This window comes from bacterium (assembly GCA_016702305.1).
Classification (GTDB): Bacteria; Electryoneota; RPQS01; order RPQS01; family RPQS01; genus JABWCQ01.
Genome location: JADJEH010000009.1, coordinates 230,687 through 288,357 on the forward strand (window position 1 = coordinate 230,687; position 57,671 = coordinate 288,357).

Here is a 57,671-nt window from a genome sequence, read left to right on the forward strand (position 1 = left end):
GTTATCGAGCGCGTAGATCGTTGCGCCGTGATCAATCAGAGCTTTGACGGTCACACTGTCGCCGCCCATGGCGGCATTGTGCAGGGGAGTGAAGCCATCGTCATTGACGGCATTGACGTCCGAACCACGGGCGAGCAGGAGCTGGACGACGTCGTTTTTGCCGGCCTGACAAGCCATGTGCAGGGCGGTGTAGCCGAAGTCTCCGATATCATTGACGTGCGAACCATTATCGAGGAACCACTTTACGGCGGCCAGATCGCCTTCTTCGGCGGCTTTGTTAATGGTAGGTTGGGCGGGCTGCTCGGCCCAGGCAGCGCCGCACAGGCATAAGAGCGCGAATAGTGAGAATCGGTACATCATTGTCTCGGAGTGTTGGCTTTCGTATTCCTAAGAGTCGGCGATTTACGCCCAGTATCCAGTTTCGTGCGAACTTCGCGAATTACTACAGGTTTGAGCACGCTTGAGTTGTCGTGCAAGAATCTCTCCACTTTGGCTCGTTCGGCGGTGATTGCCGAGCGCAAGGCCCAGGAGACAGCCTTGTAGATCATGGGATCGTGGTCAGCGGCGAGAAATTCCAGCCGTTGGAAGAGTGCGGCCGAAAAGTGACCATCGCGGGCGGGCCGGACCAGGATCACCAGCGCGGCCCGGCGTTTCCAGAGGTTCTTTGAACGCGCCCAATTGTCGGTCTTGTCCAGCAATTCGGGCCAGCGCAGGAGAAATTCGCTCAGGAGGTCGCAGCAGAGGTTGTCTACCAGCGCCCATCCTTCGCAGTCGTCGAGCCACATACTGAAGAGTTGCCACTGGCTCTTCTCGAACTGTTTGCGTTTGCGCACGGCCATGTCGGTGGCCAACGTCTTGGCTTCGACGACAGGCAGCGAGCGCAGTGTGTCCAAGGCGGTTGCCCAATCGTCCGGTAGCTCGGGCAGGAGTTGTTTGCCGACTTGCTCGATGTCTTTCTGATAGAGATCAAGCAGTTCGTACGATTCACTACCCAAATAGCCCTCGGGCGAATCTCGGCGCGTCGTGACGGCGCGCAACATTGTCAGCGCGGTGCGCGCGAACCGGTCGGCGGCGGTCACTTCAGGAGTTCGGTCACTTGCGCCGCGAGAATCTGCGCGATTTGCGGATTGTAACCGACGTGGCGATGGGCGATCTTGCCGTCCTTGTCAATGACGAACATCGTGGGAATACCGCGCACGGCATATTCACCGGCGGTCTCGTCCTTGCCGAAGAGAATCGGGAAGGTATACCCGGCATTCTGGATAAACGACGCGACCTTGTCCGTGCCGTTGCGTTCCCAGACGTTAATGCCGTAGACTTCGACGCCGTCGGGGCGATTTTTGTAATACTGTTCGATCAGGGGCATGGTCATTTTGCAGGGTCCGCACCAAGTGGCCCAGAAGTCAATGACGACGACTTTGCCACGCAACTCGGAGAGTTTGACCGTGCCGCCGCTGAGTTTTTCGAGCGTAAAATCGGGGGCGGGCTGATCGGAGCGATTTTCGACCAATTGCTTTTTCTCTTCGGCGGGCAGCTCACGGCGGGTGGCCTGCGCCATTTCGACCAGTTCTTTCTTCTTGCTCGTCTCGACTGCCACCAGGAGTTCGCTCCAGCGCGCGTCATCGCGCACGGGGATGAGGTCTTCGTCTTCGGTGTACTGCTCGGTATCGTTGAGACCCAGTTCGGCAGCCGGGAAGAGGTGCGCGTAGGACGAATCCTTCTGTCCGGTCAACGCGTAGCCACAGGCCAGATTGTAGTGGTTTACGGCATCGGGTTGTTTGGCGACGGCTTTGCGCATTGCGGCAATGTAGCCATTCCAATCATTCAGCTCGCGACAGACGCGGGCGCGCACATCAAGCGCCAGCACGTCGTCGGTGTTCTTGTCAAGAAAACCGTCCAGAATGCTTAGGTGCTTTTTGAAGTCACCGGGGAAGAGCATGAGTCGCCGCTGTACAGGGTCAAAGTCGTGCGGCGATTGCTTGGCCATTTCGACGAAGAGCTGATCGGCTGGCGCGGTTTTGCCGCTGCGGGCCCACAATTCACCCAGAAGCGTGGGCGCATAGGGGCGCGAGTTGTCGAGGGCAATCGCGCGCAGGAGGGCAGCTTCGGCCTTGGCAAAATCGGGATCATCTTCAGCGGGATAGGCGGTTGCCTGCAACAGGTGACCCCAGTAGCTTTGGGGATCAGCGCTGAAGATTTTGGCGACATACGCTTGCTTGTCCGCGAGCGCGGGCGAGTACCGTCCGGCGATATAGAGATCTATTTCCGAGCGTGGATTGGCCTTGGCGCGGTCGGCATAGTAGTTGACGACGGCAGCGGGATCATCCAGCGCGAGCAGGTCAGCGGCGCGCAATTGTACACCGGCGTCAATCGGGTGATTTTGCTGAAATGCCCTGGCGACGGACACGCGTGCTAAGAAGGTCGTAGTCGTGTCGAGCGCCGCGGTGAATTGGGTCTCGGCGCTGGAGGGCTTATAGGGCGAGAGTTGAACTTCGGCGGCGACAAGGGACACCGCGCCGAGCAGTACGAACAGGAATGAAAGTCGTGTCACGACGGATTACTCGTTGGTCTCGTTACGGTGAAATAGCGCGCTGTCCGCTTTGCCGGTGCCGATTTCGGCCACCGTGAGCAGTTCGCGCAGGATTTTGGTTTCGCCGGGCGGCCCGATCTGTTCGCGGACCAGCCCGACGCCAGCGGCGAACCAACGCACCGTCTGCCAATTGGCGACGGCGCGCTCTTCGACATATTGCTGTTCGTCAATCGCGTTGCGTTGGTAGCGGGCTTCGATGGAATCGGCCACGGCGTCGAGCGGCGTCGTGACGATTTTCAAGCAATCGCTGAAGCGGCCCGCGGGCACGGTGACGCCTTCGAAACCCGCGACGATGGTTTCGGTGCCAGCCTGATCATCCAGCCACGTGCTGTCCACGTCCGCGCCTTGATCGAGCCAGACGGCGGTAAACGCACCGACGCCGGAGCGGTCGTCGAGCGAGGTGAACGAAAGCTGGGTGGTGGCCCGCACGATCTTCCCGTCTGATTCGAATTCAATGGCGCCGTAGGGGCTCTCTTCTTCGCGAATCCCGAAGATTTTCCACTGGCGTCCGCCGAGGTAGTGCAGCGTGAGCGAATACTCGAGCTGTTCGCCGGCCTCAGTTTCGCGATAGAGCAGTTTGCGGCCCTCCAGCAAGGGCATATATTCGGTACCGCCGCGATAGACGGTCCGTTCAGGCGGGTCAAAGCAGCCAACGGCCACCAGTGCGACCAGCGAGATGAGGGCAGCTTTGCGAGCGGATGTTCCGCAAATTCGGCCGGTCCGTAGAGCCCAAACGGACGAAGGCGCACACAGGAGATATGACAAAATTACTTCAGCAGGACAATTTTCTGAGTGGCAACGGACGCACCGGCGGTCAAGCGCAGGAGATACATACCCGTAGCCAGATCGGGCGCGGCGACAGTCAGTTGGTGCGGACCGGCCGCAAAATGATCGTTGGTCAGCACGCTGACTTCGCGGCCAGTGATGTCATAGAGTACGGCTTTGACCACGGCAGGCTGCGGCAGGTCGAAGCGTACTCGCGTGCTGGCATTGAACGGATTCGGATAGGCCGGATGCAGCGCGAACGCGGTTACGGGTCCGGGCCGTTCCGGTGAGTCAAGCGCCAGGACAAACACGCCGACTTCGGTTTGTGTATCGGGACAGCTATTGGTGTGAATGCGAATAACTCCGGCGAGATCCGCATCCGGGAATTCGGGATTGGCGAGCACCGACACAATGATCTCGGCGCTGCCATTGACGGCAATCTCACCAATTGCCGGCGATACTTGCAGCCAATCGTAGGTCGGCAGCAGCTCGACTGCTGTGGCCGTGAACGACAGCACGCCTGTCCCGCTATTCAGGACGGTGAGTGTGTCCCGCTCCCACATGCCGTAAGTAGCAACCATATTCACGCTCGACACGGGGTTGTGGAACTCCGGGACTCCGAGCGTGAAGTTCACTACGTTTTCCTCGCCCTCGACAAGCTGGACTTGCTGTTCGCGTGTTGTCACACAGGGGCTTGACAGGCGCAGGGTTCCGGTTGCGAGCGAGGCGGCGACGGTAAAGACACCGTGCTCATCAGTGTAAGCGAAGTCAGCGGACTCGAGCAATTCGACGCGGACACCGGCCAGCGGCGCATTGGTTTCTGCGGCGCTCACGGTGCCCGTAATCGTCGTGCTGGGACCAAAGCGCATCAGGAGTCCGTACGAGCTGAAATCCTCGTCCGTGACGCGGCCGAAGGCCACGGCGCCGCGCGGCCCGGCATTGTTCACGGAAATGATCCGACAGATGTTACAGTCGTACTCATTGTCCAGACTGGCAACGCCCTGACCGTTGACGGTGTTAATCTGGATTTGATCCCATCCGAAATCGGCGAAGATGGCGCCCGCGAGCAACGCTCCGCCGTCGATAAGGCAGCGAATCCCCGTGACGGCGCTGGTAATCTCCTCAAGCCCCGTAAGCGTCCAGCGCAAGTCCCCGTTGGAGGCCAGACCCACGGCCCACGGGTAGCTGAGCCAGAACATGAAGCCGCGGTAGCCGCCGACAACGATGTTCTCTTCATTGTCAATATCGAGGCAAGACGCCTGAAGCCCCAAACCTGATTCGTCCACGTAGGTGCGCGTCCAGATGGGTTCACCCAACGGGTTCGTGCGCTGGGCGAAAGCTTGCAGCGTCCCGACGCCGTTAAAGAATGAACCGCCGATCAGCAGGTCGCCGTTACCGAACTCGGATATGGCGTACCCGTAGGACTCGGTCTGGGCGGGCAAGGTCAACGTTCGAGTATAGAGCGTGTCCGCGTTTGCCGTCAGCCGTATCAAGAAGGCCTGCGACGGGTTACTGGCATAAAATGTCGAGGTGATGAGGGCCGCGCCACCATCGCTGAGGGCGACCAGATCAGCATCCTGATTGTTGACAAAGAACGGATACTGCCGCTCACTAATCAACCCGCCGATCTCATTCATGCAGCGCACGAGCAGATAGGCGGCGGAATCGTTGTTAGACCAGAATACGCCCGCGAGCATGATGTTGCCATCGCGGAGCTGCTCCATGCACAGGATGGTGAAGTATGAGGGTGCCACGGTGATGCTATTGGACCAAACGAGGTCACCAGTCAGATCGTAGCGCCAGAAATCCACTTCGCCGCTGCCGTCACCCACGGCCGCAGCCATCGTCTGGCCGTCATTGAGCAACGTTGCGGCTTCGACGGCGTAGCTGTTGACACTAAGGTCAAGGCGGCGCGTCCAGAGCGTGTCGAGTTCCGCTTGCGCGGCGGACACCATCAACAAAACGAGAGCAAACCAGCCAAATGCCTTCATGGGGGGTCTCCTTAGTCACGGATGTAGAGCAATGAAGTAGCACATTTGGTCCGGGAGGACCCATCCCGGGCCGAAGCGAGCGAACGGTTTATTTCACAAAGAGCAGTTTTTGGACTGCGACATCCTCCAGGACACGCGCCCGAAGGAAATACAATCCGGCACCGAAATCGGCCAAATTAATGGAAATATTGTGATTACCGGCTGGGAGCCGGTCATTGAGCAGCGACAGGACCTGCTGCCCGTTCAAGTTAAACACTTCCAGACTGACCGGGGTTTCCTGCGGCAATTCGAGGGTGACGCGTGTGGAGCCGTTGAACGGGTTGGGGAAGGCGGGTGAAAGTCGGAATGCTGTTGGCAGGCCAGCGGTTTCGGGTGCGTCGAGGACGGTGACCAGAATGGGCAATTCGAGCAGGGTGTCCGGGCAGGCATTGCTTCTAAGCGTCAGCTCGCCAATGAACTCAAAGACGCCGTTATCAGTGGTATCGGCGTTGACAACGATTTCGATGAAGGCCGTTTCGCCGGGGAGGAGCGTCCCGGCCGTGGGGTTCACGGCGATCCAACTGCCTTCCGGGGCCACCGCATCCGCTTCGACCGTGTAGGACATCGTTCCGGTTCCGGCATTCTCAAAGAAAATTTCGCCGCCGCCGGTAATCCGGTTCTGGGCGATTATATTGACGCTGGACGGGCGCATGCCGTAGACGGGCTCGCCCACTGAGAAGTTGACCTCGGTGAGATCATTGTCCTGGACGAGGATACCGAAGGCCGTATCGGCTTCGGTGCAATAACCGGTGACCATGACATCATGCATTCCGGCGGCCAAATCGAGACGGAATTCGCCCTGTTCGTCGGTCCATGCGAAGCGTTGTTCGCCGACGACGCGCACTTGCGCCCCACTCACAGGATCCCCGGTTGATTGGCCGACAACGGTACCGCGAATGCCAGCCGGCGGTGCAATGCGCAGAAGGTAGCCGCGCACATCCGCCGTGTCGCCCTCCATCGCCATGGCTCCCACGGCAATCGCCGCTCCGTCAGGCAAGGGTATGACATTGTAGAAGCCGGCCTCGCTCGATTCGGCCCCGTAGCGCCAGACCCAGATGGTCTGATTATTGTCATTGACGGCGCGCATGAGGAACGTGGTGACGGTCGGATCGTCGCCCGAGCGTCCGACGAACAGCATGCCGCCGAACCAAGGCAGAGCGGCCCGGAATTGGTCGGTGAACCCGGTTGACGAGTACGTGCGGTTGACCGGCGTTCCCGACACGGGCAAGATGGTTACGTAACCATATCCACCTGAGTTTGGACCGCCGCGGCCGATGAGCCAAGTGGCGCCATCGGGTGCGCGGTTAACGTTGTAGCAGTAGTCGTTTTCAGCCGTGCCAAACTGCACAGGCGAGCCGACCGGGGTGCCATCGAGGTTGATCAACTGCGTCCATTGATCGTAGTCCGTAAATTGCGACTCGCGGGTGATACCGACGAGGCGGAGTTGATCGGACGGGAGCTGAATCAGCGAATTGCCAATGTCTGTACCACCGTCACCATAGAACTGACTCCAAAGTGAGTCACCGTTGCGGTCACAAACGACCAGCCACGCGTCGGAGCGCTGTTCGCCGTTAGGCAGGCCGTATCCGACTGCAGCCAATCGGCCGTCCGCCAAGATGATAAGATCGCGGCCTTTGCAGAGTCCGCTGCTGGGAGCGTAGCTGCGCTGCCAGAATAGATCGCCGGATTCCACAGAGAAGGCCATGAGGTCAATCGAATGGCCGTTGCCGCTCCAGCCACAGGCCACCACGGTATCACCGCCGAGATGGACGATGCCTTCGAGAGCCTCGTCGTTCTCGGTCGCGAGATAGGGTCGGGCGTAGAGGGAGTCACCGGACGTCGTGTAAGCCGTCAGCAGATAGTCAAAATTGGCTGCCTGTCCGGTACCGTATTGACTGTAGCCGCAGGCCACGATGACGGTGTCGTCAACCAGAACGGCGTCGTACAGGAAAGCGCGGTCGCCGAGCTTCAGGCCACGGGACCAGGTGGTATCGGGCTGGGCCAAGGCCAGCAGGGGCAACAGCAACAAAAGCAGCAGTGCAGGCATCGTCGGACCTTCGAAGTTGCGTGAGTACGGTTTTAGCGGAGATAGAGGAGGCGCTGGGACTCGCTGCGGGTGCGGTCTTCGAGCCGCACGAAGTAGAGGCCTGAGGCCAATCCGTTGGGTGCGAAATCCAACGAGTGTTCCCCGGCGGACAGGCGAACACGGTCGAGCAGCGTGGCGACGGTGCGCCCTGTAACATCGTAGATGCGCAGGGACACATCGCTCTCATGGTCAAGACCGAACCGCAGGCGGGTCGCGCTATTGAACGGATTGGGAAAGGCAGGATAAAGGGCAAACTCGGACGGCAGGGCCGGGGCCTGATCGGCGTCGAGCACAACAGCCAGAACATCAAAGACACGCAGCGTTTCCGGACAGGAGTTCGCCAACAGCCGCACCTCGCCGAAGTAGTCATAGTTGCCATCGTCGGTTGTGTCGGCCGTGACGATAACTTGGGCGATCAGCGTGTCGCCGGGGACGATACGACCGGACGCCGGTTCGACGGACAGCCAGTTTCCAGCCGGGCGGATCGCCTGGGTCTCGAAACGATAGACCAAATCACCGCTTCCCGCATTGGCAACGACCAGCTCAGACGCGCCTTGTCCACGGTTGGGGGCGAGGACATTGATCGTGGTGTGGTTCACTGACGCGTGCGCTACGCCGACCGTGATGTCCGCCAGAGTATTTTCATTGGGCTGGACATCCACGTCGTTGAGGGTATCCCCGGTGAAGCAGGGTCCACCGCTGTAGATACGATAGTTGCCCTCGGGCAACGAGAGCGTGAATCGGCCAAGCGTGTCGGAGACGGAATATTGCGGGAGGCTCGATGCTTGGACGCGGACGCCGGGAATTGGTTCACCGGTAAGGCGATCGCGGACGAAGCCAGAGATTCCGGATGGCGGACCAACGCGCCACATGAGCGGGCGGTCGGCGGCGTTTACGTTGGCTCGACCGCAGGCTACAAAGCCGCCATCGGCAGTGCGGATCAAATCGTCAAAAGCCCGCCCTGTTTCGTTACCGAGCCAAGTCCAGGCCGTATCGCCGTTAGAGGTTACGGCGACCAGCCAGAGGCGGTAGGAGCTTTCGCTGGATCCGCCGACGTAACCGCCGAAGAGGGCTCCGCCCTCGAGATAGGTTGCGGCTCCGGTGAAGCGTTCGGTAATGAAGCTGTCGGAGAAGGCCTGATCCCAGAGCACGGCTCCGCCCGCGTTCATTCGTAGGGCCAGGGCGTCCTTATCGGAGGTCGTGACCCGTCGTTCGCCGACGATGAGGAGTTCACCAGTCACAGAATCCCGGGCGGCGCCATGCACCTGTTCCCAGCGTTCGGTGCCGACGGTATCGAGATGGAGCAATGCGCCGGTTTCGTCGAGCTCGATGCGGAGGAAGTCGAAGTTGTTATCGGACGCCGGCGGTACCCGGGTGCTGCCAATCAGATCGAGGGTGCCGTTGTCGCCGAGGAAGATGTGCGTGGGTAGGTCTTCGCCGGTGGTGCCGAAGGTGTTGGAGAAGAGGGAGTCACCGTTGGCATTGCAGCGGATGAGCCAGAAATCAGCGCCGCGCGCGGCCACGGGTTTGCGGCCCAAGAGCCAGAATCCGCCATCGGCGAGCGGCAGAATGGCATCGGCCTGGCAGGCACCCGGCGGATCGAATTCGCGGTACCATAGCTGTTGGCCATTGGTCGAGAAGCCCGCCACGAAGAGTGAGAAGGCCGATTGGCTGAAACCGCAAATGACGATGGTCCCGTCCACGAGCTGGACGACATCGAACGCGCGTTCGCTGGCATTGGAGTTGCCGATTGTCCGCGTCCAGAGGGTGTCACCGAGCGGATTAACGACCATGAGCAGGGCATTGTCCTGCCCGGCCTGGATGAAACCAGCGGCGGCATAGCCTCCGGTGCTAATTTCGGCGACCGAATAGACACGGGCAGCCGCCGTCAGCGTAAATTGCCGTGTCCAAAGGGTGTCAAACTGGGCGAACCCGTCTTGTGCCAGGAGGGCAAGCAGGAGGACAAGCAGTCCGGGAACATAGGTGTTGGGACGCAAAGGGTGCATGGACTTGCGGGGCTCGATGGGCGGACGGGATGAAGTGACTGCAAACAGTTAATATAGCATAGTTGCGGGGTCTCTTCAAGCAGAGCATGGGGTCCAGCAAACGTCGCGCGGTGCCTTGGGCAGGTTTCGGGCGCAATTGGGGAACGGGATGGAATGGCTTGATAATTGTTTTCGTTTAGTTTATATTTATCGGGTTGGAAGGCGCAACTTAAGCACAGGAGGCCCCATGCGGCAGTTAGCAACTTTGGCAGTACTGGTGATTCTGGGGGGGACGACCGCTCAGGCCTTCACGGTGTCGGGCAATGTGTCCGGCCGGGAGGGTTTTTCGCTGGTATTCATCTACACGATTCCGACGTCGTTGGACACGTTTTACGTGACCATCGCTAATCCGTTTAACGGCGACTACTCCCAAGGCGGTTTGCCTGAAGGCGGCTATATCTTGTTTGCGTTTCAGGATGGGAATGTGAACCTGCTTCCGGATTTGGATGAATCGCGAGGTTTTTATGGCGGTGACCTGCCCACAGTGCTTGATGTCACTTCAGACATGGGCGATATTGATATAGTGTTGACGCCGCCGAATACCGGTGGATTTTCGGGCACAGTGACCTATGAAGGTACGGAGACAGGCGCAACGTACGTAGTGGCCTCGCGCACGATTACGTTTGATGGCCTGCCCAGCGGCATCGGGATCCTGCTGAACAATACGGGCAACGGCGACTATACGGCATTCGTGGACAGTTTCGGGGTGTATTACGCTTACGCGTATATGGATTTGAATACGAATTTGGTCTACGACGAAGGCGAGCCGTATGATGTCTATGGAGACGATGCGGAGCCGGAAGCGATCTCGATAGTGCAAGGCGAGGCGTTTCCTGACGAGGTTAATTTTGAGTTAATCGCGCTCTCGGCAGTGCCGGAGGCACCGGCAGTCGCCCGGGAGTTTGGTTTGGGATTGGCCTATCCGAACCCGTTTAATGCGGCGACAACGATACCGTTTACGCTGGAGCGTCCGTTGGAAATCGAGCTTGTGGCCTACGACGTGCTGGGGCGTACGGCCCAGGTGCTGGCGCACGGCAGTTATGCGGCGGGCGAGCATCGGGTGACGTTTGGCGGTGGTGAATTAAGCAGCGGCCTCTACGTGATTGAAATGCGAGCGCAAGGTACGGCGGTATGCGCCCCGGTGGTGTTGCTCAAGTAATCGGCTTTGTGGCGGTGTTTTGGCTGGCGATCGGCGCGCAAGTGGCGGTCGTTCGAGCGGACGCTCTGTTTGTGCGCGGGGCTGTGTCGGGGGAGTGGAGCGCACCGACGGACACGGTGATTATAGATAGCTTTGCGTGGGTCCCGGCGGCAGAAACGCTCAGGATAGCGCCCGGAATGGTCGTGGCCTTCTCCGGGCGTTTTTCGTTGTTGGTCACCGGCACGCTGCTGGCTGAGGGCACGGCGACAGATTCGATTTATGTTCAGCGTACTCCGCTGCACGATCCGTTGGGGCATTTGGGTGTGCGATTCCGGCAGACGCAAACGGTATCGCGGTTGGCCCACGTGGTGATCGAGGACGGATTCGCGAATTTGGGCGGCGACGAGCGTTTCGGCGGCGCACTTGAAGTGTACTTTGCGGAGATTGTACTGGACTCGTGCTGGCTGCGGGAGAATCGCGCGCGCATAGACGGCGGCGCGATCTACGGCCGCGAGGCCGCGACGCTGACGATCCGCGATTGTATTTTCAGCGGGGACAGCACGCGATTCGGCGCAGGCGGCGCGATTCTTTCGCGTTCGAACGGAACGCTACGCCTTGAGCGCTGCGAGTTCTATGGCAATAAGGCGATCACCCACGGCGGCGCGCTCGCGATGGAGAGCGGCGTTCAGGTGGAACTCACAGACTGCCGTTTTCACAACAATCGGGCGCTGCAACGAGGCGGCGCTGTGCAACTGCGCGGCACTCCGGGGACGGGGTTCGCACGGGGCTGTGTATTTGATCAGAATGCGGCGGACATCGGCGGCGCGCTGTATCTTGAGAACACGCGCGCGACCCTTGAAGCCTGTTCGCTGCGCTGGAGCGGGGCACGGCTGGGCGGCGCGGTGGCGCTCCGCGGTTTGAACAATCAGGCGACGCTGCGGCGGCTGACGATCCACGACAATTTGGCCAGCGCGGAGGGCGGCGCTCTGCATATCGCCGATAACGCACGGTGTACGGTTGAGAATTCGGTGATCATGCGCAACGACGCGCTGCAAGGCGGCGGCGTCTACGTCGCGGCGGGCACGATAGCGACGTTGCGGTATTTGACGACGACCGACAATCACGCGACCGATGGGCGCGAGTTCTATTTCGGCGGCGGCGGCCTGCTGACCAGTTCGATCGTGTCCGGACTCGAGAGTCTGATCCATCTTGCGCCGGGTGCTTCTCCGCAACTTTTTCGATCTAATATTTACGCGTCTGTGGGCGATGAGTTGACCGGATTTGTCGTGCCGTGGCTACTGGACATGACGCGGGTCAATGTGGCGCTGGTGCCGTGTGACACGTTTCGCAACATATCGGCAGATCCACAGTTTGCGGACGCAGCGCTGGACGATTACCGGTTACTGGATGGAAGCCCGTGCCTCTTTGGAGCGGATACGAGCGGCGCGGTTCGGTTTGACTATAGCGGCGATTCGCGCCCGCAGCCAAGCGGAAGTTGGCCCGACATGGGCGCGTTTGAGAGTGCGGCGGCATTGCCGAGCGGTGAGTATTGCGGCTTTCAGAGCGGGGTGTGGTATCCGGGCGACTACGTCATCGGATGCACGTTGCGCGTGGCCGAGGTTGATACCCTGCTGATCATGGCGGGAACGCGGGTGATGTTTGCACCGGGGGCCAGCCTGCACGTTGACGGCACGCTGCTGGCCTTGGGGACAGATCTCGACTCGATTGTGTTCGACCGCTATTTTGAATTGCCGGGCTCGACTTGGAACGGTATCGTGCTCGGCGCGACGTCACGGACTCGATTCGAGTACACGGCGGTGCGGCGCGTGATCGGCGTTCCGGCCATTGAGCTGCGCGGAACGTCGGTGGAATTGCGGCATTGTTCGATCACCGACAATGACAACAGGCACGGTGATGGGGGCGGGCTTTACGCGCCAGGAGCTGCCCACGCGCTGTTGCAGTCGTGCGCGTTCACGGACAATATTGCCGGAGGCGGCGGCGCGGTGAGCATGACGCTGGGCAGTTTGACCACGGAGAGCAGCCTGTTTCGCGGGAATGAGGCCGCGCTCGATGTGTTCGGTGATCAGGCACACGGCGGCGCGATTGCCGCGCAGAGTATCACCGTGCGCGATAGCCGTTTTGCCGACTGCCGCGGCTTCCTGGGCGGCGCGGTTGCGGCCGATTCGGCGGTGATTTACGATAGCGAATTTGAAGGGTGTTGGGCGGCGCGCGGCGGCGCGTTGGCGGTGCGGCGGCAACTCAACTTGGATAATGTAACCTTTCGCGGGAATGAAGCGCGGCTTGACGGTGGAGCGCTGGCGCTGGCGGCGATTACGGTTGATCATAGCAGTCAGTACTTTGCAAATCATGCGGCGCAAGGCGGCGCGATCAGCTTGAGCGACTCGGCCGCTTATGTAGGGGATTCGGTGGTATGGCGCGGCAATATTGCGGAGCAGGGCGGCGCGGTTTACGCACGCACTGCGGCGACGAGCGAAGTCGTTGCTTCGGAATTGCACGGGAATCTTGCTGAGCTTGGCGGTGCGCTGTATTGTGATCGCGGCGTGACGCAATTCACTCTGTGTCTGTTCGACAGTAATACGGCAGACGCAGGCGGCGCCGTATACCTTGACAACGGCCTGCTGCGGTTGCAGCGCAGTACGTGCGTGAACCAGCAATCAGCGGCGGCGGGCAGCGTCGCGCACGCTCGGTTAGGCAGCACGCTGATCATGAACTCGACGATTCTGGCCGATAACGGAGCCGATCCGCTCAACGTGGTAGAGCACACGGACTATCAGCATATTCTGTGTGATGTACCGACATATTTCGGTGCGGCGACGCGCACGAATTTCAACGGGGACACATGCGATGCGGCGTTCAATCTGATTGCGGATCCCGAGTTTGTTGATGCGGGGGCGCGCGACTACCGGTTGACGACGGCGAGTCCGGCGATTCAGGCGGGCGATCCGCTGTGGCCGCCGGATGCCGACGGAACGCGCTCGGATATCGGATATTCCGCGGGTGTGCGGCCCTATGTGGTACCGACGCCGTTTAACGTGACGGCGCCTGAGCGGGGAGCGCATTTTGTCACGGATGATTCCATCCGGTTTGCGTGGAACGAATCTCGCGACGGCGATCCGGGCGACACGGTGAGCTACCGTTTGCATTTGACGGGTGAAGTGGATTCGGTGATTGCGACGGGCGGTGCTCGCTCTGTTGTTCTGACGCTTGACCGAGGCCAATACGAATGGTGGGTCGAGGCGCAGTCGCTGCGGCCGGAGACGGCGCAAGTTAGTTATGAGCGGCGCGGCTTGACGGTGGCGGATGCGGCACTTGGTGCGGGCGACGCGGAGCTGCCGGGTGAATTTGCGGTGACCATGGCCGGACCGAATCCGTTTAACAGCATGACGCGGCTTGACGTGGCCCTACCCCACCCTGCGCATGTGACACTTTTGATTTATGATGTGCTGGGGCGCACGGTCCAGACGATCGAGCGTGACTATACGGCGGGAGTGCATGGGCTGTCGCTTTCCGCACAGCAGCTCAGCACGGGATTTTACTGGGCGGAAGTGCGCGCGGGCGAGCAGATGCGGCGCGTAAAGCTTGCGGTGATACGCTGAAACGAGGACTATGAAACAGCCGACTCCTCTGCATACCAAGATTCTGGTCGGTCTCGTCGCGGGTCTGGTGTGCGGGCTCACGGCCAATTTTCTGTGGGCGGGTGCGCCGCTGCTCGACGGGGTGATCCGGTACGGTTTGGCGCCGTTGGGGCAGGTCTTTCTGCGCCTGATTTTCATGACGGTGATCCCGTTGATCTTTTGTGCGCTGGCGCTGGGCGTGGCGGAATTGGGCGATGCCAAGTCGTTGGGGCGCATCGGACTGCGGACATTCGCCTTCACGCTGGTGGCGACGTCCATTTCGGTGTTGCTGGGTATTACAGCGACGAATTGGATTAAGCCCGGCGCGGGACTTGATCCGGAGGCGCGTGCATCGCTCATGCAGACGATGACGGGCAAGACGGTGACGACGGCCGTTGAGAACGCGGGCAAGAGCAAGGATTGGGTGCAGACGCTGCTGGATATTATCCCCAAGAATCCATTTGCCGATGCGGCGCTGGCCTTTGAAGAGGGTTATCGCGGCGGTGGAATCATGGCGCTGATGTTTTTTGCGCTGTTCGTCGGCGTGGCCCTGGCATTGGGACGCAATGACCGCACGCAGAAGTTTGAAGAATGGCTGGCGGGGCTATACGACGTCGTGATGAAAATGATCGGCATGGGGATGAAACTCGCGCCGTACGGCGTGGCGGCGCTGGTATTCAGCGTGACCGCGAAGCTGGGCGTGGACGTCGCCTTTGTGTTGGGGAAATTCGTACTGGTGGTGCTGGGTGTGCTGGCGCTGCAATTTTTCGGGGTTTACGGATTCATCTTGCGTTTCGTGGTGGGTGTTAATCCGTGGAAGTTTTTCCACCGCATTCGCGATGTGATATTGACGGCGTTTTCGACAAGTTCGTCAAACGTGACGCTGCCGACGTCGCTGGCCGCAGCGGAAACGGAATTGAAGCTGCCGCCGAAAATATCCCGGTTTGTGTTGACGCTCGGCGCGACGGCGAATCAGAACGGCACGGCGCTTTATGAAGGTATCGTGGTGCTATTCCTCGCGCAATTTTTCGGTGTGGAGCTGTCCATAGGCCAGCAGGCGATGGTGGTTTTCGCTGCGGTCGTTGCGGGCATTGGGACGGCGGGCGTGCCGGGCGGATCGCTACCGGTGATTGTGCTGATCTTGCAGTCGGTAGGCGTGCCGGGTGAAGGCATCGGCATCATCGTCGGCGTGGACCGCATTCTCGACATGTCGCGGACAGTGGTGAACGTGACGGGGGACATTACCTGTGCCGCATATGTTGCCAAGGCGGAAGGCGCCTGGAACGAGGAGATTTAGTTCACCCCGAAATAGGTGGGCTTAGTGAGGCGGTCGAAGTCGACCGCCTCTTCTTTTGACCGGCGGTCAGTTTTCAATTCTGCAAGTGCAACAAAACTCAACAGTTCTATTTGATATGGTTGATTTTGATAGCTTTGTCAAGATATCTGCAGCCCTTGACAGTCCTGATTCTGAGGTCTATCTTATTTTCACAAAGTTCACAAAGTGGGGAGATTGCCATGAGAATCGGATATGTTTTTGTGCTTATGTTGATGCTGTTCGGCGGGCTGGCCGTCGCGAGAGCAGATCAGGGGAGTGAAAATCAGCAGGCACATTTCAAGGCCCTCAGCGAAGAATTGGCGGGTACTTCCGATCCGGTCCGCCGGAACGAATTGAAGTTGCGGCTTGGCTCACTGTTGCCCACAGGCGAACGCCCTGTCGGGCCGGATCATTTGGATCAAGGTGGTGAAGGATGGTGGGACGCGACGGTTCTTCCGGGGGACCCGGCAGTGACGGTCAGCGGGACAACGGTTGGCTGGGGTAACGACTTCAGCGTTGCCGACGCGGAATTCCCGCCGAATCCCTGTTGGGAGGGCTATTTCGATCAGTTTCAAAGCTGCGCGGGACCTGATGTCGCCTATCGTTACACTGTACCGACCGACGGGCAGTATCGCATGAACTTGTGTAACGGCCCGCACTATGATTCTGGATTGCTGGTTTACAGCTTCACGGGCGGACCGCCGAATAACTTTACCGACCTGATTTGCGGTAACGACGACTATTGCACTTTGACTTCACAGTTGACGACACCGTTGTTGTTTGCCGGGCAGGAGTTGTTAGTTGTTGTTGATGGTTGGGGGGCCTCCGCAGGACCGTATCTGTTAGAGATCTCGCTTACGAATTTGACCCCGCCTCCGAACGACCTCTGTTTCGGGGCACAGTTTATCGAACCGTTTACGGCGGTAACGGGCACGACGATTGACGCAAGTCTCGACGATGTCGTCTCGTGCGGAACGAGTGTCAACACTCCCGGTGTTTGGTACGCAACGATTGGTTCGGGAAACACGATGACCGCCAGCACCTGTTTGGGCAGCGACTACGACACAAAGATCAGTGTCTATACGGGCGACTGCACGAATCCGATTTGCGTCGGCGGCAACGATGATGCTTGTGGATTAGGCAGCTCTGTGGCATGGTGTTCAGTTGCGGGCCAGGTTTACCATATTCTGGTCCATGGATTCGGCGGGCAGACGGGGAATTTCACGCTTGACTTGCAGGACAACGGCGTGGCCTGCACACCGACGCTCAAAGACGTCTATGAAGTCTACCAGAACTACCCGGCGCTGGTCGGTCAGACGATCACAATTGAGGGTGTGATCACGGATCCCGAGCAATCCCTGCTTGTGCATTCGAGTGCCGATTACTGGCTGAATCAGGCGCTTAGACCTTACAGCGCGATCAAGATCGTAGGTCCATCGTCGTGGGGCTATGTCCCGCCATTTTTGTGGGGTGAATATGGGATCGTCACCGGTGTGCTGCAGATAGATCCGGCACCTGAGAATCCGCTGGTGTTTCTGACACTGGAGATCAATGCGCCCGTACAAGCCGCGCCCGTACGCCCAAGTTTGCCGCAAGCTCAGGCCAATTGGCGACCCGCGAACTGGACACCGGACACCACGAATTGCGACAGTTGTCTGTTTGGTGTGCTAATTTCAGGCGGCATCGATTCTGCCAATAACCGCGCGGACTATTGGGAAGATTTGATCGACTATTACTGCTACAAGGCTTCGAGTGGCTACTGCCCGCGCAACATCAGGGTCTTCTATTTCAAAGGCGATGCTCGGGACAACCGATTGCCGGCATCGGCGATCCAGGCGGCAACGCTGGCCAATGTTCAGGCGGCAATCAATGCCATCAGCTCCAAGGTGAAGGCCTGCAAAGCGGCGGGCAAGTCGCCCAAAGTCGAGGTGATGACCACCAACCACGGCGAAGAGTTTGCCGGCGCAAATCTGCTTGGATCGGATATTCTGTACGCGACGGATTTCACAGCGATGATTCAGACGTTGATTGATTCGGGCGCAGCGGAAATTGAAGTGGAAATGGGGCAGTGTTACGGTGGAGAAATGGTCGAGGACCTTGAAAATGGGCTGGTTAAACGCGGCGCAAAAGTCACGGCGGCATCCGCGGCGCCGAATGATGCGCCTTCGTGGAGCAAGGCGGGTCCCGGCGGGTGGAATCGCTGGCTTAATCCGCTTGTGTGCGCACGAGTCAACGGCGCGTCGTTGCCTGAAGCGATTCGGCAGGCGAATGTTTCCTACGAAGATATGCTGGTTCGGATGCGTGACTATTTTGTGGCGATGGCGGCCTATTTCGACAGTCTGCGAACGCACGCGGATTCGCTGCGTGCGGACACGATGCGCACCTACGGTGGTTGGGCCGGGGATGGCATCGGGGGCGAAACGACATGGTATAACTTCTCGTTGCGTAAACGCTGTCAGGGTGACACGATTGCCGTCATGCCCGGCGGCAGGTTGGAGTTTACATTCGAAGGCCCAGCGACGGCTTGCGGCAATTGCGAGATCAAATGTAAGAATACCGCCGGGCAATGGGTGAGCTATCGCAATTGGAACTGGAACGTGCCTGGCTCGAAGGCGCATCAAGCTGGAAACGACGTCCGGACCTTGGATGCCGGTGCCGGTCATACGGGGTTGTATGTCATTCACAGCCGCAGTGACTCGTTTAACGTCGCCGTAAAAGCAGTCAGTCCCCCGCTTCCGCCATTATTGACCACGGACCCCTCAAATCCGGAGACCTTTGCGGGCTTCTCGGTCGGTTGGACATCGGGTAATGCTGATGAGTTCGGGGATATTGTGGCATTTTCCCACATGATTCCCGATGTGGACGACGATGGCTTCAATATGAGCACTTCGCCGCGCTGGCTGGGAAGTGGGGGCGTGGAGGAGCTTTCGATGATGTTTGACATTCCGGTGCAGAACTATTGGTGGACCAACATGAACCTGTATTTCAATGTGCTGCTCAGTTTTCCGGGCGGCGTGTTGGATTACGATTGTCCTGAATGTTCGGTGCCGAGCGGTCAGTTTACGCTGAGCGGCGGACAGGAAGAATTTATCATGAACGTTGGCGCGGTTCTGGGCACGGGACAAAAGGTGCTGACGTTACGCTCGGCGAGTCCGATTCTGTTGGATTGCTGGGGTTTGGAATCCGCACATTCGACGGGAATTCCGCCGGCCGTCACGGATTTGACGGTCTTGCGGGTTGGCAACGACGTCCGGCTGTTCTGGAACGATGTGCCGGTAGCGCTGAGTTACCTTGTGCAGAGTGCGCCGGGCGTGAACGGACCGTGGAGCGATCTGGGGATGGTGAATATGCCGGGCTTCGTACACGCGAATCAAGTGAATCAGGTCACGACTCAGGTGTATTACCAAGTGATTGCTGTTGGTCCGTAGCAAAGGGCGAAGACCCCTTAGGGCGGGCGAATCCGTGAGGGTTTGCCCGCCTTTGTTTTTGTGCGGCAACGTCTGCGCCTCGCTGGGGGGCAGGATTTTGGATTTAAATAATTATATACAATGGAGTAAGGTGCGGCTTGTTGGGTTGACTCTGCGGGGCGATTTTCGTAGTTTGTAATGCTATAGGTTTATTGGCCATTTGCGGGCGGCGGCGTCGCCTCCCTCAGTCATAGATCAGGAGTAACAACGTGGCAAAAGCACCGGCAGACAAGAAGAAAGCCGCCGCGAGCGGCAAGAGTACGACGACCGTTTACCAGAATTTTATCGCTGGACAGTGGTGTGATTCGGTTTCGAATGAGATTTTTGAGAATCGTAATCCGGCTCGTTGGTCGGATTTGATCGGTACGTTCCCGCACAGCAAGCCCGAAGATGTAGATCGCGCAGTGAAGTCGGCAACGAAGGCGTTCAAGACCTGGCGACTGGTGCCGGCGCCGCAGAAAGCCAAGCTGTTTTTCCGGTTGGTCGAGATTTTGAACGACCGCAAGGAGCGCTACGCCTTTGACATGACGCGCGAGATGGGCAAGCCGATTTTTGAGACGCGGGGGGACGTGCAGGAGGCGATTGACACCGCGATGTACGCGTGCGGCGAAGGCTACCGCATGTTCGGCAAGACGGTTCCGTCGGAACTCAACAACAAGTTCAACATGACGATCCGCATGCCGATCGGCGTGTGCGGTTTGATTTCGCCGTGGAATTTCCCGATGGCGATTCCGTCATGGAAGATCATCCCGGCGCTGATGTGCGGCAACACGGTGGTGTTCAAGCCCGCCGAGATTACACCGTTGTCGTCGCATAATTTGATCGAGGCGATTCTCGACGCGGGCTTCCCGCCGGAGATTATCAATCTTGTACACGGCTCGGGCAAGGAAGTGGGCACGCGGATCGTATCGCATCCTGATACGCAGGTGATTTCGTTCACGGGTTCGTCGGCGGTGGGCCGTGTGATTGGCCGCGAAGCGGCGAGTATGCTCAAGCGTGTCTCCATGGAGTTAGGCGGCAAGAACGCGCAGATCGTGATGGACGACGCGGACTTGGATCACGCGGTGGATTGCGCGATCTGGGGCGGTTTCGGCACGACCGGGCAGCGCTGCACGGCGACGTCGCGCGTGATTTGCGAAGAGGGTATTCACGACAAGTTCGTCGAGAAGTATATCAAGGCGGCCAAGAAGCTGAAGATCGGCTACGGCAATGATGAAGGCGTCACGATGGGACCGTGCGTGAGCGAGAGCCAGCGCAAGTCGGTCATGCAGTACGTCGAGATCGGCAAGAAGGAGGACGGCGCAACGCTGGCCTACGGCGGCAAGGCGCTGACGAAGGGCGAACATGCCGACGGCTGGTTCCACGAGCCGACGATCTTCACCGATGTCAAGCCGAAGATGCGGATTGCGCAGGAAGAGATTTTCGGGCCGGTGGTCTCAGTGCTGAAGGTGAAGAATTTCGACGAAGCGCTGAAGGTTTGCAACGACATCGAGTACGGTCTGTCGAGCGCGGTGTTCACGAAGGACGTCGATCGCGCGTTCCGGGCCTTCCGGGATATTGACTCGGGTATCACGTACATCAACGCGGCCACGATCGGCGCCGAAGCGCACATGCCGTTCGGCGGCATGAAGGCGACGGGCAACGGCCACCGCGAAGGCGGCTGGGAGGTCTACGAATTCTATTCAGAGACCAAGGCGTGCTACATCGACTACTCCGGGAAGCTGCAGCGCGCGCAGATAGACGATTAATTGGCGCTGACGCTGAATCCACTTGCCTCTCCGCGGCGCTAAATGGCGCCGCGGAGAGGAGAGATAAATCGTTCTTTTCAACCTTGACAGTGATACTAATATGGCAGAGACTCTTATGCACGAGAAGTTCCCACGTTATTTCTTAGCCGGGCTACTCATGATCGCATTAAGCCTCGTTGCCGTTGGAGCATTTACGGCGCAGGCAATTCGCGACGCAAAGAGGTCTAACGACATTGTTACCGTCACCGGATCGGCGCGCAAGACAGTCACATCTGATTACGCGACATGGGGCGTAAGTGTCTGGTGTTTGCATCCGACTGAGCCTCCCTACGACTGTGCGAAAAGACGTGGCGGACGTGTAGTCGAGTACCTCAAGAGTCACGGACTGCAAGAGTCAGAAATCAAACTGGCCGCAATCAAGGTGGATCAGAAGTTCACGCAAGATCGCATGAAGGGGTCAAGCGAGTTCATGGGGTATGGCTGCTCACAGCGAATCGAAGTGCAAACTGCCAAAGTTGAGATCCTTGACAAGTTAGTCCTCGATTTTGCGGAGCTGATTCCCGAGCTGATCGAAGTTAACACGGAGACTCCTCAGTACTTCTACACCAAGCTCGCGGACTTGCGCGTTTCGCTTTTGGGTGAAGCGACGCTTGACGCGAAAGCTCGTGCTGAGATGATTGCCGGGAGCGCGGGCGGCAAGATTCGCTCGTTGCGAAGCGCGAAGATGGGTGTGTTTCAGATTACCGCGCCCAATTCCCGAGATGTTCGCGACTATGGAACTTATGACACCTCGACGCTTGAAAAGGATGTGTCTGCGGTCGTGACCGCGAGCTTCTCAGTCGAGTGAGCAACTTACACCCCGCCAACTCGCTGTTCTGGAAAACCATTCTACTCAAATGCCCAAACCCAAAGCCTCCACCCTTTCCTCCAAGCAGCGCGACGAACTTTTGAAAGTTCTGGCTGCGCGGTTTGACAAGCACTTGAAGCGACACAGGGGATTGAAGTGGGCAGACGTGGAAACGAAATTGTTGGAGCACCCGGAAAAGTTGTGGTCGCTTGCCGAGATGGAAAGCAGCGGCGGCGAACCGGATGTGATCGGGTTAGATAAGAAGACGGCTGAGTTTGTGTTCGCGGATTGCGCCGCGGAGAGTCCGAAGGGCCGCCGGAGTTTGTGTTACGACCGGGATGCGTTGGACAAGCGGAAAGAGAACAAGCCCGCGGGCAATGCGGTCGAAGCGGCGGCGGCGATGGGAATTGAGCTTATGACTGAAGAGCAATACCGCGACCTGCAGAAGCTCGGCGAGTTTGATTTGAAGACTTCGAGTTGGCTTCTGACACCGCCGGAGATTCGTCGATTGGGCGGGGCGATATTCGGTGACCGCCGGTATGATACGGTTTTCATCTATCACAACGGCGCGGAGTCGTACTATGCGGCGCGCGGTTTTCGCGGGCTATTGAAGGTATAAGGGAATATGCTGGATTTCCACACAGCGCTGATCTCGTTCAACACCTGGGCCAACGGCAAGGTTGTTGAGTCGTTGAGATCGTGTCCGGCTTTGCCGGAGGCGGGCGTGCTGCGGCTTTCACATATTCTGGAGAACAACTGGTACGTATACGACATCATCTTTGAGCGCGACCTTTCCAAGTGGGATGACGACCGGAATTACACGATCGAAGAGTGTATCGCGGAGATTCCGAAGATAGAAGCGGCCTATCAGGAGCTGCTGCAGAGCCTGACGGAAGAGCAGTTGGCGCGTACAGTTCGGTTCAAGAATGTCGTTGGCGACATGGTCGAGCGGCGGATCGGGGATTTGATTTTCCATACGTTTGATCACTGCACCTATCATCGCGGACAAATTGCCATGATTGTGCGCGAGCACGGCGGCGAACCGGCCAAGACCTGGTACAACCGCTGGATCGCGGAGACGCAGGCGTGAGAGCGTATTTTCAGCGGCTGTATCATTTCGACCATTGGGCGACGGATCAAGTGTTGGCTTCATTGGAAACGTGCCCCGAGCCTCCTGTCAAAGCGGTTTCGCTGCTGAGTCATTACTTGCAGGAGCAGTGGTTTGCGCTGGACCTGCTTCACGGACGCGATGCGATGAAATGGCGCGGCGCGACGGAGTTTGCCTTGGCCGACTGCATAGTGCACAGCGCGAAACTGGACAGCGAGTGGCGCGACTATCTGGCCAACAAGACCGACGGGCATTTTGAGACGAGTTTTGAGTACACAAACTTCGTGGGCAAGCAGACGACGCGTGTCGTGAGCGATTTGCTGACGGACATCGTGGATCACGGAACGTATCACCGCGGCCAGATCGCGACACTGGTGCGCGCGGCGGGTGGTGAACCGGCCAAGACGTGGTTCACGCGCTGGGTAAAGGAAACCAATCGCGGCACGGCGTGAGTCGGTCGGCCGTTGCTTCGAGCACATAACCGGGAGGACAAGTCATGGATATGATGGAATTGCTGCGCGGCGCGCAGAGTATATTGGGTCAGCATTCGGGCGAAGTGAACGTCGGCAATCTGGCGGGCTCGGTCATGGGCATGCTGTCGAAGGACAATGGCGGCATCGGCGGATTGGTAGACCAATTTCAGAACAAGGGTTTGGGCGACGTGGCCAAATCGTGGATCAGCACGGGCAATAACCTGCCGGTGTCGGCCGAGCAGTTGACGCAGGTTTTCGGCGAGCAAAAGCTCGGCGCGATGGCAAATGAAGCCGGCATTGATCTGGCCAAGTTCATGCCATTGCTGACGGCGGCGCTGCCGATGATCGTGGACAAGCTCACGCCGGACGGCGAAGTAAACGACAAGAGCAACAGCATGCTGGAACAGGGTATGGGCCTGCTCAGCATGTTCATGAAGCGCAGCTAATAGTCTTATGATCAAAGAGTGGCTGGATTCGCGTTATCAGAAACCGGCGGACGGTGAATACCGGGCTCATTCGCCGATTTTCGGTCCGAAGGGCAATAGTGAGCGCGGCATCGTGGCGCGTTACATTCGCGCGGAGAATGTGCTGAAGGCGTGCCGCGATCTGGGCATCGGCAAGGGACAATCGCTGATTGACGTGGGCGCATCGGACGGCCACTTTGTGAGTCTGGCGCGCGAGCACCTGGGCTGTCAGGTGACGGCCACGGATATTTCAGCGGAAGCCTGCAAGCGCGTTGAGGAGATGTTCGGGATTCGCGCGGTGCCGTGTGACGCCACGGCGCTGCCGTTTTCCGATCAGGAGTTTGACGTGGTCGTATGCATGGAGACGCTCGAACACATCGAGCAGATCCACACTGCGATCGGCGAGCTGCTGCGCATTGGCAAGCGGGTGGTGATTACGGTGCCGAATGAATCGGTGCGCAAGACGACGCGCACGCATATCGGGATTCACCCGCACAAGCACATCTGGAACTTCAAGGCGCAGAGTTTTGATTTTTTGAAGACGATGGGCTATCAGGTTCGCGTCGTGCGGCATACCTCCACGGTTGGCCTGGTCGGCTATATGGTATTGGAGAAATTCGGTTTGTTGAATGAGACTACTGTAAAGATGTGTTTAGCGATTGACCGGATGATTCAGAGCATCCCGCCCTCGTGGGGCTGGATGTTTATCGTAACGAAACCCGGTTCGTCCGCAAAGTAATATTTGGGCGGACGGCGACCGGGCCATAATCAATCTATTATGGCGGATATCTATGCGCTCCTCTCTGACGAATCTGCTGCTGGGGCTGCTGTGGGTAGGGATTGCGGCCGCGCAGGAGACGGCGGTACCGCTGGACAGTTTGGGAAAGCTCTATGTAATTGATCAGGGTCTCGAACGCAAGTTAGGGTTATTCGACGACTACCCGGGCTTTGTTGAGGCGCGGCTGTATCAGGCAGCGGATAGCAGCTATGCACTCGAGATCATTCAGGAGGTTGAGTCGCAGCAGGTGCGGCGGCGTTTGCCGCGCACGCCGGAGGATGTGCAATCTCTGCGCGTGCGTGTCACACGAGCGGTGCTGCTGCGCTCGCCGCAAGCGATTTATGATCAGCGCGGCCGCGGGGCTTTTCTCGTGAATAGCGCGTTGCTGGCCGCGGGATTCTACGGCTGGGCGGTGCCGGTGGCCGCAGATGAACAGGACGGCGCACGCGCGGTCGGCGGCTATTTCTTTCTGACGGCGGCCGGAGTGCTGATCCCGTACTTCACCACGGAGCAGACCGACATTTCGCGCTCGCAGGCCATGATGGATTTTTATGGCGGGTCACGGGGCATTGCGCACGGAATCGCGCTCTACTACCTGACGGATCCGCAGACAGACAGTGAACGCGCGCCATACGGCTGGGCGGTTATCGGGAGCGTGACCGAACGACTGGCATTCGGGCAGTGGGCGCGCCACGTCAAAATGACGGAAGGTCACGCCGCGGTGATCGGCGTCGGTGGCGATGCGGGCACGGCTTTGAGCGCGATCCTGGCATCCGGTCACGACTTGTGGAACGAGGATTTTCAGTCGGCGGCGGGCGGCCTGGTGCTGGGCGGATCTATCGCCGGGATTGTCATCGGCGACCAGTTGGCCAAGGCGGGCGACTATTCGCGGGGTGATGCCTATGTGCTGCGCGGTCTCACTTGGCTTGGCGCAGGCGTGCCGGCGGCGTTGGGGGATGTCGTGGACGCGAGTGGGAAAGACGTGTCGAGCATGGCGACGCTGGGCGGTTTGGCGGCGTTGGGCGTCGGTCACCGACTGCTGCGCAACATCGAATTTACGAGTTCGCAAGGCCTGACGGTCTTGATGGTCGAGATTGCGGTCGCAACGATGGCCACGGCGGTGGTGGTCACGAGCGAAGAAGACAATTCGGCTCCGTATTCGGTCGCGGCGGCCTTGGGCGGCACGGCAGGATTCGCGCTGGGATTTTCCAATGCGCAGCGTTCCAGCCGCGAATTGCCCAGACACTCGCAAGTGGAATTTGATTTTAATCCCATGGCTTGGTGGACGCAGCATGGTTCGAGCGGGGACGCTCGGCACGATCATCAGATGCGGCAGGCGGTCGGCATAACTTACAGGTTTTAACTTGAATGAACTCAGTTCGCATCTTGTGCAGATTCGCAGCGCCTTTGAAGGTCCGGCGTGGCACGGACCTGCGCTCCTCGAAGCACTTGACGGGGTAACGCCGCATGTGGCCAAGCGGCGCTGGGTGGATGGTGCGCACACGATATGGGAGATTGCGCTGCACACGGTGGCTTGGAAGCGGACGGTGGTGAAGTTTCTGGATGGCGCGGAGAAGATCGTCGTCGAAGAAGACGAGAATTTCCCACGGCCGGAAGCGGGTGACGAGGCCGAATGGGGGCACGTGCTGAACGAGCTGAAAATCGCGCAGGCCGAATTTTTGGCAACGGTGTCGCGTTTCGGCAATGCTCGGCTCTATGAAACACCCAAGGGCCGCGAGTGGACGTACAATACGTGGATATTCGGCGTGGTGCACCACGACCTATATCACGCAGGACAAATAATGCTGCTGCGCAAAGCGGCGGAAGCGGAAATACAGGGGAGCCGCGTAAAATGAGCACAGCCAATACACAAGTTCAGCGCGTGATTGCGGAAATGAAGTTCGCCTTCGAGGGTGACGAAACCGGCGAGAATCGCTTTCAGCCGGCGATCTGGCCACTGCTGGCCAACGTTGATGTGAAGCGCGCTATGCATCGGCCCATTCCGGAGGGGCATAACATCTGGGAGTTGGTTCTGCACCTGATCACTTGGAAGCGCTATATCACGGTGCGATTTCAGGATGAGCAGATGACGGTAACGCCGGACATGGACTGGCCGCCGCTGCCGACGCCGACGGAGACGGCTTGGCAGGCTACCAAGGACGAACTGTTGCGGGCGCACCATGAGATGATTGCGGCCGCGGAGCCGCTGACCGACGACATGCTGGATGCTCCAGCCGCGAATGGAAAAGTCGCACGTTACGGGATATTTCATGGAATTATTCAGCACGATCAGTACCACGGGGGTCAGATCGCGCTGTTGAAGAAGGCGAAGCTGAGGTAACGAGCCACCTCGTTCAGTCCCCCGCCGTGGGGGAAGTTTGAGACAACCATGCCGAATGAAGAGTATTTGACGACGGCGGAAGCGGCGACGCTCTTGAAAGTCAGCCGGGGAACAGTCTGTTTGCTGGCCCGCGAGGGCAGTTTGCCGGCCGTGCGGGTGGGCAAGCAGTGGCGAATTCCACATGAGGCGCCCGAACTGTGGCTGTACCGGCAGAAACAAGCTGGGCTGCGGGCGCGTTCAAGGAGCAAGGATGCGAAAGGCGCGCGGGCCAAGCGGTCGGGATTTGAAGATTTGCTGAAGGTGGCCGGGGCGATTGGATACAAAGGGTGACCCCCCGTTGACCTCTTGCGTTTTGCGGGGAGATCCAGAACATGCTGAAGTGTATTGACACGTCCATACTGCTAATTGCCACGGACACAACGCATCCGTTGTCGGCGCGCGCGGCGAAGTTCTTGAAGAGCTGCGCGGGCGAGCCGTGGGTGACGTGCGTGTGCTATGCGAGTTTGGTTAAGTGGAGTGACCGCATTACGTCCAGCGCGCACTGCCAAGCGCCGATCGCGGCGGGCGCGGTGCAAAGCGCTTTGGACGCGATGCTGAAACGGCGCGAGCCGCTGGTGCTTTACGAAGATGAACAGATTTTGAAGCGTGCTTTGAAGTTGGTTGAAAAGCACGCGGTGCTGCGCAACCGGCTGCACGAAGCGCAAGTGGCGGCCACGGCGCTGGCGCACGGTGTGGGCACGATGGTGACGGCGGATTCGGCACCGTATCAGGCGGTGCGCGACTTAACGGTCGAGAACCCGTTTGAAACGTTGTTTGCGTAAATAGCGCGTGGCAAGCTGGTTCGACGTCGCGGGATTTGGCTATCAGGAGTTCTCCGCGGGCGGTGTGCGGACCTTCGCGATTGTGGAAGGACGCACGGGCGGCGTTCCGTTGGTGCTGTTGCACGATGTGCCGGGCGCGTCGTTTGTGTGGTCCACGACGGTTCAGGCCATTGGGCGCGAGCGGCGGATCATTGCACCAGACTTGCCGGGTTGGGGCCGGTCGCACAACCGGATCGCGCCGAAACAAACGGTCTTGACTCCCGAGGCCTTGCGCGGCTGGCTGGTTGAAGTCATCCAGGCCCACCAATCGGAGCGCAGTGACATCGGCGGAATTGGCGCTGGCGCGTGGCTTGCATTGGATTATCTGCTTGGCCATGCCGCACAGGTGCGACGGATCGCGCTGCTGAATCTGCGGCTTACGGATCGCGCACCGCAGCGCTGGCCGTGGCAGAAAAGAGTTTGGACACGCGAACGACTGCAGAAGTGGTTTGATCGCGAGACCGGCCTAACGGAACCGGCGCGGACGGCGGCCCAACCGCAGTTTGACGAATTGCTGGCGGGCGGATGGCACGCCCGGGAGTCGCCGGAGTTTCCTGTCAATCTGTTTCGTGACCGTGTAACGAACTATGCGAAGGCGTTGCGGTCGTTTGACGGTGAAGTATTGTTGGGTTGGGGCCGGCGCGCATCAGGTTATGACGAACGCGCCGCGGCGCAGTTGGCGCAAGGTCGGGCGGTAGTGGTGTGGAGCGAGGCGGCGGATTTCCCGATGTGGGATCAGCCGCCGCAATTTCAGGCGGAAATCACGGATTTTTTTCAATCATGAGATATGTGCGCATGGATTACCGCGCGCTGACGCAGCGCAATACAGGCTCCACGGATCCTCCGGTGGAGACGGGGTGTATTGTGTTTAGGCCGTCAATTCTTAACATGTGAACAGGAGGTACATTATGTCGCATATCACGCCGCAGAACGTCCACGAGACGCTCTCAAAATACATGCTGGCCGACGGGTTCGACCTGGTCTTTGACCTTGACGACTCGCGCGGCACGTTTTTCCACGACTCGCGTCACAACCGCAAGTTCATGGACTTTTTCAGTTTCTTTGCTTCGAGTCCGGTGGGCTTCAATCATCCGAAGCTGACAACGCCGGCGATGATCGAGAAGCTCGGCAAGCTGGCCGTGAACAACATCACGAATTCGGATCTTTACACCGTTGAGTTCGCGGAGTTCGTTGACACGTTTTTCAAGATCGCGATTCCGCCGCAGTTCAAGCATTCCTTTTACGTCTCGGGCGGCGCCCTCGGCATTGAGAATGCGCTCAAGGCTGCAATGGACTGGAAGGTTCGGAAGAACTTCAACAAGGGCTACCGTCGGGAGATCGGCACGCAGGTGATGCATTTTGACGAGTGCTTCCACGGGCGCACAGGCTACACGGTTTCGATGACGAACACGGCGGACCCGAACAAGTATAAGTACTTCGCGCGGTTTGATTGGCCGCGTGTGACCAATCCGAAGCTGCGCTTTCCGCTGTCGGAAGGGCATCTTGAGGAAGTCGAGCGCAAAGAGAAGCTCGCCATCGAGCAGATGAAGCGGCATTTCATTGAGCGCCGCGACGAGATTTGTGCCATCATCCTCGAGCCGATTCAGGGCGAGGGCGGGGACAATCATTTCCGTCCGGAGTTCTTCCGCGATCTGCGCAATTTGGCTAACGAGAACGACGCGATGCTGATCTTTGACGAAGTGCAGACGGGCGTCGGCTTGACGGGCAAGATGTGGGCATGGCAGCATTACGGCGTGGAGCCGGATATGTTCTGTTTCGGCAAGAAGTCGCAGGTGTGCGGTTTTATCGCCGGTCCGCGGATTGACGAAGTGGAAGACAACGTGTTCAATGTGTCGTCGCGCATCAACTCGACGTGGGGCGGCAACCTGATTGACATGTTCCGCTTCAAGACCTATCTCGAGATCATCCAGGAAGAGCGGTTGGTGGATCATGCGGCGGTGACGGGCGAGAAGGCGCTGTTCATGCTGCAGAGCGTGGCCAACGACTATCCGCAGATGGTTTCGAACGTGCGCGGGCGCGGCCTGATGTGCGCGTTCGATTTGCCGACGCCGTCGCTGCGCAATCGTCTGGTTGATGCGCTGTACGAAAACGGCCTGTGCATGCTGCCGTCGGGCACGCATTCGGTCCGATTCCGTCCGCCGCTCAACATTTCGGAAGCGGAAATCGCCGCCGGCGTAGACGTCATCCGCAAGTGTACGGGTGATATTCTTGATCAGGTGCATCTTCAACCGGCTTGAACCGGATTTTGATGCGAAACCATAATGACCGGGGCCGGGGGCTCGCGAGTGCGAGCCCCGGCCTTGTGTTTTTTCAGTCGTGAGCGACGCGCCGCAATTCCCGGCCGGGAGTCTGGCCGTCGTAGCGACGCCGATCGGCAACTTGGGCGACGTGAGTTTTCGCGCGATCGCGACGCTTAAGTCCGCCGATCTGATTTTGTGCGAAGACACGCGGCACTCGAAGCGGCTGTTTGACCACTATGCGATTCAAGTTCCGACGACGAGTTACGGGGCGCATAATCTCAAGAGCAAAGTCGCGTGGGTGCTCGAACAGTTGGCGCAGGGCAAGCGTGTGGCGCTGGTGAGTGACGCGGGTTCACCGGGCATATCTGATCCGGGAACGCTGCTGGTGAGCACGGCGATTGCGGCGGGTTATCCAGTGTTCAGCGTGCCGGGTGCGGCGGCGCTGGTACCCGCGCTGACGCTATCGGGTCTGCGCACGGACAGATTTGTATTTGAAGGTTTCCTGCCGCACAAAAAGGGTCGGCAGACAAAACTGAAGCAGCTTGCGCTCGAACCACGCACGATCGTACTCTACGAGAGTGTGCACCGGATTCAGAAGACGCTTGGCGAGCTGCACGATTATTTAGGGAATCGCAAAGTGGCGGTCTGCCGCGAATTGACCAAGCTGCACGAAGAGATTGTACGCGGCACGCTGGCCGACGCGATCGCGCATTTTCAGAAGAATGATCCGCGCGGCGAATTTGTCGTCGTAGTGGCGGGTGCGGATGATGCGGAGCCACAGGAAGAAGATTCCGGTGAAGAATCGCTCTACTAAATGGGCGTTCGGGGCACGCGCAGACAGGTACCGCGGATAATCAGATTTATTTTCATACCTCTTACCTCTTACCCTATTCCTTCCGTTGTTCCCAGAATTCTTTAGAATTGGTTCGTTTCCGCTGCACAGCTATGGGTTGATGCTGGCGATTGCATTTGGGTGCGGCTTGTGGCTATCCTCGAAGCGCGGGCCGCGGCGGGGAATATCCGGCGACGACATCACGAGTATTGCGACGGCGTCTCTGCTGTTGGGGTTGGCCGGTGGGCGAGTCGCATATGTTGCCACGCATTGGCGCGAATTTGAAGGCCGCCTGCTCGATATAATCTCGCCGATTCAAAGCGACGGAACGATCGGGATTGCCGGTTTGGTCCTGCTGGGCGGCGTGGTGGCGGGCTTCGCGGGCGCGTATTGGATGGCGCGCAAACGCGGTGCGGCGTTCCTGAATGTGACAGACATCATGATCCCGTCGCTGGCTTTGGGCATCGGATTCGGACGCGTCGGCTGTTTTTTGAATGGCTGTTGTTTCGGATTGCCCAGCACGCTGCCGTGGTCGGTGGTGTTTCCTGAATCGTGCTCCGCGGGATCGGTTTTTCCGCATCAGCATATTCACCCGACGCAGCTTTATGAAACGATGGCGATGGTTGTGCTCTTCGTTTTCCTGTTGTGGCGCGATCGGGTACCGCTGGCACAGGGGGCCCTGACGGGCTGGTTTTTGGTGCTTTACGGGGTATGGCGCTATTTCGTTGAGGGGCTGCGCTGGTACGAGGAGGGGATGGTCTATGGAGCCCTTGGCGAACACCGGGTGACTTTTTCGCGGATCATTTCGGCGGCCATGATTGTCATCGGGCTATATTTAATTCGCCGCAGGCCATCTGACCCCTCTTCCCCGCCCGAGCATGTTCATTAGTTTTGAGGGCATAGACGGCTCGGGCAAGTCCACGCAGCTTTCCCGCGCGGAAGCGTGGCTCCGGGGCTTGGGCTATGACGTATTGCTGACCCGTGAACCGGGCGGGACAGCCGCGGGTGAGGCGATTCGTGATCTGTTGTTGAATCCGCACAGTAAGTTAACGGGCCGCGCCGAGTACCTGCTCTACTCCGCTTCGCGTGCGCAGCTCGTGGACGAGATTTTGCATCCGCATCTGTGCAAGCCGCGGGCGGTCGCTCTGGTGGACCGGTTCGCCGATTCATCCACGGTTTATCAAGGCGCGGGCCGCGAATTGGGGGTGGATGAGGTCGAGGCGGTGACGCGATTCGTGACGGGGAACTTAGAGCCCGATTTGACACTCTATCTGGATGTGGACTACGAGACATCGGTAGCGCGGCGGGCGGCGACGGGCGCGGCTCCGGACCGGCTGGAGCAAAGTCCACGGGATTTTTTTGAGAGGGTACGGCAGGCGTATCTTGATCTATGCGAGCGGCATAGCAAGCGCATGACACGCATTGACGCGCGCGCAAGCGCGGATGAAGTTTGGACGCAGGTGCAGGTGGCGATAGCCGCGCACCTGCCGCATACACAAGGCGGGTGAAGGACATGAAGGTGAAGAGACAAGCGGTGTTGGGACTGATGCTGATCATGCCGCTGACAGTGTGGGCCGAGGCTCGCACGATGTCAGCGGACGAACTGTACTCCAAGATCAGCCACAATATGGGGCTGTTCGGGGATATTTATCGCGAGATCAGCTTGCGCTATGTGGATCAGATTGATCCGGACGAATTTGTGCAAGCGGGTATCGCGGGAATGCTTGAGACGCTCGATCCATACACGGTTTACATCCCCGAAGAGGACAGCGAAGATCTGGACGTGATTACCTATGGTAAGTACGGCGGCGTGGGCATCGAAATCGGGGTGCGCGGCGAGGACAAGATTTTAACCGTCATCAGCGCGATGGACGAATCCCCGGCGCAGCGCGTCGGCATTCGCAGCGGGGACAAGGTGATGGAGGTGGACGGGCATTCGATGGTCGGCATGACGACTCGAGACGCGTCGCGGCTGTTACGCGGTGAAGCAGGCACAACCATCAAGATTAAGATTGAACGCACCGGCGCGGCGGAACCGATCGAATTTGAGCTGACGCGACAGGTCATCAATATCAAAGACGTCGCATATAGTGGTTTCGTGGAGCCGGGAATCGGCTATATCAAGCTCGCGCATTTTTCGACGCGGGCGCAGGGCGAACTGGACGCGGCGCTGTTGGACTTGCAGGGCAAGGGAATGGAAGCGCTTGTGCTGGATATGCGGGGCAACCCGGGCGGCCTGATGAGCTCGGCAGTTGGTGTCTTGCAGAAGTTTTTGGACAAGGGCGAGATCGTCGTTTCAACAAAGGGCCGCACGGCGGACGCCAACCGCACTTTCAAGCTGGCCAGCGATCCCGCAGCGCGGGATATTCCGTTGGCGGTGCTGGTGGACGGGGGCTCGGCGTCGGCATCGGAGATTGTGGCGGGTGCCATTCAGGACCTTGACCGTGGCGTGTTGATCGGCGAACCGACGTTTGGCAAAGGGCTGGTGCAATCAGTCGTCTCGTTTGAGACCGGCGAAGCGCTTAAACTGACCACGGCGAAATACTTCACACCATCGGGACGTTTGATTCAGAAGGTGGATTATTTCGGCGACGACACGACGTTGGTGATTGCGCCCGTAGGAGAGCTGTCGGACACGGGCTTCACAACGCGCAATGGTCGCCGCGTTGAGGGCGGGGGCGGCATAATTCCCGATATCGTAGTCGAAACGCCGCAGCCGGAAGCGTTGGGGGTAGAGCTCTGGCGGCAAGGGGCGTTTTTCGATTTTGTAAACGAGTATTTAGCCAACGACCCGCAGGTCATGGACGCGTCGGTGTCGGAGGCGATGCTGTCACGGTTTGGAGATTGGCTGACCGAGCGCGACTTCAGCTATGCGGTAGACGGCGAGAAGGAGCTCAAGGCGCTGCGCGAGATTATCGCGACAGTGGATGCCGATGGCGTGGCTGAAGGCGATTTTGCGCATTTGGAGCACTATCTTGAGCAGGTGCGCGATCACGATTTTGAGAAGGAACGTCCGTTTATTCGCCGTAGTTTGCAGACGGAGTTAGCGAACACGCTGTATGGCAGCACGGGCCGCATTGAAGCGAGCTTTGACAGCGATCCGCAGATTCAGCGGGCGGTGGAGGTTCTGCGTGACTCCACCGAATATGGCAAACTGCTGGCGGTGTCCGACAGCACGCATGCCCAAGGAGAATAAGCTCAGTTGTGGCTTGAGATCAGCGGACTGTTTGTAGTGGGGGTTGTGGCCGGCGTGCTCGGGGGCTACCTCGGGATTGGCGGCGCGTTGGTCATCACGCCGGTGTTGTTGGCGCTGTCGGCGGCGCAGCAGATACCGGAAACCGTGCGCTATCCGCTGGTGTTCAGCTCGACGCTGTTCGCGATATTCGGCGTGTCGGTATCGGCGGGACTATCTTACGCTCGCGCCGGCCGTGTGTACTGGCCTGGCTTCAAGGCAATTGCCACGACGGCGCTGCTGGCGTCGTTCGTCGGGTCGTATCTATCCACGCGCTCATCGCCGGACGTGCTGCGCGTGTTTTTTGCTTCGTTCGCTCTGCTGAGCGCCGCGATGTTTGTGTCACCGATGAAGGGTCATGTCGGCGGCGAATTTCACTTTCGCGCGTGGCCATTCGCGGCGCTGGGCGTCATCACGGGTTTTCTCTCGGCGTACATTGGCGTAGCGGGCGGCGTGCTGATGGTGCCGGTGCTGATGTTTCTCATCAAGTTGCCGCCGGAATACGCGGTCGGCACGAGCAGTATGGTCGGCGTGGTCACGGCCTTAACCGGCGTGACCGGTTATGTGATATCCGGGTGGAATGCTCCCGATCTTCCGTCTGGCACTTTCGGCTATGTGTATCTGCTCTATGCCGTGCCGATATTATTGGGTTCACTACTGGGCGGCCCGTTCGGCAGCAAGCTCAACCGCGGCGGCGATTTGCGCGTGTTTCGACTGTTGTTCGCGGCGTATCTGGTGATTATTGCCGTGCGCATGCTTTGGAAGTAGCGACCGTCCCTCGACATCCCCGTTCGCGGGGAATTCAGTTTTTCCCTTCTCCCCCACTCTCCTCAAACTATGACCACCACAACATTGCGGCTGCTGGGTCGCGGAAAAGTGCGCGACATTTACGATTACGATGATCGTCATCTGGTATTTGTGACGTCGAATCGCGTTTCGGCGTTTGACGTTGTGCTGCCCACGCCGATTCCGAACAAGGGCTCGGTCTTAAACTCGCTTACACGGTTTTGGATGGACAGATTCTCACGCCTCGTGAAGAATCACGGAGCGGGCGGCGACTATTCGGCCTTTGTCCGTGATTTCGCCGCAACGCTGGATGGAACCGCGCCGGGGCAGGTAGAAGTTGTGCGCAAGGCGGAGATGCTGCCTGTTGAGTGCGTGGTACGCGGCTTCCTCACCGGATCGGGTTGGAAGGATTATCAGAAGACCGGCGCCGTGTGCGGTCATAAGCTGCCGCACGGCCTGTCGCACTGTGCACAATGTCCCGAGCCGCTGTTCACGCCTGCGACGAAAGCCGCGACGGGTCACGACGAGAATATTGACTTCACGCGCATGTGCGACATCGTGGGCGTCGAGACGGCTACGAAGCTGCGTGATCTGTCTCTGAAGATATACAGTGAAGGCCGCGACTACGCACGAAAGCGCGGGATTCTGATTGCGGATACGAAATTTGAGTTCGGCATGATTGACGGCGAGTTGGCGATCTGTGACGAGGTGCTAACGCCGGACAGTTCGCGCTTCTGGCCCGCGGATGACTATGCGCCGGGCCGCGATCAGCGCAGCTTTGATAAGCAGATTGTGCGCAACTACCTTGAGACGCTCGAGTGGGACAAGACGCCGCCGGGGCCGGAACTTCCGACTGAAATCGTCGAGCGCACCGCGCAGGCATACGCGACCATTGCCGCGAAGTTGATGGCATAGGTGGCGGATTTGGGGTGGGTCTTTAACGGCCTGCGGATGCGATTCTCAGTGTCGCGGACGCAGGCCGTTGCATTTGCGGACATTCCATCCGGACTTGCCGGGAACGGGCGTATCGAGGGTTGCGACCCTGCGAGCCCATGGGTCGGGGGCGGGCGGATGGGGGGGTGTTTACGGCGTGGCCGATGCGCATCCACGGCAGCCTCACGGCAGTGACACCCGCCTTCTTCGAGGTCCTGGAGGTGAGATTCAACGCGGGATGCTGGTGGTCGGGCATGCCACGGACGCCATGGCGCGTTTCAACCAAGGGAACGACCTGCGGATTCGCTGACGACTGTAGCATTGCGCCGTCCGAAGACGTGGTGATCAAAGTAGGCATACCGACCAGTGGCAACTGGTCGTTTTCGCTCTGCGGCTCGCTTGGGTGGGGGAGGCGTGGGGGGGGGGGGTGTCGGGGGGGGATCGTTTAAACCTTACTGCGCGGCTGCTGCACATGCGCAGATGAAGCGCTTTGCGACAAAACGACCAGTGGGTTGTTGGGGTGGTCGGAGGCGGACGGACTGCCGCGGGGGCTGCTGCACCGGAACGGCAAATGATTGCGTTGGAACTAAAGGCCTTCGGGCGCAAGGCGAGTGGCAGGGGGGACTGCGGCGGGCCGGCCTGATGGGGACAGCTCGTGGGCCGATGGATTGGTGATTGCGATGCGTCAGGTTCAGACAGAATCGCGCAGGCCAGGCGGAATCCATCCTTGAGACGGCCATTGAGGTTGCAGGCAGCGATCTGCGAGCGAGCCTGGTAACATTCCGTGACGAGCGTGTGCTCCATCCGCTGACGCGACAACCTGTGGGCCGGCGGCTTACGGCAAACGGCGGGCTCGAGCTTCCAGAGGCGTCGGCGGTCGCGTTGCGCGAAATTATCAGCGGCGACGGCGAGTGTGTGGTGGGCAGCGGTTTCACGACGCCGTTCCGCAATGGTGCGACTCGACTGGTGATCTTGATTACGGATGCGCCGAATGGCGGCTGCGACGACCTGGAAACACCCGATGACATCGAGTATGCTCATCAATGCGCGTTGGATGCGGCGAATGAGGACATCGCGATTTCGGCGGTGTATGTTGCGGACGGTGACTTCGAAGGACCAATCATCGAACAGATGCGCGACTATGCGTACACGACCGGCGGCCTGTATGTCGAAAGCGGCAACGGTGACAACTTCGCTGCCGTGTTATCGGGGATCATCTCGATGTGCGGACAACAGAATCTGGTGCTGACGGGGGGGGGGGGGCGACGTTTGATATTCTGTGTGGTGGCCAATTCGGATGAACCGGGGGAGCGCAGGGGCGGCGGGGCGGGGGAATGGACAACTCTCAGGGCGCGGGCGCACAATTGGAGGCTATGGGCATCTGTGCGTAATGCTGCCGGGTGCGGATCTCATGGTGGTTGGCACGCGCGCACCGCAGTTGACCTGCAGATCCCGTGGGCGGCGGGTGTATCACGTTTCGTGCAATTGCACGCTTGACAAATCAGTCGGTGGATCAGGAAGACATTTGCATTGAAGTGCCGCAACATGGAACTTTCAGGGCGGCGGCGGGCGATAAACTGCGAATGAGCGTTTGCGCCGTACCGACCTGTCATCCAACGCATGAGGCGATCGCCGGAGGCCGAAGTGCGCCTGCAAGCCGGTGGCGGCGAAGGCGGCAGCGGTTCGGTTGTCGGTGCCAGCCTTATTCAAATTGGTGACTTGGCGCCGGGAGACAGTCTGGAAGTGGCATTCCTTGTGACATTTGATCCGGCACGGAACCTTGCGGTCGATGGCGGGGCATCAGGGGGCCAGGTTATCAGCTCAGCGCAGTGGTTTTGACGGGCGGACGGGAAGACCTGGCCACATCTTCGGCGATTGCTCTAAGTCAACCGGTCGTGATTTCGGATTATGCTCTTTTGCCGAACTTCCCGAATCCGTTTAACGGCCAAACGCGATCCGTGCGACGATGTGACGGGACGGCGTCGGGACCTGTTCCATGGCGCGGTCGGCCGGGCGGCATACGCTGCGCTTTGACGCGGATGGTCTGCCCAGCGGTGTGTATCTTTGCCACATGCAAACGGGTGACTTCTCCACGCGCCGGAAGCTGCTGCTTCTGAAGTAGTGCGCTGGAGCGGGCGGCGACTCAGATAGGCACAAATCCGAAACAAGCCCGAGTTGGCGGGCTTTGTTGTGGGAATCGGAGCGGGCATCAGACGCCGAATTGTTTCAGATGATGTTCGAGATGAGTGTAATGAACCTTGGCCCACTGTGCGGGTGTCATCTGACCGACCCACGGGCTCGGGCCGAAGGTGTGGCGGCCCGGTTCAGCGAATCGTCTGACATACTCCAGCACGCGCGCTTTGTCTTTGGCAAAATCTCCGGCGGGTCGTTTGAGGTACTCCGGATCGGTCGGTGAATTTTTCGGCAGCGGCATATTGCACAGCAGCCATCTGCCGATCGGCGAGTTCATGAAACCTCGGCGGACGGTGACGGGGCGCTCGGCGAATGTCACCTCGAATATATCAATCATGTGCGCGAGCATCTGCCCGGCGGTCATCTTTCCCCATTGGGGTTTGGTGCCCGGTGTGAGCCGTTCCAGCCGCGCCAGATGGTCGGCGCGATTCATGGCGTTGAGTAGAGTGGGCATGCGTTAGTCCTCGATGTGCGGACCTAAGATAGGCAGTTGGCGGCAGGCTATCAAGCGGCTACGGCACCAGGAGAATGATCACGAATGACGGTGAGAAGCCGTTCGCCGAACGCCGCGACCTTTTTCTCGCCGATCCCAGCGATGCGCAACAGGGCCTCGTACGAACGCGGTCGGTAGCGGGCGAGGTCGCGCAGGACCGAATCGTGCAGGATAACATAGGGCGGCACGTTGTTTTCGACGGCGATATTCATGCGTTCGGTGCGCAGCATGTCAAACAGGGCGCGATCCACATTTTCCCAATCGGCTTCGCCTCTGCGCGCGGGCTGGTAGGTTTTGCCGCGGCCTTCACCGCTGTCGTGGCGGAGCTGGGGAGTGATGAGACCTTGAATCACCTGCCGACCGGCGGGCGTGACCGATAGCGTGTGGAACTCTTCCGCAGAATCGAGGTACTTCTGCTGCACCAATTGCCGGATGAAGCTCTCGATTATCGGCAGCGTTTGATCATTCATCAAACCGTACGTCGAGAGCTGGTCGTGCTTGTATTGCAAGACCGTTTTGTCCTGCGAACCCTTCAGCACTTTGGCGACGTGCGATTGACCGAAGCGCTCGCCGAGCCGAATCACGCAGCAGAGGATCATTTGCGCGAGCTTGAGCGGATCGTCCACCCTGTGCCGCGAGTCGGGAGACGCGACAACGGCGTGCGAGGATTCGCAGATATCACACGCTCCGCAGCCCTCGCCGAGATAAGGCTGGTCGAAATACTCGACCAGATGCCGGTGACGGCAGCCCTCGGTACGCGCATAGTTGAGCATGAGCTCGAGTTTCGTATTGGCCGTGGCGCGTTCGGCGGGCGGCAGTTCCTCGAGGAAACGCTTCTGTTTGATCAAGTCAGCGACGGAATAGAGCAGAACGCACTCGGCGGCCAGACCGTCGCGGCCCGCGCGACCGGCTTCCTGCTGGTAGTTTTCCAGCGACTTGGGCAACGTGGCATGCACGACGAAACGCACATTGGATTTGTCAATCCCCATACCGAACGCCACCGTTGCGACGATGACGTCAAAGGCGTCACGCAGAAAACCGTCCTGAACGCGTTTGCGCTGCTCCGCGTCCATCCCGGCATGGTAGGCGCGGGCGCGAAAGCCGCTCTTGGTGAGTTTTCCGGCAAGAGTTTCGGTGTTGGAGCGCGATAGGCAGTAGACGATACCCGCTTCGCCGCGGTGCCGACGCAGAACATCTTCGATCTGTCTTTCCGTGCGGGTGCGTTGCGCGGCGCTGTAGATTAGATTGGGACGATCAAACGACCCGACCAGCTCGAGCGGCTTCTCGAGTTTGAGCTGGGTTGCAATATCTGCTCGCACGCGCGCGGTAGCGGTGGCCGTGAGTGCCATGACCGGCACCTGCGGGAAGAGCGCTTTGAGGATCGCGAGTTGGCGGTACTCGGGGCGAAAGTCGTGACCCCACTGTGAAATGCAATGCGCTTCGTCCACGGCGAACAGCGCGATCTTGAGCGAGCGCAGCGCGGCCTGCGCATTGTCGAGCGCGATGCGTTCGGGTGAGAGATAGAGGAGTTTGAGCTTTCCGGCACGGGCATCGGCCAGCGTTTGGCGATTGGTGTCGCTGTCACTCATACTGCTGATGGCCGCGGCGGGAATACCGTTGGCGTTGCAGGCATCCACCTGGTCTTTCATCAGCGCGAGCAGCGGCGAGATGACGACGGCCACACCGTCGCGAGCGAGTGCTGGAAGCTGATAGCACAGGGATTTCCCGCCTCCGGTCGGCAGAATAATCAGGACATCGCGGCCAGACAGCGCGGCTTCGATGGCCTCGCGCTGGTGGGGGCGGAAGTCATTGTATCCCCAATGTTTACGAAGCAATTCGGTGGTGGTCACAGGGATGCGGGTTAAGTGAACACATGGACAATTGAACAAATGTAACGATTGTCTCAGAACTTGTCAAGCGGTCGTCCCATAGACGCAACAAGAAGCCCCCAACCTGAGGGGCCGGGGGCTTTCCGTTTACTGAGATCACTGTCTCAGCGTTGACAATCAGATCATCGAGGTCATGACGACGCGCGGGTCCACCCGCAAAGAGCCACGGCGTGTGCTCTGGTCCTGTTGCGTCAGATAGTCCTCGACATAGGTATGGACGACCGACGGGTAGGTCATTCTGATGTTATTGGCATCCCAATCCAGCAGCACGCCTTCGGCGGCGGTGTCCATGAACGAGCCGGTGTTGATGTAGGTACGGCCATCCTCGGCGAAGACTTCGCGGTGATGCACGTGGCCGCAAATGACGAAGCTCAGATCATGTTTGGCGGCGTAGTCGAGTGCCCGGCTGCGGACTTTGCGAATGACGTTCAGCCACGACTTGCTGCTGTATTTGACATATTCGCTGAAGCGGTTGCTGCGCACGCAACGCTGAATGTAGTAGTAGGTGCGCGAGGCGAGTTCCGTGGTCAGCGGGTATTTGCGGATGAAATTATCGAACTGGTGACCGTGCAGAATGCCGATGCGTCCGTGGGGCGTGGGGACGATATACTCGTCGAGCGTTTCGTTGAACAGCGGCAAGATGTCGGCATCGTGGTTGCCGCGGATCCAGACGACCTTTTTCTTACGGTTGTGCAAGTCCCAAATGGCCGACAGGACTTCGCGGTGCGGGCGGCGCAGTCGGTGCAGGTTGGGATTATCGTAGGTATCACCGTTAATGACGAGCGTATCGAAACGGGTATCCCGGAGGATGTCAAGGATGCCGCCGACATTGCAGTTGGGCGAACCCAGATGCAAATCGGACAGGACGAGGAGCGAGCCTGACGTTCTCAAGGGCAGCGTTTGGGTCATCTTCCTCCATGCGGGTCGGCAATGTGCACGTTTCTGTTTGAAACGCCTGAAGATAGGGACAGCACGTTAGCGGAAGATTGGGGATCGAGTTAGGTTTCCGTAAACTTATGTTGTATTGGCATGAGCAGACTCCGCTACCCAAAAATTTCGCGGACGGAACTTAGGGGAGAACGAACAATGAGACAACCCCGGCCATTGGCCGGGGTTGTACTTTTTAGGACTGCCGTGTCGGGCCGGAGGCCCGACAAAGGTTATCGCGCGTCGCGGGAGACCGGGAGACACTGCGCCTCAGGGATTACGCAGCACAACCGGGTCCAGCGCTTGCGCTGGTTGGCTACTTGGTAAGTTTGATGGTGCGGCTCTTGGCCTCTTCGGCTTTGGGGAGCCCGATTTTCAGGACGCCGTCGGCGTAGCTCGCGCTGACTCGGTCGGCGACGACGTTGTTCGGCAGACTGAAGCTGCGCTCGAACTTGCCGTAGCTGCGCTCGACGCGGACGAAGTTGTCCTTGCTCTCCTTGATTTCGCGCTTTTTCTCGCCCGAAATCGTGAGGATGTTGTTGTTGAGCGTGATCTGGATGTCTTCTTCGCGCATGCCGGGCAGCTCGGCGTGAATTTCGTAGCCGTCCGGGTTCTCGGCAATGTCCACATCGGGCGCCCAACTGCGCAGGATGCCGCCGGTGCGGTTCCAACCCATCAGGTCGTTCAGAACTTCGTTGAGGTCATTGACCGGGAAGCTGGCTTCCATGGTGCGGGGGATGTACTTGGTGATCTTCATGGTTTTCTCCATTGTTTTGATCGTTGCGTTTGGTGCGTGTTTGCCTAAACCTAAGGCAATGGAGATGCCAATTATCTAAATTATTAATATATTTTAATTTAAGAATGTTGATTGCGAAGCGACCTCTGTATTGTTGGCAGATGAAGCTGCGATTTTGGCAGGAGTTATGAAAATGTGGCAGATAGTGGCAGGCTAAACGTCCGATAGTAGATCAAGCGACTTGGCCGCCGAACTCGCGGGAAAGTCGCGGCGAGCGGCTGTCCGTCCGCGTTCAGTGCAAATCCGGCAAGTTCAAATAGGGCCTCAGGTTGCATCTTCGGTGGGGAGTCGGTATCTTTTCAGATTGTATACTACATGCGAGTTTCCCCCCGCTCACCTTGCCCCAGCCGACCATGACTTCCAAGAAGCTCTGCCCGCATTGTGTCAAAGTCATTCCGTGGAAACACCGCTTCAAGCAGAAGTGCCCGTTTTGCTTTCGGCCGCTTAGACGGCGGAGCGAAGGCGATCGCGGCACCATAGCGGCATTCTTTGAAGATCGCGGCAAGTGGTGGTGGTTTTTCATTCTGTTGATCATCACGATCGTGGGCGCGATGCTCGGGCAGTTGATTGGTCACCATCCGTCACTGCTGAACTTCATCGGCGAGCACCCGTTCATGTACGGATTGACGTTGTACTATCTGTCGTCGTTCGCCTCGATTATTTCGCGCATTTATGTTCCGTTGATGCTGGGCGCACCGCGGATTTTGCGGCGTGAACGCGTGCAGATCTCGCAATACAAGGTTCTGACCGGCGTCGGCATGGTGCTGGGCGTGATTTTCTCGGTGGTCGTGATTGGCCCGGGCCAGTACTTTGTGATGTTTCCGGCGAGCGTATTCCTGTTCACGATTCCGATAGCGATCATGTGGGCGTACCTGGCGTTGGTGTTGCAGGAACCGGACTACGAAGACGAACGCGTCTGGTCTTTCCTCACGGAAATTGGCGGCGGGGATCGGCTGGATCATCGGCAGAACGGCTATTACGTGCTGATCGGTGTGCCGCTGGCCGCGTTGATTTTTTACTGGGGAATGCAGAATCAGTGGATTTACCATTGGTTATCGAATTCGCAGTTGCTGGGAATGTTCCGCGAGCTGTATTTGCGGACGACAGGCCGCTGGGAGTAGCCGGTGGCGCAAGGTAAGTCGCGAACCCGCAGGCGGCACCGGGCTGTCCCGACGCAGCACAAGGCCGGACTCCCGCCGGGCAGCGTGGTGTATGGAGGGCAGCCGCGCAGCGCGGGTCCGATTTTGCGGGTGATTCGCTACGACAATCAGATCTTCGACGAAAGGACGCTGAACTCAGCAAGCGAGATTCCGTTGATTCTGAACCTGCCAGACGTGAAGTGGTTTGATCTGGAAAACCTGGCCAACACCAAACTGCTCGAACAGATCGGCCACTGCCTGAAGCTGCATCCGCTGCTGATCGAAGATATTGCCAACACGAATCAGCGAACGAAGCTCGAAGAAGACGGCGACCAACTGATCGCGTTTGTGCGCGACTTTGAGCGCGATGGCGAGCGCGGCGAGCTAACCGACGCGCAACTGGCGATTACGCTTGGCACAGGCTTCATTTTTACGTTTTGTGAAATAGCGCCGAGTGAGTTTCCGATGCTGCGTGAACGGCTGCGGATTGGCCAAGGCTCGCTTCGGCAGAGCGGTCCGGACTACCTGCTCTATCGTATGCTCGACATGCTTGTGGATCAGTACTTCGTGATTCTTGAGCAGGCGGATGACAAATTGGAATCGTTGCAGTCGCGCGTGCTCGACTCTCCGGGAGACCGGGACATTCTGCCGGAGATATTTGAAGCGCGGCAGGAGCTGCTCATTTTGCGCAAAAGCATTCTGCCGCTGCGGGACGTGTTGAGCGCTCTGGAGCGGCGCGAGACGGAGCTGATCCACCCTGTGACACGCGCGTATTTCCGCGACGTGTATGACCACACCCTGCACGTGGCTGAGTCCATTGACACGCTGCGGGATTTGCAGTCCGCATCACTCGAAGTCTACCTGTCGCGGCTGTCGCTCAGGCAAAATGACGTCGTGCGTGTGCTGACGGTTATCTCAACGATTTTTCTGCCGCTCACGTTCATGGCGGGCATTTGGGGCATGAACTTTGAGAATATGCCCGAACTCACTTGGCGCTACGGCTATCTTGGCGCGTTGGCTGGGATGGCGATTCTGGTGATCGGCATGCTGATCTACTTCAAGCGGCAGAAGTGGCTTTGATTCCGTCTGCGTCAATCCTTGCCCCGCCTGTTTCGCATTCTTGTTTCTCACTTCCTAATACTCCTCCCATGGCAAAAACCTCGCGCGCTCCCAAGAAGGTCCCCGTCTCTATTCATGATTTCAAGAAGTTTGTCATGCCCAAGTCGCTCGTGGTGTCCCCCGACGGCCGACTGGCAGCCTACACACGGTCATGGACGGACGAGAAGCAGAACAAATCCTTTGCTAACCTACATGTGCTTGATTTGAGCACGGGCGAGTCGCGGCAATGGACCAGCGGTGAACACACGGATCGCCATCCAGTTTGGTCCCGCGACGGACAGTGGCTGACGTTCTTCCGGCATGAGAAGGGCGAAGACCGCATCTATCGCGTGCGGCGTGGTCTCGGCACACCGGAATTGCTTTGGAAAGGCCGGGGAGTGCTGGCCGGTCTTGAATGGGGCTGCGAGGATAGCTGTCTGGTGGTGAAGTTCCGCAAAGCCGATCCGGACAAGGACGCTGAACAGGCGATCGCGGACGGCCGCGTGCCGGAAGGCAAGGCGCCGGTGCTGCGCCGCATCACGCGGGTCTTCTATAAGCTCGACGGCGCGGGTTTTCTGCCGCAGGACCGCTTCCACTTGTACAAGTTCGACCTGAACTCCAAGCAGTGGTCGCAGCTCACAAAGGGCGACGCCGACGACGGTTCGTTCGCGATTTCCGCGGACTCAAACGTTGTGGCCTATGTTGCCAACGCGCACAAGGATCCGGATCAGAATCCGTATGACAATGACATTTGCCTCATCAATCTTAGGAGCGGCCGCCGGAGCATGGTGGACGGCCCGCAAGGCGAGAAGGGCAGTTTGAGTTTTTCACCCGACGGCAAGTGGCTGATCTATCTTGGTCATCACAACAAAAAGGACGCGTGGGGCGTCGAGCAGCTGCATCCGTGGCGTGTTGATTTGCGGACGGGGAAGGTCAAGAACCTCACGCCGGACTACGATCGTCAAGCGGCGGATCTTGCCTTAGCCGACATCGGTTTCGAGTTTGAAGAGGCGCGTGTGTGCTGGAGCGGCGATTCGAAACACCTATTTTACCCGGTTTCGGATCGGGGCGACGTGGTGATTGTGCGGACGCCGGTGAATGGCGGCGAACCGGAGAAGTTCTTCAAGACACCGGGGCAGGCCGCGCTTTACGACATCCAGAGCAACGTGATGGCGGTACTGCACGCGGACTTCAAGTCCCTGGGAGACATTTACGTTTGCGGCAATGTGCAGAAGGGGGCGGCCTTTACGCGGGTGCTGCGGCACAATGTCGAGTATCTGAATTCGATAGAGACTGGCAAGGTTCAGGAATTCTGGATATCTTCGACGGATAAAGCGCGAGTGCATGCGTTCCTGTTCACACCGGCGGACTTCTCGCCGCGCAAGAAATATCCGGCGGTTCTCTTCATTCATGGCGGTCCGCGCGCGCAATACAGCCGTGTGTTCTTCCACGAGATGCACATGTTGGCGGCGCAAGGCTATGTCGTGTTATGCCCGAATCCGCGCGGCAGTCAAGGCTATGGCCGGGCGTGGGCCGAGTCCATTGTCAACGCATGGGGCACGAAGGATTGGGAAGACGTGGACGCTTGCGCCGATTGGCTCGACGACCAGAAGTTTGTCGCCAAGAACCGCGTTGCGATTTGCGGCGGCAGTTACGGCGGCTATATGACGAATTGGGCGTTGGGACACTCGCGGCGCTTCCGCTGCGGCGTAACGGATCGTTCAGTCGTTGAGATGCGCGCGTTCGCGGGCACGTCTGACATTGGTTTCTTCGATCACACGGAATTCGGCGGCCACTATTGGGAAAACCCCAAAGGTTATGAACGCATGTCACCGTTGACTTATGCTGACAAGATTCGTGATCCGCTGCTGATCGTGCATAGTGAGAACGATTTGCGCTGCGCGATCGAGCAGGCCGAGCAGCTTTTCGTGGCCTTGAAGGTGCGCGGCCGCAAGGTCGAGTTCGTGCGCTTTCCGGAAGAATCGCACGGCCTGTCACGCGGGGGCCGTCCGGACCGGCGGGCAGCGCGCATGGAAGCGTATGTTGACTGGTTTGCGCGGTACCTGAAGAAATGAACAAAACAGTTACGCGCTGCGGTTGGCCGGGAGCGGACGAGCTGATGCAGGCCTATCATGATACGGAATGGGGCGTTCCGGTAACGGACGACCGGAAGCATTTTGAATTTCTGCTGCTGGACGCGTTTCAAGCCGGGCTGTCGTGGCGCACGATTCTGCACAAGCGTGAGAATTTTCGCAAGGCCTTCGCGGAATTTGATTACAAGCGCGTGGCAAAGTTCGGTGACAAGGAGTTCGCGCGGCTGATGGACGACGCGGGTATCGTGCGCAACCGGTTGAAGATACTGGGGACGATTCAGAATGCCAAGATGCTGATTGAAGTTCAGCGCGAGTTCGGGAGCTTCAATGAGTATATCTGGCAATTTACGAAGGGCAAGCAAATCAACAGCAAGATCGAGACCATGAAGCAGATTCCGGCCAAGACGGCAGTGTCGGATGCGATGAGCAAGGATCTGTTGTCGCGCGGTTTCAAATTTGTGGGCTCGACGATCTGTTATGCGTACATGCAAGCGGCGGGGATGGTGAACGATCATGAGACGAGCTGTTTCCGGCACAAGGCCTGCGCGGCGCTGGCGCGGAAGATGAAGTAGACGTTTGTCACGGAATGAGGGTTATGCGAATTGCACTGCTACCCGGCTCCCTGCGAGCCGGTTCTTATAACCGCAAGTTGGCGCGCGTGGCGGCTGATGTTTTGGCCGGGCGGGGCGTCGAGACGGACTATGTTGATTTGAAAGAGCACCCCATGCCGCCTTACGACGGCGACATCGAAGCGGCGAGCGGGCTGCCGGACGCATGCTGGAAATTCAAGGCGCGTATTGCGGCGGCCCATGCCGTGGTGATCGCAAGTCCGGAATATAGCGGCGGCATTCCGGGAACGCTCAAGAACGTGCTCGATTGGAGCACCCGCGGCGGGTCGAATCCGTGGGACGGCAAGGTCGTGCTGTTAATGGGTACGTCAGGTGGTCCATGGGGGACGAATCGCATGCTGCCCGCGCTGCGGCAGGTGATGGCGATCATGGGAGCGGTTGTTATTCCGCAGTCGGTGACCATACCGAACGCGGGTAAAGTGTGGGATGAAAGCGGTGCGCTGTTGGATGAGACTCTGCCCGGCCGGGTGGAGAAGGTGCTGGGGAATTTGTTGAATGTTACGCAGAAAATGACCGGAGAGCGACTTTAGAGATGGCGATTAAGACCCGCGACAATATTCGCAACGTGGCCATCATTGCCCACGTTGACCATGGTAAGACGACGTTGGTGGACGCGATGCTGCATCAGGCCGGGGTGTTCCGCGACAATCAGCACGTGGCTGAACGCGTGATGGACAAGCTCGATCTCGAACGGGAGAAGGGGATCACGATTCTGTCGAAGAACACTACGATTCGCTGGCAGGATAATATCATCAATATTCTCGATACGCCGGGGCACGCGGACTTCGGCGGTCAGGTGCAGCGCGTGTTGCGCATGGTGGACGGCTGCTTGCTGCTGGTGGATGCCAGCGAAGGGCCGCTGCCGCAAACGCGGTATGTGCTGTTGAACGCGCTCGAATTGGGCCTGTCGCCCATCGTGGTCATCAACAAGATTGACCGTCCGGATGCGCGGATTGGGGAGGTGCTTGACGAAGTGCTGGAGCTGTTCCTTGATTTGGACGCGAGCGAAGAGCAGTGCCATTTCCCGGTGGTTTATACGAACGCAAAGCTGGGCACAGCGACGCTCGACCTTGCTACGCCGGGCGATAATCTGATGCCGCTATTCAAGCTGATTTTCGACAAGGTTCCGGCACCGCAATATGACGACGAGGCACCGCTTCAGTTGCAGGTCACGACGCTTGACTATAGCGATTACGTGGGCCGCATCGGGATTGGCCGCATCGCTAACGGCACGATCAAGCAGGCGGAGCAGGTGACGCTGATAAAGAACGACGGCACACGGTCACAGGCGAAGGTCACACAGCTTTATACCTATGAAGGTTTGGCGCGAGTGGACGCGAAGTCAGCGTGGGCGGGTGAGATCGTAGCTGTTGCGGGGTTGGAGAACATGGATATCGGCGACACGGTGACATCGTTGACGGATCCTCGTCCGCTGCCGCCGCTGAAGATTGACGAACCGACTCTGGAGATGGTCTTCGGCGTCAATACATCTCCGTTCCAGGGTCGTGAAGGGACATACGTCACGACGCGGCAGATTCGCGACCGTCTGTTCAAAGAGATACAGGGCAATCCGGCACTGCGAGTTGAAGACTCGGAGACGTTGGAAGGCTATCGTGTATATGGCCGCGGTGAATTGCAGATGGCGATCTTGATCGAGACGATGCGGCGAGAGGGATATGAATTGGCAGTCGGCAAGCCGCGTGTTCTGTTCAAAACGGTTGAAGGTAAGAAGGTCGAGCCATACGAAATGGTCCTGATGGATTGCCCCGAGGAATTTGTCGGGGTGGTCACGAGCACCTTGGGCATGCGCCGTGGGCGAATGACGCACATGACGGATCACGCGACGGGCTGGGTCCGGCTTTCGTTTGAGATACCCATGCGCGGGTTGATCGGCATTCGCCCGATTATGTTGACGATGACGCGCGGGACAGCGATCATGAATACGCAGTTCCTGGATTATCGTCCGGTGGAAGGCGAAGTGCGGCAGCGCGCCAACGGCGTGTTGATCGCGGATCGTGAGGGTCGTGTGACTGAATACGCGTTGAATAGTTTGCAGGATCGCGGGGAGGTGTTCGTTGCGCCGGGCACTCATGTTTATGAGGGGATGATCTGCGGCGAGAATTCGCGCGACAACGATCTGGTGGTAAACATTGTGCGCGAGAAGAAACTGACCAACATGCGGGCATCGGGAACGGATGAGAGCTATAAGATCGCTCCGCCGCGGCCGATGTCGCTGGAAGAAGCGATTGCCTTTATCAACGAAGACGAACTTGTGGAAGTGACCCCTCAGAGTATTCGGTTGCGCAAGTACTACCTGAAAGAGGAAGAGCGCAAGCAGGCGGCCAAGCGGGCGGGCATGCACGGGATTGTGTAGGGCTTACACTTGTTTATACAATAAGTTGGAAAGCGGGCAGCCACCGGGTGCCCGCTTTTTTTGCCATTTGCGGCGGTAAATCTTACAAAATATGTCGTATTCTGTTGCGATTTTGACCCTGCACGGCGTATATTGGGGATGGAAAGACAACGGATTAGAAATCAGCAATAATGGAGCAGTAAGATGAATCTTCAGCGATGGATATTAGTGGCCCTTGTGACGATGTGCGTCACGGCCCAGGCGACGGTTCGGACGGTGAATCAGTTTGGGACGGCGGCGTTTTCGACTGTGCAGGCGGCGATAAACGCGGCGGTGACGGGCGATACGATTTTGATTGCCCCGGGTACATATGCAGAGAACCTGATCGTCTCGGGCAAAGTCTTGAACGTAATTGGCGCGGGGTGGGATCTTTCCATAGTTAGTGGACAATATCAGATTGGGAGCAACACCGGAGGATCCGTGACCGAGGGCCTTTACCTCTTTACGGGCGGCCAGACATTTGTTGTAACGCAATTGACGGCGGATTCTTCAACGGTACGTCGCTGTCGGATAAGAGGCGGAGGTACTACTGTAAATCTCGCCGCCACTCGTCGCTACTTTGTCGAAGACTGTCAAATCACTTCCGATGCCAACGGTATTCTGATTTCGGTTCCGACGGCGATTAATGCTACATTGGTTGTTAAGGGCTGTGTTTTAAGTTACCTTAGCGCCTCACAGGGAAGCACGATCTACTTCAATGGCATAAACGGCAGTCCGGTAGAAATCACGAATTGCACGTTTGTCAGTGTTCGCAATCCGTTCAATTTAACTGGTTCACAGCCAGTGATTGCGATCAATAACATTTTCTACGACTGGACGGCGACGCCGACGTGGGGGACATTCTTAGCGGGCAGTGTCTTTGACTACAATGCGAGCGATGCAACGGCTCCGGCTATTCCGGGTTCGTTTACCAATCATATCTTGCTTGGCGCAAACGATCCATTTGTGAACTATGACGAGGCGCTGAATTTCCAAGACGTGATCAGCGATTTGCATTTGAACGGAGGCGCGGGTGGACTGGCCCTGACGGATACGGGTCATCCGCTGATTTTTGATGTGGATGCAACGCGCTCAGATGTGGGCGCATACGGCGGTCCACGTCCGTTGGTGGACTTTGGCATACCGGCATTCCCGTTTGTGACCTCGCTGACCGTTCCCAGTCTGATTGAGTCGGGCGATGATCTGAACGTCAATTCGACGGGCCGCGTTGGACCCCGATACTAATCACACTCAGGAGGATTTCTGATGAGACTCTTGAGTTTCTGGCTCGGTGTGATGATGATGGTCACGGGATCGTTTGCCGTGACGATCACGCAGGCTGAGTATTTTGTGGATACGGATCCGGGGCATGGCGCGGGAACGGCGATTGCGATTACGAGCGGAGAAACGGTTTCGATTTCAGGGTTAAATGTATCTTCGATAGGTTTGACCGCGAATCGAGCGCATCGCCTGTTCTTACGATACAAGTCGAGCGAAAACGCCTGGACCATTGCTGAAGGGCGGTACTTCTATCCACTTGCCGCGCAAAGCGGCTCAGTGACGCAGGATGATATTGTGCAGGCGGAGTATTGGTTTGACGCCTTGCCTTCGACATTTGTGGACTTGACGGATGCTTCAAATATCGTGTATCCGGCGCTGATTCCCACGACAGGGCTTACAACCAATGCGCTACATCGTTTCTTTGTGCGGTTTCAGGATGAAAATGGAAATTGGACGATTCCTGAGGGCCGCTACTTCTTCATCATTGTCGGTGCGAGTGGCACAATTGAGATCAAGAACGTGACGGCACTGGAATACTGGCTGGATAGCAACGCCCCGACGCTGGTGGATATTGCCGATGCACCGACAGGCAGTTTCGCACAGATGATTCCTGCGGGGACTGAAAATGGAATTCATACTTTCAACACGCGCTATCGTGACGAAGATGGCGTGTTCAGTATGACGGAGACCAGGCGGTTTGTGTTGATCTCGCAATCATCGTCGAACTATACGCCGAAGACGATCGTGGCCTGCGAGTATTTCATCAACGGCAATCCGGCTCCGGGCGGCGGCATTGCTCTGCCGACACCGACGGACGGCGCGTACGATGAAGGGCAGGAAGAGAATGCCGTGGTAGTAACGAATCTGCCGACGGGCTACCACCTCTTTTGCATTCGCTATCAGGATAGCGAAGGGCTTTGGACGTCCGCGTATTGCGACTCAGTGGTGACCACGCCGATTTTGGTCATTCAACGCTCGGGGAGTGACATTTTGCTGACGTGGCAGGCGGATCCGCTGAACGTGCCGTTTCACATCTTCCGTTCGGCGGAAACGGCCGGACCGTTCACCGAAATCGGCACGAGCAATACATTGAGCTATACCGATCCGGGGATGGTGGATTCGGCGGCAACGCGCAAGACCTATTACGTCACGACGACGCCGGGGGTCATGAGTTCGTTTCGTTTGCCGTTGGAACCGGGCGGTGCGGTGCAGCAGAAATAGCCGCGGCGTAACTCACGCCTCTCAGAGCCCACGCGGAATTCCGCGTGGGCTTTTGTTTTTTTTGAACTATGCAAGGCAGAATGTTTGACTGATGTTTGTTTTATGTGAGATTGCAGAATACTCACGAATGTGTGACAGTCCGCGCATGGATTACTAACGAGCAGGACACGAGAGTGGACTATGTTTCGTTGTTGCGAAAGGTGATTTCGGGCAAAATCAGAAACACGAACGAACACGGAGAGAACAATGAAGACATTGGGCAAGTATATGGCGCTTGCGTTGCTAACGTTGTGGATAACGACCGGCTCGGCGCTGGCGAACTACACGCTGACGATCCTGCATAACAACGACGGTGAGTCGCGCCTCTCGACAACGGGCACGGCGCAGCCGAACTACGCGGGCGCAGCGCGCTTCGTAACGAAGTGCAATGACATGAAGACGTGGGCGATCACGAACACCGACGGCTACGTGATGATCTCGTCGGGTGACAACTTTCTGGCCGGTTCGCAGTACAATGCGGGCGTTGTGAACGGCGTGTACTATGACGCGCTCGTGCTGGAGAAGATTGGTTACGATGCCATCGCGCTTGGTAACCACGACTTCGATTTTGGTCCGGCCAACTTGGCGAACTTCATGGATGAATTCACCGGCCCGACCTTTCCGCCGTATGTCTCCACGAACATGGATTTTTCCGGCGACCCCGACTTGCAGGCCAAGGTTGCCGCTGGCCGCATTATGCCGAGCACGCTGGTGAATGTGAACGGTCATATTGTTGGTATCGTGGCTGCGGTGACTCCGCTGTTGCCGACGATTTCCAGCCCAGGCGCCGTGGTTGTGGATCCGAACGTGACGGGCGCGGTTCAGGCGGCGGTTGACGCATTGGTCTTGAATGGCGCGGAAGTGATCATTTGCGTCATGCACTTGCAGGACTTGAGCAACGACCTCGCGACGATTCCGACGCTGCGGGATATTGACGTGGTGATTTCGGGCGGCGGTTCGGAATTCCTCGGCAACCCCGGTGTTTCGCCGGTGTTCCCGGGTGATGTCGTGAATCCTGCTCTACCCTATCCGTTGGTTGCTTTAGACCTTGACGGCGAGCCGGTGCAGGTTGTGACGACTCCGGGCGAGTATAAGTATGTTGGCCGTCTCGTTCTGGAATTTGACAACGCCGGCGAAGTGGTCAGCGTCAATCCGATATCGAATCCGGTGTGCGTGTTGTCGAACACGATTGATGCGGTGAACGGCGTGATTGAAGACCCGGCTTGTGTGGCCGCCATCATCACTCCGATCAATGCTTACATCAGCGGCTTGAACACGCACATTATTGCGACGACGGACGTGCCGCTTGATGGCCGTCGTAACTCAGTTCGCACGATTGAAACGAACGAAGGCGACATCTTCGCCGATGCGCTGTTATGGGAAGGCCAGCGCCGTGCGGCGTCGTTCGGCGTATGCACGCCCAACGTCGCGTTCCAGAACGGCGGCGGTATGCGCAAGGATGCGATCATTCCGGTTGGCAATGTGACGGAATTGAATACCTATGAAATCGCGGCGTTTGACAACGTGGTTTCTGTGACTCCGAATATTCCGGCGGCGCAGTTCAAGGAAATGCTCGAGCAGTCTGTCAGCCTTCGTCCGGGATCGAGCGGCGGCTTCTTGCAAATCGCCGGTTTCAAGATTTTCGTTGACTACACGCGTCAGGCGCAGGTGTTGAATACGACTCCCGGGCCGAACTTCTTGAACGTAATTACGCCGGGTCAGCGTGTGCGTGACATTGTGTTGAATGACGGCACCGTGCTTGTTCGCTGCGGCGAAATTGTTCCGGACGCGCCGGAAGTCTGCATCGCGACGAATGCCTTCACAGCCAACAGCGGCGATGCGATTCCGTTCCGCGGTGCTCCTTATACGATTGTTGGTGTGTCGTATCAGCAGGCTCTGTATAACTACATCACTGAGCCGACCGGTTTAAATGGCGTGATCACGGGCGCTCAGTATCCGTCGGCGCCTGGTCAATACCGCATCGTGCAGAATTCGTTCTCGCAGACGTTTGTGAACCCGAATCCGGGTGCGGACTTCAGCGTTGCCACGACTCCCGATGCCCTGAGCTCGTTGCACGGCTCGGTTGAACTTGATTTTCATGCTCCCGAGTCGCCTGCTTCGGTCACGGTGAATGTCACTCGCACTCGTCCGGTGATTGACGGCATTGATTACAATCTGCCGGAAGAATATTGCGTTGGCCAGTTCTTCCTTCTTAACACTTCGCTTGGCTTTCCGACCATTGGGACATGTGTTCTTAAGACCAGAACCAAGAGCAACCAATCCAATGAAAGATTTCAGTCATTGCTCGGCGACCCGGGTTCGAGCTTGGTCATCACCAGAAATCGCAACGGACAGTGGTACACGCTTGAACCGTCTGCCGTGATTGACTTGGGTGACGGCGTCTATAGTTTCGAGTACACCGGTATGGAAGATTGGAACGGTCTTTGGGCACTCGGCCTGCGCGACCGCGTCCTTCCCGTTGAGTTGACGAGCTTTGACGCCGCCGTGATTGACGGTGAAATTGCACTCGCATGGAGCACGGCGTCGGAATCGGCCATCGAGCGCTTCGAACTGTCGCGCAATGGCAGCAAGATCGCGGAAGTTGCCGCACAGAACAACGCGACCGGCGCGGACTACAGTTTCACGGATCGTCCCGAAGCTGGTTCTTATACCTACGAGCTCTCCGAAGTGACGCTGAGCGGTGAGCAGAACGTGCTCGGCACGACGACGATTGAATTGACCGATAACCTGCTGGTCCAAGAATACCAGCTTGGCGCGGCCTATCCGAATCCGTTTAACCCGACCACCAATATTGACTTCGTGCTGCCGGAAACACAGAACGTGTCGCTGCAGGTGTTCAATCCGCTGGGTCAGGTCGTGGCGACGCTGGTGCAGGGCAGCCACGAGGCGGGTCGCTACAGCGTGACGTTTGATGCGTCTGACTTGACGAGCGGCATCTACTTCTATCGTTTGGAAGCCGGTTCGTTCTCGGCGATGCAGAAGATGGTTTTGGTGAAGTAGCGTTCGTACATTTCGCATCCGTTCATATGAGAAACGCCCCGACCGAATGGCCGGGGCGTTTTCTTATCCGGGTGTTGCGCGGCGCTTATCCCAATTCGGTGGCGAGGCGGCGCTTAAAGACGACGACGGCAATGGCGGTCATGACGGCGGCCATGCCTAAACAGATGCCGCATTCGAGCGCGATGCCGACGATGTTCTGATTGCGCCAGAAGACATCATTAAAGCCCTGCATCGCCCAGAACACGGGAGTGATTTTGCTGATCATTTTGATAATGTTCGGGCAGCATGAAGCTCGGGAACATCGCACCGCCAATGGCGGACATACTGAGGATGATCACCACTTGTAGTCCCCCCGCCTGCTCCTCAGTCTTCGAGAGCGCAGAGATGACCAGCCCGACCGCGCTCATGGTGATCGCGGTGACGACAATCATCACGAGCATCGGCGCGAAGTGTTCCCAGATTTGCAAGTGGAAAATCAGCCAGCCGTAGATCATCATGACCAGCAGTTGGAAGCTGCCCATGACGACTGAATAGAGTAGTTTTGACAGGAGGATTTCTCCGGCCGTCGCACCCATGAGCAGGAGTCGCTGCGCGGTGCCCGAACGCATTTCACGGAGCAGGGATGCGGCAATCGCTCCGACTCCGAAGAGCAAAAATGTCACGGCGGTACCGGCTGTGGTGTGGGAAACAGACGGGTTGACGACCTGCTGGCCGACGACTTGGGTGCGTTTGACTTGATTCACCTTGTCAAACATCGCGCCCATGTTGAAACCCGCACTGTCTGCGGCAGATGACTCGCCGAGCATCTCGTCCTGGGGTATCATGTCTTGAAAGCGCATACCGCTGTCCGGTAAATCAACGCCAAAGTTCTTCTCGATTGCGGCCGCGAGGTCTTGATTAAAGCCGAACGTCGCGGACGAATCCATCATGCCGGACATCATGGCGGCGGGCATGAGCATGGGAAACGTTTCGAACGACGATTTTTGCATCAACCCCTCAAGCAGTCCGGCGGTGACCGGATCGCGCGTATCTTCAAGGATATGCGCGCGGAGTTCGCCGTTCTTGATCCCATCGGTGAAATCGCGCGGGGCAATGAGCGCCGCCGAATAATCGCCCTTGGCTACCAGCCGGGCGGCCGTGACGCTATCGAGTTTGACGGAGTCTTTGCCGATCGTTTCGATCAGATTGATTTCATCAAGCCGGTCAAGGGCCGCCAAGAGACGCGCGCCGCCGGGGCCGGTGTCTTCGTTGACCGCCAATACTCTAAGTTCGGAAAGCGCATCCTTGCCTTGCCCGCCGAAAACAAAGCCGAAGACGAGAATCATGACCATGGGGACGATGAACGTCAGCCCCATGGCCACGGGATCGGTGAGGAAGATCGCGACGTCTTTCCGCGCGAGGTACCAGATGCGTTTCATGCGTCGCGCAGCTCCCTTCCGGTCAGCTCGAGGAAGAGCATCTCGAGATTAGGTGACACGACTTCAACACGCTGCGCGCCGTGATACTCAGCCAGTTGCGCGAGCAGTACGGACAGGCCATCCTGCGCATGGGGGATGTAATCCACACGCATGCCGGAGCGCCGCAGTTCCGCACCGGGCAAAGTTGGAATTGACTCATTTTCGCTGCGCAGAATCAGGCGCACGAAGCGCGGGGTCTTGACGAGCTGGACGAGCTCCGTAAGCGATCCGAGTCCGAGCAGCTTGCCATGGTCAACGATGGCGATTGTACGGCACAACCGTTCAGCCTCTTCCATGTAGTGCGTGGTATAGAGAATCGTGATGCCGGCCTGATGCAATTCTTCGAGCAGGTCAAAGATGCTGGCGCGGGACTGAGGGTCCACTCCGACTGTGGGTTCATCCAGCAGCAACAGGCGCGGTTCGGCGAGCAGCGCGACGCCGAGATTCAAACGGCGCTTCATGCCGCCGGAGAATGTGCTGACGCGGGACTTGGCGCGGTCGGCGAGTCCAATTCGGCCCAGCACGTGCTCGACGCGGGCGTCAAGGTCACGGCCCGTGATGCCGCGCAGTTTACCGAACAGTTCGAGATTCCCTCGCGCGGTCAGCATGTCATAGAGCGCGATGTCCTGCGGCACGACGCCAAGCGCGAACGGTATTTGCCAGCGTTCGAGCTTGCTGCCGAGGATGCGCAACTCCCCGCTGTCGGGTTCAAGCAGACCGCATATTGTCCGCATCAGCGTGGTTTTGCCGGCGCCGTTCGGACCCAGCAAGCCGAAGAAATCACCTTGCTGAATGCTCAGTGAAACATCGTCAAGCGCGCGGACGGCGCCAAAGGACTTGCTGACATTGCGTGCTTCAAGGGCCATCATATTTAGCGTCGTTTCCCTCCGAGTAGTCCTCCGAGAATTCCGCGTATCAACGAGCGTCCGGCTTGCGACGCGGCCGCACGGGCGGCCGATTTCATCACGGCAGTCATCATGTCATCGGGCTGCCGCGCGGACGGCTTGGCCCGGCGCAGTTCTTCAGCCGGCGGCGACGCAGCGGACTGCTCGGCTTTGCCCTTGAGCATTTCGTAAGCTGACTCGCGGTCAACACTCTTCTCATACACGCCCGCCACGATGCTCGATTGCATGATCGCCAGAAGCTCTTGCGATTCCAGCGGACCGATGCGCGAGAATGGCGGGGCAATCATGACGCGCTCAGCGGGCTGCGGCGTGCCCTGTTCGTCGAGGAAGCTGATAACCGCTTCTCCGATGCCGAGTTCAGGGA

Annotated in this window: 50 protein-coding genes (2 of these 50 running past the window's edge); 35 read left to right on the plus strand and 15 right to left on the minus strand. The window is 58.4% G+C overall.

Translation table 11 applies throughout. The features are described from left to right. The 7 genes from IPH10_09775 to IPH10_09805 form a co-directional block, all read right to left on the minus strand. A protein-coding gene (locus IPH10_09775; GenBank protein MBK6911201.1) for an ankyrin repeat domain-containing protein crosses the window boundary here: on the minus strand, window positions 1-357 show its 5' portion. It extends 186 nt beyond the left edge of the window; the window shows 357 of its 543 coding nt (coding positions 1-357); the start codon lies at window positions 355-357; its stop codon lies off the left edge, out of view. Continuing rightward, window positions 357-1,079 carry a DNA alkylation repair protein gene (locus IPH10_09780; protein ID MBK6911202.1) on the minus strand — a complete coding sequence of 241 codons (723 nt, stop codon included), beginning with the start codon at window positions 1,077-1,079 and terminating at the stop codon, window positions 357-359. Before IPH10_09780 ends, IPH10_09775 begins: the two co-directional genes overlap by 1 nt. Further along, complete coding sequence (locus IPH10_09785; protein ID MBK6911203.1) at window positions 1,076-2,551, minus strand: redoxin domain-containing protein; 1,476 nt, start codon at window positions 2,549-2,551, stop codon at window positions 1,076-1,078. Before IPH10_09785 ends, IPH10_09780 begins: the two co-directional genes overlap by 4 nt. 6 nt (window positions 2,552-2,557) lie before the next feature. Continuing rightward, window positions 2,558-3,355 (minus strand): hypothetical protein, encoded by a 798-nt coding sequence (locus IPH10_09790; protein ID MBK6911204.1) that lies wholly within the window; start codon window positions 3,353-3,355, stop codon window positions 2,558-2,560. Window positions 3,356-3,357: 2 nt separating this feature from the next. Then, window positions 3,358-5,346, minus strand: a complete 1,989-nt coding sequence (locus IPH10_09795; GenBank protein MBK6911205.1) for a T9SS type A sorting domain-containing protein — start codon at window positions 5,344-5,346, stop codon at window positions 3,358-3,360. Window positions 5,347-5,434: 88 nt separating this feature from the next. After that, window positions 5,435-7,432: a carboxypeptidase regulatory-like domain-containing protein gene (locus tag IPH10_09800; GenBank protein MBK6911206.1), complete on the minus strand. Its 1,998-nt coding sequence runs from the start codon at window positions 7,430-7,432 to the stop codon at window positions 5,435-5,437. Between the two features lie 32 nt (window positions 7,433-7,464). Beyond that, window positions 7,465-9,477: a carboxypeptidase regulatory-like domain-containing protein gene (locus tag IPH10_09805; GenBank protein MBK6911207.1), complete on the minus strand. Its 2,013-nt coding sequence runs from the start codon at window positions 9,475-9,477 to the stop codon at window positions 7,465-7,467. Window positions 9,478-9,703: 226 nt separating this feature from the next. Here IPH10_09805 and IPH10_09810 point away from each other — a divergent pair, with 226 nt between their 5' ends. The 26 genes from IPH10_09810 to IPH10_09935 all read left to right on the plus strand — a co-directional run bounded on the left by IPH10_09810 (window position 9,704) and on the right by IPH10_09935 (window position 37,573). Further along, complete coding sequence (locus IPH10_09810; GenBank protein MBK6911208.1) at window positions 9,704-10,675, plus strand: hypothetical protein; 972 nt, start codon at window positions 9,704-9,706, stop codon at window positions 10,673-10,675. Then, window positions 10,648-14,271 (plus strand): right-handed parallel beta-helix repeat-containing protein, encoded by a 3,624-nt coding sequence (locus IPH10_09815; GenBank protein ID MBK6911209.1) that lies wholly within the window; start codon window positions 10,648-10,650, stop codon window positions 14,269-14,271. Before IPH10_09810 ends, IPH10_09815 begins: the two co-directional genes overlap by 28 nt. Window positions 14,272-14,281: 10 nt before the next feature. Then, window positions 14,282-15,586: a dicarboxylate/amino acid:cation symporter gene (locus tag IPH10_09820; protein ID MBK6911210.1), complete on the plus strand. Its 1,305-nt coding sequence runs from the start codon at window positions 14,282-14,284 to the stop codon at window positions 15,584-15,586. Window positions 15,587-15,804: 218 nt separating this feature from the next. Continuing rightward, window positions 15,805-19,032 carry a hypothetical protein gene (locus tag IPH10_09825; protein ID MBK6911211.1) on the plus strand — a complete coding sequence of 1,076 codons (3,228 nt, stop codon included), beginning with the start codon at window positions 15,805-15,807 and terminating at the stop codon, window positions 19,030-19,032. A gap of 248 nt (window positions 19,033-19,280) precedes the next feature. Next, a complete protein-coding gene (locus tag IPH10_09830) occupies window positions 19,281-20,819 on the plus strand; it encodes an aldehyde dehydrogenase family protein (protein MBK6911212.1) in 1,539 nt (512 codons plus the stop codon). Window positions 20,820-20,919: 100 nt separating this feature from the next. Further along, a complete protein-coding gene (locus IPH10_09835; GenBank protein MBK6911213.1) occupies window positions 20,920-21,666 on the plus strand; it encodes an SIMPL domain-containing protein in 747 nt (248 codons plus the stop codon). Window positions 21,667-21,715: 49 nt separating this feature from the next. Next, on the plus strand, window positions 21,716-22,285 hold the full coding sequence (locus IPH10_09840) for a DUF4256 domain-containing protein (GenBank protein MBK6911214.1): 570 nt from the start codon (window positions 21,716-21,718) through the stop codon (window positions 22,283-22,285). A gap of 6 nt (window positions 22,286-22,291) precedes the next feature. Next, window positions 22,292-22,756: a DinB family protein gene (locus IPH10_09845; protein ID MBK6911215.1), complete on the plus strand. Its 465-nt coding sequence runs from the start codon at window positions 22,292-22,294 to the stop codon at window positions 22,754-22,756. Beyond that, entirely contained in the window at window positions 22,753-23,226 is a 474-nt protein-coding gene (locus IPH10_09850) for a hypothetical protein (GenBank protein MBK6911216.1), read from the plus strand. The genes IPH10_09845 and IPH10_09850 overlap by 4 nt, the downstream gene beginning before the upstream one ends. A gap of 44 nt (window positions 23,227-23,270) precedes the next feature. Continuing rightward, window positions 23,271-23,693: a DUF937 domain-containing protein gene (locus IPH10_09855; protein ID MBK6911217.1), complete on the plus strand. Its 423-nt coding sequence runs from the start codon at window positions 23,271-23,273 to the stop codon at window positions 23,691-23,693. Between the two features lie 7 nt (window positions 23,694-23,700). After that, a complete protein-coding gene (locus tag IPH10_09860) occupies window positions 23,701-24,450 on the plus strand; it encodes a class I SAM-dependent methyltransferase (GenBank protein ID MBK6911218.1) in 750 nt (249 codons plus the stop codon). Between the two features lie 52 nt (window positions 24,451-24,502). Next, window positions 24,503-25,852 carry a hypothetical protein gene (locus tag IPH10_09865; protein ID MBK6911219.1) on the plus strand — a complete coding sequence of 450 codons (1,350 nt, stop codon included), beginning with the start codon at window positions 24,503-24,505 and terminating at the stop codon, window positions 25,850-25,852. A gap of 1 nt (window position 25,853) precedes the next feature. Continuing rightward, entirely contained in the window at window positions 25,854-26,345 is a 492-nt protein-coding gene (locus tag IPH10_09870; protein ID MBK6911220.1) for a DinB family protein, read from the plus strand. Beyond that, a complete protein-coding gene (locus IPH10_09875) occupies window positions 26,342-26,830 on the plus strand; it encodes a DinB family protein (GenBank protein MBK6911221.1) in 489 nt (162 codons plus the stop codon). Before IPH10_09870 ends, IPH10_09875 begins: the two co-directional genes overlap by 4 nt. Before the next feature lie 48 nt (window positions 26,831-26,878). Further along, window positions 26,879-27,160 carry a helix-turn-helix domain-containing protein gene (locus IPH10_09880; GenBank protein MBK6911222.1) on the plus strand — a complete coding sequence of 94 codons (282 nt, stop codon included), beginning with the start codon at window positions 26,879-26,881 and terminating at the stop codon, window positions 27,158-27,160. 41 nt (window positions 27,161-27,201) lie between these two features. Then, entirely contained in the window at window positions 27,202-27,651 is a 450-nt protein-coding gene (locus tag IPH10_09885; GenBank protein MBK6911223.1) for a PIN domain-containing protein, read from the plus strand. 7 nt (window positions 27,652-27,658) lie between these two features. Next, a complete protein-coding gene (locus tag IPH10_09890; protein MBK6911224.1) occupies window positions 27,659-28,474 on the plus strand; it encodes an alpha/beta hydrolase in 816 nt (271 codons plus the stop codon). A gap of 124 nt (window positions 28,475-28,598) precedes the next feature. Then, on the plus strand, window positions 28,599-29,948 hold the full coding sequence (locus IPH10_09895) for an L-lysine 6-transaminase (GenBank protein MBK6911225.1): 1,350 nt from the start codon (window positions 28,599-28,601) through the stop codon (window positions 29,946-29,948). 79 nt (window positions 29,949-30,027) lie between these two features. Next, a complete protein-coding gene (gene rsmI, locus IPH10_09900; protein ID MBK6911226.1) occupies window positions 30,028-30,765 on the plus strand; it encodes a 16S rRNA (cytidine(1402)-2'-O)-methyltransferase in 738 nt (245 codons plus the stop codon). 85 nt (window positions 30,766-30,850) lie between these two features. Further along, a complete protein-coding gene (gene lgt, locus IPH10_09905; protein ID MBK6911227.1) occupies window positions 30,851-31,672 on the plus strand; it encodes a prolipoprotein diacylglyceryl transferase in 822 nt (273 codons plus the stop codon). Continuing rightward, entirely contained in the window at window positions 31,662-32,291 is a 630-nt protein-coding gene (tmk, locus tag IPH10_09910) for a dTMP kinase (GenBank protein ID MBK6911228.1), read from the plus strand. The genes lgt and tmk overlap by 11 nt, the downstream gene beginning before the upstream one ends. An 11-nt stretch (window positions 32,292-32,302) precedes the next feature. Beyond that, window positions 32,303-33,979: a S41 family peptidase gene (locus tag IPH10_09915; GenBank protein MBK6911229.1), complete on the plus strand. Its 1,677-nt coding sequence runs from the start codon at window positions 32,303-32,305 to the stop codon at window positions 33,977-33,979. 6 nt (window positions 33,980-33,985) lie between these two features. Beyond that, window positions 33,986-34,783, plus strand: a complete 798-nt coding sequence (locus IPH10_09920) for a sulfite exporter TauE/SafE family protein (GenBank protein MBK6911230.1) — start codon at window positions 33,986-33,988, stop codon at window positions 34,781-34,783. Between the two features lie 69 nt (window positions 34,784-34,852). Beyond that, window positions 34,853-35,716 (plus strand): phosphoribosylaminoimidazolesuccinocarboxamide synthase, encoded by an 864-nt coding sequence (locus IPH10_09925; GenBank protein ID MBK6911231.1) that lies wholly within the window; start codon window positions 34,853-34,855, stop codon window positions 35,714-35,716. Between the two features lie 693 nt (window positions 35,717-36,409). Next, window positions 36,410-37,231: a hypothetical protein gene (locus IPH10_09930; protein ID MBK6911232.1), complete on the plus strand. Its 822-nt coding sequence runs from the start codon at window positions 36,410-36,412 to the stop codon at window positions 37,229-37,231. Between the two features lie 147 nt (window positions 37,232-37,378). Beyond that, window positions 37,379-37,573, plus strand: coding sequence for a hypothetical protein (locus tag IPH10_09935; GenBank protein ID MBK6911233.1), 195 nt, complete (start codon window positions 37,379-37,381; stop codon window positions 37,571-37,573). 370 nt (window positions 37,574-37,943) lie between these two features. On the opposite strand, the gene IPH10_09940 is transcribed toward IPH10_09935, so the two are convergent. From IPH10_09940 to IPH10_09955, 4 genes are all read right to left on the minus strand, one after another. Then, on the minus strand, window positions 37,944-38,381 hold the full coding sequence (locus tag IPH10_09940) for a DUF1569 domain-containing protein (protein MBK6911234.1): 438 nt from the start codon (window positions 38,379-38,381) through the stop codon (window positions 37,944-37,946). Window positions 38,382-38,431: 50 nt separating this feature from the next. After that, window positions 38,432-40,255: a DNA helicase RecQ gene (gene recQ, locus IPH10_09945; GenBank protein ID MBK6911235.1), complete on the minus strand. Its 1,824-nt coding sequence runs from the start codon at window positions 40,253-40,255 to the stop codon at window positions 38,432-38,434. A gap of 171 nt (window positions 40,256-40,426) precedes the next feature. Then, window positions 40,427-41,218 (minus strand): UDP-2,3-diacylglucosamine diphosphatase, encoded by a 792-nt coding sequence (locus tag IPH10_09950; GenBank protein ID MBK6911236.1) that lies wholly within the window; start codon window positions 41,216-41,218, stop codon window positions 40,427-40,429. Between the two features lie 334 nt (window positions 41,219-41,552). Further along, window positions 41,553-41,993 carry an Hsp20/alpha crystallin family protein gene (locus tag IPH10_09955; GenBank protein ID MBK6911237.1) on the minus strand — a complete coding sequence of 147 codons (441 nt, stop codon included), beginning with the start codon at window positions 41,991-41,993 and terminating at the stop codon, window positions 41,553-41,555. Window positions 41,994-42,385: 392 nt separating this feature from the next. On the opposite strand from IPH10_09955, the gene IPH10_09960 reads away from it, so the two are divergent. From IPH10_09960 to IPH10_10000, 9 genes are all read left to right on the plus strand, one after another. Further along, on the plus strand, window positions 42,386-43,153 hold the full coding sequence (locus IPH10_09960) for a hypothetical protein (GenBank protein ID MBK6911238.1): 768 nt from the start codon (window positions 42,386-42,388) through the stop codon (window positions 43,151-43,153). Window positions 43,154-43,156: 3 nt separating this feature from the next. Further along, complete coding sequence (corA, locus tag IPH10_09965) at window positions 43,157-44,251, plus strand: magnesium/cobalt transporter CorA (GenBank protein ID MBK6911239.1); 1,095 nt, start codon at window positions 43,157-43,159, stop codon at window positions 44,249-44,251. A 134-nt stretch (window positions 44,252-44,385) separates the two neighbouring features. Further along, window positions 44,386-46,344, plus strand: a complete 1,959-nt coding sequence (locus IPH10_09970) for a S9 family peptidase (GenBank protein ID MBK6911240.1) — start codon at window positions 44,386-44,388, stop codon at window positions 46,342-46,344. Further along, window positions 46,341-46,934 carry a DNA-3-methyladenine glycosylase I gene (locus IPH10_09975; protein MBK6911241.1) on the plus strand — a complete coding sequence of 198 codons (594 nt, stop codon included), beginning with the start codon at window positions 46,341-46,343 and terminating at the stop codon, window positions 46,932-46,934. Before IPH10_09970 ends, IPH10_09975 begins: the two co-directional genes overlap by 4 nt. A 23-nt stretch (window positions 46,935-46,957) precedes the next feature. Then, complete coding sequence (locus tag IPH10_09980; GenBank protein MBK6911242.1) at window positions 46,958-47,521, plus strand: NAD(P)H-dependent oxidoreductase; 564 nt, start codon at window positions 46,958-46,960, stop codon at window positions 47,519-47,521. Window positions 47,522-47,523: 2 nt separating this feature from the next. Continuing rightward, a complete protein-coding gene (gene typA / locus IPH10_09985) occupies window positions 47,524-49,365 on the plus strand; it encodes a translational GTPase TypA (GenBank protein ID MBK6911243.1) in 1,842 nt (613 codons plus the stop codon). Between the two features lie 183 nt (window positions 49,366-49,548). Further along, the gene (locus IPH10_09990; protein ID MBK6911244.1) at window positions 49,549-50,628 is read left to right on the plus strand and encodes a hypothetical protein; all 1,080 of its coding nucleotides are present in this window, start codon (window positions 49,549-49,551) and stop codon (window positions 50,626-50,628) included. 21 nt (window positions 50,629-50,649) lie between these two features. Further along, window positions 50,650-51,885: a hypothetical protein gene (locus IPH10_09995; GenBank protein MBK6911245.1), complete on the plus strand. Its 1,236-nt coding sequence runs from the start codon at window positions 50,650-50,652 to the stop codon at window positions 51,883-51,885. 246 nt (window positions 51,886-52,131) lie between these two features. Continuing rightward, a complete protein-coding gene (locus IPH10_10000; GenBank protein ID MBK6911246.1) occupies window positions 52,132-54,945 on the plus strand; it encodes a 5'-nucleotidase C-terminal domain-containing protein in 2,814 nt (937 codons plus the stop codon). Between the two features lie 85 nt (window positions 54,946-55,030). Here the strand turns inward: IPH10_10000 and IPH10_10005 are convergent, their stop codons facing one another. The 4 genes in view from IPH10_10005 to IPH10_10020 are tightly spaced (at most 2 nt apart) and all read right to left on the minus strand, a layout consistent with a single transcriptional unit that may run on beyond the window. After that, window positions 55,031-55,177 (minus strand): hypothetical protein, encoded by a 147-nt coding sequence (locus IPH10_10005; protein ID MBK6911247.1) that lies wholly within the window; start codon window positions 55,175-55,177, stop codon window positions 55,031-55,033. Continuing rightward, window positions 55,164-56,363, minus strand: a complete 1,200-nt coding sequence (locus tag IPH10_10010) for an ABC transporter permease (protein MBK6911248.1) — start codon at window positions 56,361-56,363, stop codon at window positions 55,164-55,166. The genes IPH10_10005 and IPH10_10010 overlap by 14 nt, the downstream gene beginning before the upstream one ends. Then, the gene (locus tag IPH10_10015; protein ID MBK6911249.1) at window positions 56,360-57,271 is read right to left on the minus strand and encodes an ABC transporter ATP-binding protein; all 912 of its coding nucleotides are present in this window, start codon (window positions 57,269-57,271) and stop codon (window positions 56,360-56,362) included. The genes IPH10_10010 and IPH10_10015 overlap by 4 nt, the downstream gene beginning before the upstream one ends. A gap of 2 nt (window positions 57,272-57,273) precedes the next feature. Continuing rightward, window positions 57,274-57,671, minus strand: the final stretch of a protein-coding gene (locus tag IPH10_10020; GenBank protein ID MBK6911250.1) for a DUF853 family protein. 1,048 nt of this gene lie beyond the right edge of the window; only the last 398 of its 1,446 coding nucleotides appear in the window; its start codon lies off the right edge, out of view — the gene reads right to left on this strand; the stop codon is at window positions 57,274-57,276.

Coding starts and splice junctions, on each gene's coding strand:
- IPH10_09955 (MBK6911237.1), bottom strand. CDS start 41,993: ATGAAGATCACCAAGTACATCCCCCGCACCATGGAAGCCAGCTTCCCG.
- tmk (MBK6911228.1), top strand. CDS start 31,662: ATGTTCATTAGTTTTGAGGGCATAGACGGCTCGGGCAAGTCCACGCAG.
- IPH10_09995 (MBK6911245.1), top strand. CDS start 50,650: ATGAGACTCTTGAGTTTCTGGCTCGGTGTGATGATGATGGTCACGGGA.
- IPH10_09980 (MBK6911242.1), top strand. CDS start 46,958: ATGCGAATTGCACTGCTACCCGGCTCCCTGCGAGCCGGTTCTTATAAC.
- IPH10_09970 (MBK6911240.1), top strand. CDS start 44,386: ATGCCCAAGTCGCTCGTGGTGTCCCCCGACGGCCGACTGGCAGCCTAC.
- IPH10_10010 (MBK6911248.1), bottom strand. CDS start 56,363: ATGAAACGCATCTGGTACCTCGCGCGGAAAGACGTCGCGATCTTCCTC.
- IPH10_09940 (MBK6911234.1), bottom strand. CDS start 38,381: ATGCCCACTCTACTCAACGCCATGAATCGCGCCGACCATCTGGCGCGG.
- IPH10_09865 (MBK6911219.1), top strand. CDS start 24,503: ATGCGCTCCTCTCTGACGAATCTGCTGCTGGGGCTGCTGTGGGTAGGG.
- IPH10_09895 (MBK6911225.1), top strand. CDS start 28,599: ATGTCGCATATCACGCCGCAGAACGTCCACGAGACGCTCTCAAAATAC.
- typA (MBK6911243.1), top strand. CDS start 47,524: ATGGCGATTAAGACCCGCGACAATATTCGCAACGTGGCCATCATTGCC.
- IPH10_09875 (MBK6911221.1), top strand. CDS start 26,342: ATGAGCACAGCCAATACACAAGTTCAGCGCGTGATTGCGGAAATGAAG.
- IPH10_09990 (MBK6911244.1), top strand. CDS start 49,549: ATGAATCTTCAGCGATGGATATTAGTGGCCCTTGTGACGATGTGCGTC.
- IPH10_09805 (MBK6911207.1), bottom strand. CDS start 9,477: ATGCACCCTTTGCGTCCCAACACCTATGTTCCCGGACTGCTTGTCCTC.
- IPH10_09800 (MBK6911206.1), bottom strand. CDS start 7,432: ATGCCTGCACTGCTGCTTTTGTTGCTGTTGCCCCTGCTGGCCTTGGCC.
- IPH10_09845 (MBK6911215.1), top strand. CDS start 22,292: ATGCTGGATTTCCACACAGCGCTGATCTCGTTCAACACCTGGGCCAAC.
- IPH10_09860 (MBK6911218.1), top strand. CDS start 23,701: ATGATCAAAGAGTGGCTGGATTCGCGTTATCAGAAACCGGCGGACGGT.
- IPH10_09975 (MBK6911241.1), top strand. CDS start 46,341: ATGAACAAAACAGTTACGCGCTGCGGTTGGCCGGGAGCGGACGAGCTG.
- IPH10_09820 (MBK6911210.1), top strand. CDS start 14,282: ATGAAACAGCCGACTCCTCTGCATACCAAGATTCTGGTCGGTCTCGTC.
- IPH10_09815 (MBK6911209.1), top strand. CDS start 10,648: ATGCGCCCCGGTGGTGTTGCTCAAGTAATCGGCTTTGTGGCGGTGTTT.
- IPH10_09925 (MBK6911231.1), top strand. CDS start 34,853: ATGACCACCACAACATTGCGGCTGCTGGGTCGCGGAAAAGTGCGCGAC.
- IPH10_09960 (MBK6911238.1), top strand. CDS start 42,386: ATGACTTCCAAGAAGCTCTGCCCGCATTGTGTCAAAGTCATTCCGTGG.
- IPH10_09880 (MBK6911222.1), top strand. CDS start 26,879: ATGCCGAATGAAGAGTATTTGACGACGGCGGAAGCGGCGACGCTCTTG.
- IPH10_10015 (MBK6911249.1), bottom strand. CDS start 57,271: ATGATGGCCCTTGAAGCACGCAATGTCAGCAAGTCCTTTGGCGCCGTC.
- IPH10_09885 (MBK6911223.1), top strand. CDS start 27,202: ATGCTGAAGTGTATTGACACGTCCATACTGCTAATTGCCACGGACACA.
- IPH10_09855 (MBK6911217.1), top strand. CDS start 23,271: ATGGATATGATGGAATTGCTGCGCGGCGCGCAGAGTATATTGGGTCAG.
- IPH10_09840 (MBK6911214.1), top strand. CDS start 21,716: ATGCCCAAACCCAAAGCCTCCACCCTTTCCTCCAAGCAGCGCGACGAA.
- IPH10_10005 (MBK6911247.1), bottom strand. CDS start 55,177: ATGCAGGGCTTTAATGATGTCTTCTGGCGCAATCAGAACATCGTCGGC.
- IPH10_09810 (MBK6911208.1), top strand. CDS start 9,704: ATGCGGCAGTTAGCAACTTTGGCAGTACTGGTGATTCTGGGGGGGACG.
- IPH10_09835 (MBK6911213.1), top strand. CDS start 20,920: ATGGCAGAGACTCTTATGCACGAGAAGTTCCCACGTTATTTCTTAGCC.
- IPH10_09795 (MBK6911205.1), bottom strand. CDS start 5,346: ATGAAGGCATTTGGCTGGTTTGCTCTCGTTTTGTTGATGGTGTCCGCC.
- IPH10_09950 (MBK6911236.1), bottom strand. CDS start 41,218: ATGACCCAAACGCTGCCCTTGAGAACGTCAGGCTCGCTCCTCGTCCTG.
- IPH10_09825 (MBK6911211.1), top strand. CDS start 15,805: ATGAGAATCGGATATGTTTTTGTGCTTATGTTGATGCTGTTCGGCGGG.
- IPH10_10000 (MBK6911246.1), top strand. CDS start 52,132: ATGAAGACATTGGGCAAGTATATGGCGCTTGCGTTGCTAACGTTGTGG.